Origin of the sequence: Paraburkholderia sp. GAS199, from assembly GCF_050436585.1 — a bacterium.
In the GTDB taxonomy this organism is placed as follows: domain Bacteria; phylum Pseudomonadota; class Gammaproteobacteria; order Burkholderiales; family Burkholderiaceae; genus Paraburkholderia.
In genome coordinates, this window is the sequence record NZ_JBNDMM010000007.1 from 56076 (window position 1) to 112479 (window position 56404).

Below are 56404 nucleotides of genomic sequence, written 5' to 3' on the forward strand. Positions count from 1 at the left end.
CGAACACGCCTTCCTGCGCGCTGCCGAACGGATTGAACACGCGGATCTCGATCTTGTCGTGCGAGTTCAGACCCGCCATCACGCGGTCGATGTCCTTGAAGTTCAGATCGTCGACCAGCATGCGCACGCGCACACCGTGGTCGGCCGCATAGAGCGCGGCACCGAGCAGCAGCTTGCCGGTGGTGTCTTCGTTGGCGATGTAGTACTGCATGTCCAGCGTCTTTGTCGCGGCGCGGGCGAGCGCGATGCGCATCTGCAAGGCGTCGGTGCCGCTCGACAGCACACGGAAGGCCGACTGTCCCGGATGCGCGGCTTCGAGCGGCGCGAGCGCGTTGTGCAGCGGATTGGTGTCGGTAGCGGGAAGGGCGTGGGTGACCGGACGGTCGAAGGCGGTGGCGGGTGGCTTGGTCGCGCAGGCGGTCAAACATGCCGAAGCAAGGCAGAGCAGAAAAAACTGCTTCGTTGTACTCCAGGTCGATCGGCTCAGGTGCGCGCGTCGCACGCGCTCGTATTGCGTTGTAGTCTGGTTTTGATCTTGATACCCCGGCACGCTGTTTTCTCCCTTGATGGCAGGCTTCTCATCGCGCGGATCCAGACGTCGTACGCGCTGGCGAGAAATGCATTCTAAGGGGAATTGAGGGAAGGGGCGGTCGAGCCGTGTCGGGCTGCGTCTTCATTCATGTCAGGCTTTCGGATCGCGGCCTTGAGAGCAAGGTGCGATGCCGATGCGCTGCGAGAAGTGTCCATATGCGGTGTCCGTGCGCGGGCGGCGCGCACGGAGCCCAGAGAAGGCCGCGGACTGCGAAAGCCCGGCGGCGTGCGAGCCGCTTAGCCGCGCTCGGCGTTCAGCGAGCGCTGACCGTCCGGATGGGTGGAACCCTTCGCCGGGCGGCCGGCCCAGTAGCCCGCGAGCAGCGAGCCGGACAGGTTGTGCCACACCGAAAACAGCGCGCCGGGCAAGGCCGCGATCGGCGTGAAGTACAGCTTGCCGAGCGTCGCGGCGAGTCCGGAATTCTGCATGCCGACTTCGATGGCGAGCGTACGGCACACGGCTTCGTCGAAGCCGAGCAGCTTGCCGCCCCAGTAGCCGCCGAGCAGGCCGATGCCGTTATGCAACACCACGCCGACCATCACCACCAGACCGACGGAAGCGATGCTCTTCTGCGTGCCGCCCACCACCGCGCCGATGATCAGCACGATCGAAATCATCGAGATCAGCGGCAGGATCGGCTCGACCTTGCGCACGGCCTTGTTGAAGAAATGATTCACCACGAGGCCGACCACGATCGGCAGTGCGACGATCTGCAGAATGCTCATCAGCATGCCGTGCACGTCGACCGCAATCGAGGCGTCCACGTAAAGGCGCGTGAGCAGCGGCGTCGCGAACACGCCGACGAGGGTCGAAAGCGCGCTGATCGTCACCGAAAGGGCGACGTCGCCGCGCGCCAGATAGATCATCACGTTCGATGCTGTGCCGCTCGCCACGCTGCCGACGAGCACCATGCCGGCGGTGAGATCGGGCGGCATGCGCAGTGCCTTGGCGATGACCCAGGCGGCCAGCGGCATGACGAGGTAGTGCAGCACGATGCCGGCGATCACCGGAGCGGGGCGTGTGAAGACGCGCTGGAAGTCGGCGACCGACAACGTCACGCCCATCGACAGCATGATGATCGTCAGAAGGGTGGTGACGTGCGGGGCAATTCCGGAGAACGAGGCGGGCGAACAATACGCGGCGATCGAAACGAGCACGGCCCAGAGCGGAAACAGGCGGGTGACGCGGGCAAGCATGACGGGTGGTCCTTGATTGTGTTTATAGCGAGAAGACAGGTCGGTCGAGCGGCGCGGCATGTGAGCGGCGCGCCCGGAAGCGTGTTGCGTAGTGCGGCAATGCACGCTGGCGGCGGATGGGGCAGCGGGCGGCGCGGACCTTTATGAGGTGCGCGGATGGCGTCGCGCGATACGCGCAGGCAAGCCGGACGCGCATTTTACCGTTGACGGCGGGCGGGGCGGGAAATCGGCGGCCGTGAGCGGCGGAGGATAGCGCGGAAAAGCGTCGGCACAAAAAAAGAAACCCGCGCCGTGCGCGGGTTAAACCCATTCAGAGTATGTCAAGGAGACATGACTCATCGTAACGCGGCGCGCGCGGCCGGCAAACCAATCATCTCTGCTTTGCTTAGCGCGTGGCGCGCTTTCGCGCTGCGACTTTGCGTCCTGTTTTTGCGTTCGGCTTTTGCATTCGACCGTCACGCGGAACCGGCGGTCGGCGTGGACGCGCTGCTCACGCCGCGCCGCAGACTCAGTTTGTGAAAGCGCAGGGTCATGAGCAGCGCGACACTCGCGAGACCGGCCGCCAGACCCCACCACAGCCCGCGGGCGCCGAGGCCGAAGTGAAACGCAAGCACGTAGCCGGTCGGGAAGCCGATCGCCCAGTAACCGAAGGTTGCAGCGATCATCGGCACGCGTGTGTCTTTCAGACCGCGCAGGCAGCCGGAACCGACCGTCTGCATGCCGTCGACGATCTGGAAAATTGCCGCCACGCCGAGCAGCGAACTGGCGAGCGTCACGGTGGCCGCGTTCGCGGGGTCGTCGAGATGCAAGTAGAGGCCGACGATCCAGTGCGGTGCCGCGATCAGCACGATGCCCGACAGCGTCATGAAGCCGACGCCCAGCGCCAGCGCGACGAAACCGGCATGGCGGGCGGCGAGCGGCTGCCCGGCGCCGGACCAGTAGCCGACCCGAACATTGGCCGCCTGACCGATGGCGAGCGGCACCATGAACGCCACCGAGGCGACGTTCAGCGCAATCTGATGCGCGGCCAGTTGCGATTCGCCCAGCAGGCCGACCATCAGGCCGGTAGCGAGAAAGAGCGTGGATTCGACGCCATACGTAATGGCGACCGGCCAGCCGATGCCGAACAGTTCGCCCATCAGGGGCACGTTCGGCCGCGTGGCGACGACGAAATGCCGGTAGCGCGGCCGGAAATGCAGCAGGGCCATCAGCACGAGCGCGCTCAGCCAGACCGTAATGGAGGTGGCGGCCGCCGAGCCGAGAAAGCCCAGCCGCGGCAAACCGTAGACACCGTGGATCAGCCCGTAGTTGAGCAGGCCGTTGACCACCACGCTAACCAGCGACACCCACAGCAGCCGCTTGGCCGCGCCGATTGCCGGCAGGAACGAGCGCATCAGTCCGACGCCGATCAGGCTGCCCAGCGATCCCCAGCGCAGCACCGCCGCATATTCGCCGACGTTGTGCGCGAGCAGCGCCGGCTCGCCGAACGCCAGCAGGATGGGCGTGGCGAACGAGAGCAGGAAGAACGCCGGCACCGACAGCAGCACCGACAGCACCAGACCCGTCCAGTAGATGTGCGGCACACGCCCCTCGTTCTGCGCGCCGCGCGCGTGCGAGACGCTTACGCTGACCGAGGTCAGCACGCCCTGCAGCAACGTGACCACCACGAAGAACAGGTTGGCGCCGAGACCGCCGGCCGCGAGCGCGTCGGCGCCCAGCGAGCCGAGCAGGATCGTGTCGGTGACGCCCATGGCCATCTGCGACAACTGCGCGATCGCGAGCGGCGCGGCGAGCCTGGCGGTGTCGGCGGCGTGGCGGGTGAGGGTCGGCGGCCGGGCGGCGACCCGGGTGAAGCCGGATTGAGTCATGGAAGGGTAAGGCTCGCCGGATGCGAGCGGCGGCTGTCAGCCGGTTGTCGGTTCGATCGAAGCTGACAGCTTATTGCCTTCGTCAGGCAATGTCGATGGAGGAAGCACGATTCTGGTGCGTACTGTCCTGCGATTTTCCGGAGTCGGCGGTTGGACGCGGGCGGCGTCTCTCCGCGTATGCGCCTCGCGGTCGTCAGGCTTCGTGCACGGCAATGCGCGTGTCGCCGAGCAGCACGACCTGGCCTGCGCGGATTTTGCAGGTTTTACGCGTTTCGACACGGCCGTCGACCGTGACCGCGCCGTCGGCGACCATCATTTTCGCCGAGCCGCCGCTGTCCGCGAGACCCGTTATCTTCAGGAGATTGTGCAGTTCGACGTAGTCGCCGGTCAGGGTGAAATCGAGGTTGGGCATGGCGTTTGCACCTTCAGGCAAAGGGTTCGCATCATAAGCCACAAGCTTGCCCTGGATGAAAGTCGCGTGCGCGGGAAGATCGGCACAGGCAATTGCAAGCAGGTGTTATGCAAGTGTTATGCAATTGTCGGAAAGTGAAACGTTCCGTAACACTGGTCGTTTCTCACGATTTTCCCTCTTAAAGTGGATTCCAGCAGGAAAGCTTGCTGGTTTTCCAGTGACAGGGATGCCGGGCGCCTCACGTGAACAACGTGAATGACCGTGGAACAGCGGAACACACCACGCGCCACGATCCATCGAGCGCTCGCGACACAACAAACTTAGAGAGGATTAAGCCATGACCCAGATTCGCACACTCCTGATCGGTACCGCTTTGACCGCCTTTGCCGCTACGGCCGCCATGGCGCAAACCACCCAGCCGGACGCCGCGATGTCGGCGCAGGTTCAGGCTCCGGGCGCGGCGCCGGCCGCACCGGCCGCTCAAGGCGTGACGCCGGCACCGACCCGCCTGACGGCGTCGGGTTCGACCGATCCGCTGGTGCAGAAGCGCGACGCGAATGCTCAGGCCAACGCCGACTATCGCACGTCGAAGAAGGCATCGAAGGCGGAATTGAAGGATCAGCAGAAGGCCGCCAAGTCGCAATACAAGCAGCAGGTGCGTGACGCCAAGATCAACCAGAAGGCGGACAAGCAGACTGCCAACAACGAAATGAAGATGAACATGCAAGGTCAGGCGGGCGACCAGACCGACGGCGCGGACGTGAAGCACTAACGTGACGCACTGACACGCGCCGGCAGCGGAATCGCTCCCGTCAATCAAGGAGGTACGCATGACTCGCCAAAAATCGATGAGCAGGATCTACGCCGCGCTGATTGCCGGTTGTCTGTCGACCATGGCTTTCGCGCAGGCTAGCGACCCGGCCGCCGCGCCGGTGACGCACGCCGACAAGAAGGCCGCGAAGGAGCAATCGAAGGCCGACAAGAAGGCGTCGGTGGCGCAAGCCAAGGCCGACAAGAAAAAGACGGACGCTCAGGCCGACGCCGACAAGGCGAACGCGGACGCCAACGTGAAGGACGCCAAGAAGCAGTAAGCCGGCTGACGGCCCTCGCTGCCGAATGGAACCGTGGCCCGGTGCGCACCATGCGCCCCGGGCCATTTTCATTGGTGGGCAGGACGCCGACGTCACGCAGAAAAAAGGGTCGCTTGTCGGCGAGGGTTGTATGGATATACAGTATGCGTCGCTGTCTCCCCAACCCGGTCGAAGACTTTCTCACGCTCAATCCACTGTGCTTCCAGTCGCCGAATCTCCGCCGCCGTCCGCTTCGCCTGCATCGCCCGACGCGGCCGAGGCGGCCGACTGGCTGGCCAAGCTCAACGAAGCACAGCGCGAAGCCGTCGAATACGGCGCGGACCGTCCCGGCGAGCCGCCGGGCGCACTGCTGGTGATTGCCGGCGCGGGCTCGGGCAAGACCAACACGCTCGCGCATCGTGTCGCCAATCTGGTGGTGAAGGGCGCCGACCCGCGCCGCATCCTGCTGCTCACGTTCTCGCGCCGCGCAGCGCTCGAAATGACGCGGCGCGTCAGCCGCATCGCGGGCGCCGCGCTCGGCGCGCGAGCGGCGCTGGCGCAGGGCCTGACGTGGTCGGGTACGTTTCACAGCGTCGGCGCGCGACTGTTGCGCGAATACGCCGATCTGATCGGCCTTGCCCCCGCGTTCACCATCAACGACCGGGAAGATTCCGCCGATCTGATGAATCTGGTGCGTCACGAACTCGGTTTGTCGGCGAAGGAGCGGCGTTTCCCGGCCAAGAGCACCTGTTTTGCCATTTACTCGCGCGTGGTCAACACCGGCGCATCGCTTACCCACGTGCTGGACCAGGCGTTTCCGTGGTGTCGCGAATGGGAAGCCGATTTGCGCATGCTTTTCGCGTCGTACGTGGACGCCAAGCAGAAGCAGAGCGTGCTCGATTACGACGACCTGCTGCTGTACTGGTCGCACATGGCGGCGGAACCGGCCATTGCCGCCGATCTGTCGGCGCGCTTCGATCACGTGCTGGTGGACGAGTATCAGGACACCAACCGCCTGCAGGCGTCGATCCTGCTCGCGTTGAAGCCGGACGGCTGCGGCCTGACCGTGGTCGGCGACGACGCCCAGTCGATCTACTCGTTTCGCGGCGCCACGGTTCGCAACATTCTCGACTTTCCCTCGCACTTCGATCCGCCGGCGCGCCAGATCACGCTGGAGCGCAATTACCGTTCGACCGCGCCGATTCTGGCGGCGTCGAACGCGGTCATCGAACTCGCCAGCGAGCGCTACACCAAGAATCTCTGGACCGACACGGCGTCGGCGCAGCGCCCGCGCCTCGTCACGGTCGCCGATGAAGCGGACCAGGCGCGCTATATCGTCGAGCAGGTGCTGGAAGCGCGCGAGCAGGGCATGACGCTGAAGTCGCAGGCGGTGCTGTTTCGGGCCGCGCATCACAGTGCCGCGCTGGAGATCGAATTGACCCGGCGCAACATTCCGTTCGTGAAATTCGGCGGCCTGAAGTTTCTCGACTCGGTGCACGTCAAGGACGTGCTCGCGGTGCTGCGCTGGGCGGAGAATCCGCGCGATCGCGTCGCCGGGTTCCGGGTCGTGCAATTGCTGCCGGGCGTCGGTCCGGCAACGGCGGCCAAGGTGCTGGACGAGGTCGTGGCCCGCGCGCTCGCGGGCGAAGCGGCCGAGTTCGGTGAAAACGCCGGTCATGCGCTGGCCGCGTTCGCCCCGCCCGCGCGGGCGCAGGAAGACTGGCATCCGTTCGTCAAGCTGATGTCGAGTGTGTACGGACGGCAGACGCCATGGCCGGCCGAGTTCGAGATGGTGCGTCGCTGGTACGAGCCGCATCTGGAGCGCAATCACGAAGACGCGGCCATCCGTCATGCGGACGTGTTGCAGATGGAAAGCATCGCGGCCACGTATCCGACGCGCGAGCGCTTTCTGACCGAGTTGACGCTCGACCCGCCCGACGCCACCAGCGACGAATCCGGCGTGCCTCTGCTCGACGAAGACTATCTGATCCTCTCGACGATCCACTCCGCGAAAGGTCAGGAGTGGCGCAACGTGTTCGTGCTGAATGGCGTCGACGGCTGTATTCCGTCTGATCTGGGCACGGGCACCGAGGAGGAAATCGACGAAGAGCGGCGCCTCTTATACGTGGCGATGACGCGTGCGAAAGAGGATCTGCATATCGTCGTGCCGCAGCGTTTCTACGTGCACAACCAGACGCATATGGGCGACCGTCACGTGTGGGCGTCGCGCACGCGTTTCATTCCGGCGCATCTGATGCCGCTGTTCGATGCCTACGCGTGGCCGCGCGTGCCGGTGCCGAGCGCGCCCACGGCTACGGGGCTGGCCGCCGCGGCGCGCGCGAAGCTCGAGATCGGGGCGAAGCTCAGGAAGATGTGGGACTGAGTGCTGCCTGGTTGAATGCGCACGGCGCGGGCCGCGCGCCGTGGTTCAGCGCGACTGGCGCTGCTGTTGCTGCTGGGTGACCGGACGCGGCGGCACGAAGAAATTGCGCAGCCACGCGGCGAGGCGCGAGAACACGTCGTACGGTTCTTCGACGAAGATTTCCGGCTTCAGCAGGCGCAGATATTCCATGATCTGCTGGGCTTCCTGCTTCTGGATCGAGCCGTGCGAAATGCCCAGACGCAGCAGACCGCGCAACTCGCCGAGCTTTTCGCGCGCGGTGCTGCCCACGCCCGTCTCGCAGGCCACCTTGGCTTCGTACACGCGCTGGCGCAGCGATTCCACGAGCCGCCAGGCGGGTGTCTGCATGACTTCTTCCAGCGCCTGAATGTCTTGAGACGCGCTCTTGATCTGCGCCGCCAGCGGGTCGATCAGCACGGCGTCGCCTTCCGCTTCCTTCACGATGGCAGCCGCCCAGTCGCGGCACTGCTTCGCCAGTTCTTCCGGCGTCCACTCTGCGCGCGACGCGAAACCGAAGCCGAACTCGCCCGCCTGACGCATCAGGATCGCGACGACATCCGGAAACTCCTTGTCCAGCGTGCGTTTCGCCCACGCGTACTGACCACCCTGCAACATCCGCTGAACCGCGTGTTCGGTCAGCGGCACCATATTGTCGAGCAGCTTGGCGCGCAAGAAGTCCTCGAACGAGGGCGTCGCGAACTGCGGGTCGAGCTTCAGCGAGACCCGCAGAAAGGCGTCGAAATCCTTGCGCAGCGTCGCAATGGTCTCGTCTTTGAGTGTGAGGGTGATTTGACCCATGTGTTATCCCGTTTGGTCCTCCCGCGCGGCATGATCGTGTCGTCCGATGGCGCACGGACCCGCGAGACACGACGCCGATGCCGGCGCGCTTGATTCCTGCCTGTTGCCGCATAACCAGCGGGACGTATCCCGACGAGCGGACCTCGACTGCATATCGGCGGATTGGAAGGAAACTTGAGGGATGCGGTCTGATCGCCGTCAGGTTTAGAGGCGGACCTCGGCGCCGGCGAGGAGGCCGGCGCCGGTGCGGATCATTTGAGTACGAGACCTTGCCAGGCAAAGAACACCGCGAGGCCGACCGCGATGGTCAGCAGCGGGCGCCGGGTCAGCGCGCTCACGGCGATAGCGGCCAATGCGCCGACCAGTTGCGGATTGCGCCAGGTCAGTTCGGCGCCGTTTGCGTGCGGCGAGACCGCCATCGGCACGATGATCGCCGTCAACACCGTCACGGGGACGAAACCGAGCGCCGTGCGCACCAGCGGCGGGAATACCAGCCGATCGCCCAGGACGAAAACGGCTGCGCGAATCACCCAGGTGATGGCCGCCATGCCGAGGATCAGGACGACGTAGTTCATTGCGAGGCTCCGGCGGCGCGGGTGGTGTTGTTGGCGGTGCGGCCGGCGTTGTGGCTCAGGTTGTGCTCCGCGCCGCGGCTGTTTTCCCGCAGTTCACGCGGCGATTTCCCCGCCGTTTCGCGTGCGGTGGATTGCGCGTTTTCCGGCGGGCTGGAGGGCGTGGCCGAGCGGTCGCCGCGCGCGCCGTCGCGCCGCAGCCACGGCGAGGACAGCAGCACGCCCACCGCCACGCCGGCGAACACTGCGCCGAGCAGCCCGAGCTTGTAGGGCCATGCCTGCCAGAAAAAGGCCAGTGCGCCCGCCGTGACGGCCGCCGCGATGTAGCGCAACGCGACCAGTTGCGGCACCACGATTGCGATGAAAGTGGCGACCATGGCGAAATCCAGCCCGAGCGACTGCAGGCCTGGAAAGGCTGCGCCGAACAGCAGACCGGCGATGGTCCAGATCTGCCAGTTCAGATACATGGCGACGCCCGCGCCGAAGAAATAGTGCGGACCGACCGTGCCCGGCTCGCGATGCCGGTAATGTTCCCACGCGACCGCGAAGACTTCGTCCGTGAGCAGTGCGCCGAGCGCCCAGCGCCAGCGCGCCGACAGATGCGCGACGTGCGGCGCCAGCGTCGCGCTGTAGAGCACATGACGCAGATTGACGACGAGCGTCGTCGCCCAGATCACCGCGAAACTCGCGTGACCCGCGATCAGTCCGAGCGCAATGAATTGCGCCGAGCCGGCGAATACGACCAGCGACATCAACTGACCATGCCACAGTTGCAGCGGACCGGACGCGACGAGCGTGCCGTAGATGACGCCAAAGGGCGCCGCACCGACCATCATCGGGATGATGTCGCGCGCGCCGGCGGTGAATGCTTTTAAGCGGCCGTTGCTTTCGTGCCGGCCGGAGATGGAATGGGTCAATCTTGCCTCCTTGGTACGGGAAGCATAGCGGGCGGGGGGCGGAGGGGCTTGTACGTTCTTGCGGAGGGGGAGGGTGGAAGCCGGGAAGCCGGGAAGTTGGAAAGTTGGAAAGCCGGCAAACGGCAAACGGCCAGCGGTGACGCTGGAGATAGAGAAAGCGGGAAAGCGAGCTAAACGCCAAGCCGCAAACTCCTGCAACACCCTTGGCGCTCGCCTCAATTGCTCTGCCAGCGCCCTGGCGGAACGCCGAACATGCGTCGGAAGTGGCGCGTGAAGTGGCTTTGATCCGTGAATCCACTCGCTGCCGCCACTTCGGTGACGGAGACGCCGGCGCGCAACGGCCCCAAGGCGCGCTGCAGGCGCACCTGGTTGCGCCACGCGTGCGGCGGCATGCCGGTGGCCTGAGCGAATAGCCGCGCCGCGTGAAACGCTGAAAGACCGGCCGCACGCGCGATTTCTGCAAGTGTGACGGACGCCGTGAGATCGCCCGTCAGACATTCCTGCATCGTGGCGACGCGCACGTCGTCGGTGGCAAGGCGGGCCGCTTCCGGTTGAGTCTGCGAATAGCGCGCGAGCAGCGTCGACAGTGCGTCGAGCATGGCAGCTTCGCCGGCCAGCGGATCGCCTCCGGATTCGAGCAGGCGGTGGGCGTGCATCAGACGCTGTGCCAGATCGATATCGCGGATCACGCCCGGCTCGAACCACGGCATGTCGCACGGCTTGCCGGCGATTTCGTCGGCGAGATCGCGGATGTAGTCCACCGGCGCGTAGATCACGCGATACCGCCAGCCGTCCTCGATCGCTTTCGAACCCGTGTGCAACTCGCCGGGATTGATGATCGGAATGCTGCCCGCCTCGGCGACATAGTTCGAACCGCGATACCGATAGCCCTCGGCGCCGGCCACGATCACCGGGATCGTGTAGGCGTCGTGCCAATGCGGCGAAAATTCGTGGTCGCGATATTCGGCGGTGAGCAGGTCCGCGCCGGGCAGAAGCGGCGTGCGCCAGTAGCGGGCGGAGTCCTGAAAGCGATGGGCGGTCATGTCGAAGATCGTGGCGCTGCGGCGGTTCTGCGGTCCTGAGTGACGGTGATTCGGCTCGATGGCGATACGACGCCTAGCGGTTCCCGGCGTCGGAATGGTCAGTTTAGCGCGCCCCCGCGGCACTGGGGGCTACGCCTGAACCGTCCGCCTGCGCGTTGGCCGCGAGCGGCGGATTACTTGACCGGAATCGTCGTGCCGGACGGCATCGGCACCGCGGTCACGCTATTTTTTGCGCTGCCGCTGACTACGCGATCGCTGTAGGTCATGTACACGAGCGTGTTGCGTTTGGCGTCGACGACACGCACCACATGCAGCGACTTGAAGATCAATGACATGCTGACCGAGAACACGTCCGACTGTTTCTTGACCGGTCCGGTGAAGCTGATCGCGCCGACCTGGCGGCACGCAATCGACGCTTCGGTCGGATCTTCGGCGATGCCGAGGGTGCCTTTGACGCCGCCCGTGCGCGCCCGCGACACATAGCAGGTGACGCCTTGAACCAGCGGATCGTCATAGGCCTCGACGACCACGCGGTCCGAGCCGGTGACGCGGAAGTTAGTGTTGACGCTGGCGACTTCTTCGCTGTGAGCCGAAGACATCAGCACCGCGCCGGCGGCCGCAAACGCAATGAACGACAGGGTGAATTTCATAGGATCGCCGATGATGAACGGACTGGCGGAGCGCGAGGCGTCCGGGGAAACGCCATCGTATAACGCGCGGCTCCAAATGATCCGATCCGCCGACAGCATTCGAAAGACGCCGACGCGCCCCAAGCAGACTTTCTCACGTGCCACCAGCCATGCGCCGACAAAATGCCGGCACGCGTGAGTGCGACGCAAAACCTGCGACGCAAAACAAAAAGGCCCGCACGAATGCGGGCCTTCTAAAATTTTGGCTCCTCGACCTGGGCTCGAACCAGGGACCTACGGATTAACAGTCCGGCGCTCTACCGACTGAGCTATCGAGGAACAGCAGTACAACTTGATCTACATAAAAAAGCCCGTAGTGATTAACGGGCTTTTGCAATTCTTGGCTCCTCGACCTGGGCTCGAACCAGGGACCTACGGATTAACAGTCCGGCGCTCTACCGACTGAGCTATCGAGGAACAGAACAACAAACAGCAGAGAAGCGAAATTGTAGGAGGAGCTAAACCGCCTGTCAATACCCTGTGTTCATCTCGTTAGGAACGAATGCAACAACAGGGGACAGGCCGCGCGCCGTTTAACGGGCGAGCAGCGCCAGCTTTTCCTTCACGTCCTTGAATTCGTCGGCTTCCGGCAGCGGTGCCTTGGTCTTGGTGATGCTCGGCCAGTTCTTTGCGAGGTCGGCATTCAGCTCGATGAAGTTCTGCTGGTCGCCCGGCACGTCTTCTTCAGCATAAATAGCATTCACCGGGCACTCGGCCACGCACACGGCGCAGTCGATGCATTCGTCGGGGTCGATCGCGAGGAAGTTGGGACCTTCGCGAAAGCAGTCCACCGGGCACACATCGACACAGTCGGTATAGCGGCACTTGATGCAGCTTTCGGTCACAACGTGAGTCATTCAGGCAGCTCCTGCATGCGGTATCTGGGGAGGCGCAAACGCCAAAAGCGCTATTGTATCGTAACGTCAAGAGGCGCATGTAGCTGCGCGCAGCCGCTCTTATATGTTTTCGTGATTAGTTTATGGCACCGGCCACGAGGCCCGCGGCGGCGCGCTGACATTGGACGCATTCGGGTAACATGCGTCAAGTCGACGCGCACGGGGCGCGCCGCATGCGCAAGGGTTGAGTCCGGCCTTTTCCGTTTTTCCGCAGTCCAGTTCGCACCATCATGATTATTACTTCGCTGCTCGACACCGATCTGTACAAGTTCACGATGATGCAAGTGGTGTTGCATCACTTTCCCGCCGCGAATGTCGAATACCGGTTCCGTTGCCGCACGCCGAACGTCGATCTCGTGCCGTACATTGCCGAGATTCGCGACGAAGTCCGCAAGCTGTGCGAATTGCGTTTTACCGACGACGAACTCGACTACCTGCGGCGCATGCGCTTCATCAAGGGCGACTTCATCGAGTTTCTCGCGCTGTTTCATCTGAACGAGAAATACATTTCGATCGAGCCGTCGCCGAAAGGCAATGGCGAAATCGACATCGAGATCAAAGGACCGTGGCTGCACACGATCCTGTTCGAGATCCCGATGCTCGCGATCGTCAACGAGGTCTACTTCCGCAATACCCAGCAGAAGCCGGACTACAGCGAAGGGCGCGGCCGTCTGGTCGAAAAGATTGCGCTGCTGGGCGCACGCCCCGAATTCGCCGACTGCAAGATCGCCGACTACGGCACCCGCCGCCGCTTCTCCAAGCAGTGGCATGAGGAAGTGATCCTCACGCTCAAAGATGGCCTCGGCGAACAGTTCGCGGGCACCAGCAACGTCTATTACGCGATGAAGCACAGCCTCACGCCGCTCGGCACGATGGCCCACGAATATCTGCAGGCCTGCCAGGCGCTCGGTCCGCGGCTGCGCGATTCGCAGATCTTCGGCTTCGAGATGTGGGCGAAGGAATATCGCGGCGACCTCGGCATCGCGCTCTCGGACGTGTACGGCATGGAAGCCTTCCTGCGCGACTTCGACATGTACTTCTGCAAGCTGTTCGACGGCGCGCGTCACGATTCGGGCGACCCGTTCGACTGGGGCGAGCGCCTGCTCAAACACTACGAAGCGAATCGCTGCGACCCGCGCACCAAGATTCTGGTGTTCTCCGACGCGCTCGATATTCCGAAGGTGCTGCAACTCTACGAACGCTTCCGCGGCCGTTGCAAGCTGGCGTTCGGCGTCGGCACCAACCTGACCAACGACCTCGGCTACAACCCGCTGCAGATCGTCATCAAGATGGTTCGGTGCAATGGCCAGCCGGTCGCGAAACTGTCGGACTCGCCGGGCAAGAACATGTGCGACGACAAGGCCTATCTCGCCTATCTGCGTCAGGTATTCGGCATCGCGCAACCCGAGGAAGCGCCCGGCAAATAGTTTGCCCGCAGCACGCCGTGCGCGGCAATAGCCCGTTCGGCCAGGGTGTTCGCGCACGGGGTCGCCGGTATAATCCTTGGCATATCGCACGGCTGCCGACACGAGGATTTCGCCTATGGACACATCGACTGCCCGCCGCAACATCCTGGCGCGCATCCGCGCGGCGCAAGGGCGCGAGCCCGAGCCGTCCGCTTCCGAGCGCGCGGCCGCCACCGATTATCTAACGCGCCATCCGCAAGGTCCGCGTCCGGACATGCCGGCCGACCTCACCGCGCGCTTCATCGAAGAAGCGCTGAAAATGTCCACCACGGTAGACACCGTCGAGTCGTTGAACGACGTGCCTGCCGCCACCTACCGCTATCTCGATCAACACGCTTTGCCGCTGCAGGCCATCGCATGGCAAACGCTGCAAGATCTGCCGTGGGCCGAAGCGGGCCTCGGCGTTGAATTCCGCAAGCCGCGCGACGGCGACGTAGTCGGCCTCACGGGCTGTTTCTGTGCGACGGCGGAAACCGGCACCCTGGTGCTTCTGTCAGGTCCAGAGACTTATGCGTCGGCGGGTCTGCTGCCGGAAACGCATATCGCGATCGTCCCGGCTTCGCGAATCGTCGCCGGGCACGAAGACGCGTTTGGTTTGATCCGCAGCGAACGCGGCGAACTTCCGCGGGCGGTCAATTTTGTCTCCGGACCTTCGCGTACCGGCGATATCGAACAAACCATCGTGCTTGGCGCACATGGACCGTATCGGGTTCATGTGATCGTCGTGCGTGGCGCCTGAGCGGGGCGGGCCGGCGCGTCTTAACCGGCGCGCTCCGGCTCGCTGCATCGAGGAAATCAACAGGATGAAACGACACGCCGTACCGGCGCGCATGGCGCATGCCGCCGCGCTGAATCTCGCGCTGATCTTTGCATTGACGATGTGGGCGCAGCCGGCTTCGGCGGCAACGCTCGACGGCGCGTCGCTGTCGGCGCTGTGGGGTTTGCCGTTCGCGGGCGTGTTGTTGTCGATCGCCGTGTTTCCGTTGATCGCGCCGGCGTTCTGGCATCACCATTTCGGCAAGATCGCGGCAGCGTGGGCGTTGCTGTTTCTCGTGCCGTTCGCGTTCGTGTTCGGCGCAGGCATCGCGTTCGGCACGTTCATCCATGCGCTGCTCGAAGAGTACATACCCTTCATCGTGCTGTTGACCGCGCTCTACACCGTAGCGGGCGGCATTTGCGTACGCGGCAATTTGCGCGGCACGCCCGCGCTGAACACGGCAATCCTCGCGCTCGGCACTGTGCTTGCCAGCATCATGGGCACGACGGGCGCCGCCATGCTGCTGATCCGTCCATTGCTGCGCGCCAACGACAACCGCAAGCACGTCGTCCACGTCGTCGTGTTCTTCATTTTTCTGGTGGCGAACGCGGGTGGTTCGCTTTCGCCGCTTGGCGATCCTCCGCTCTTTCTCGGCTTTCTCCAGGGCGTCGATTTTTTCTGGACGACCACGCATCTTGCATTGCCCATGCTGTTCATTTGCGGCGTGCTGCTCGCGGGTTTTTACGCGCTCGATTCATACTATTTTCGACATCGGGAAGAGCAGCGTTCGCCCTTTCTCGATCCCACGCCGGATTCGCCGCCGCTCGGCATCGACGGCAAGATCAATTTCCTGCTGCTGGCCGTGGTCATCGCGCTCGTGCTGATGAGTGGACTCTGGAAGCCGGGTGTGATGTTCGACGTGTTCGGCACACATGTGGCATTGCAGAACGCCGTGCGCGATATCGCGCTGATCGGCGTGAGCCTGCTCTCGCTTGCGATCACACCGCGCGCCGCGCGCGCCGGCAACGACTTCAACTGGGCGCCGATCGAAGAAGTCGCCAAACTTTTCGCCGGTATCTTCGTGACGATCGCGCCGGTCATCACGATCTTGCGCGCGGGAGAAGCGGGCGCTTTCGCAGGCATCGTCCATCTGGTCAACGACGCGGCTGGGCAGCCGCACGACGCGAGCTACTTCTGGGCGACCGGCCTGCTATCGTCCTTTCTCGACAACGCGCCGACCTATCTGGTGTTCTTCAATCTGGCCGGCGGTAACGCACAAACGCTCATGACCACCGGCGCCACGACGCTGGCGGCCATCTCGGCGGGTGCCGTGTTCATGGGCGCGAACAGTTATATCGGCAATGCGCCCAATTTCATGGTCAAGGCGATTGCAGAATCTCGCGGTGTTCGCATGCCGAGTTTCTTTGCGTATCTGGGTTGGTCCGGCGCGGTGTTGATGCCGCTTTTTCTCGTCACCGCCTGGCTTTTTTTCTAAGCTGATTGACGGCGCCGAGGCAACTGAACTCGACGCGCTATTCGGAGAATTGCAATGCAGAAGATCCTTGTTGCCCGCCCGATCTTTCCCGATGTGGTCGAACGGCTCAAGCAGTACTTCGACGTGGAATGGAACGAGGGCGAAGTGTTGTCCGCGGATGAACTCACACGCCGTCTCGCCGACAAAGACGGCGCCTTGACCGCGGGTGATCCGGTCGGTCCGTCGCAGCTCGCCGCAGCGCCGCGTTTGCGCGTGGTGTCGAACATGGCGGTGGGTTACAACAACTTCGACATGGCGGCATTCAATGCGTCGAACGTGCTGGGCACCAACACGCCGGACGTGCTCAACGAGTCGACGGCAGATTTCGGTTGGGCGCTGATGATGGCCGCCGCGCGACGCATCGCGGAGTCCGAACACTGGCTGCGTGCGGGCAAGTGGCAGAAGTGGTCGTACGACGGCTTTCTGGGTACGGACCTGTACGGCTCCACGCTCGGCGTGATCGGCATGGGCCGCATCGGCCAGGCGCTGGCACGCCGCGCCAGGGGTTTCAACATGCAGGTCATCTATCACAACCGTTCGCGCGTCTCGCCGCAAATCGAGGCCGAGCTGAACGCAGAGTACGTCTCGAAGCCGGATCTGCTGCGTCGCGCAGACCACGTGGTGCTGGTTTTGCCGTACACGCGCGAGAATCATCACACCATCGGCGCGGCCGAACTCGCCGCGATGAAGCCGACCGCCACGCTCACCAACATCGCGCGCGGCGGCATCGTCGACGACGCGGCGCTCGTCCAGGCTTTGCGCACGAAGCAGATTGCCGCCGCGGGTCTCGACGTCTATGAGGGCGAGCCGAATCTGAACCCCGACTTGCTCAGCGTGCCGAACGTGGTGCTGACGCCGCATATCGCGAGCGCCACCGAAGCCACGCGCCGCGCCATGGCGAATCTCGCCGCGGACAATCTGATTGCCGCCTTGGGCGAAGGTCCGAATGCGGGCAATCCGCCGAATCCGGTCAACCCTGAAGTCATCGGCCGGGCGCGTTCATGACCATGATTCTCGTGGCGGCCGTCGCGGTGCTGGCGGTCGCCCTGGTTATCGCATTGGCGTTGCTGATTCGCGCGTCGGGTCGCGAGGCGGACAGCGAGCAGTTCGAGATTCTCGCCGAGCGTATCGACGCCGCGGCCGACGCGCAGTCGCACGCCTACGAGAGGCTCGAGCGGCAGTTGCGCAACGATATCGCCGAGACGGCGCGTGTCTCGCGTACCGAGCAGAGCAGCGGCTTCGCGCACTTTCAGCAAACGCTCGCTTCGCAGTTCAGCAGTATGACGACGGTTCAGGCGGGCAAGATCGACGGCTTCGCGCAACAACTCGACGTGGTGCGTCACGGTCTGCAACAGCAGGCGCAAATGGCGCGTGACGAACAGTCCCGCACGCTCAAACAGTTCGGCGAAACGCTCACGCTGCAACTCGGGCAACTCACCGAGGCCAACGACCGGCGCTTCGCCGAAGTGCGCGCGACCATCGAGCAGCGTCTGAAAGACATCGAGGCGAACAACTCGACGAAGCTGGAAGAAATGCGCCGCACCGTCGACGAGAAGTTGCACGCCACGCTGGAACAGCGTCTGGGCGAGTCGTTCAAGCAGGTGTCCGACAGGCTGGAGCAGGTTCATCGCGGCCTGGGCGAAATGCAGACGCTTGCCGCCGGTGTCGGCGATCTGAAGAAAGTGCTCACCAACGTGAAGACGCGCGGCACGTGGGGCGAGGTTCAACTCGAAGCGCTGCTGGAACAGTTGCTCACGCCCGACCAGTACGCGAAAAACGTCGCGACGATACCGAAGAGCGGCGATCGCGTGGAGTTCGCCATCAAGCTGCCGGGTCGCGCGGAGCCGGGCGGCGCGAGCACACCGGTGTGGCTGCCGATCGACGCAAAGTTTCCGCGCGAAGACTACGAGCGGTTGATCGACGCGCAGGAACGTGCCGACCCTGTCGCGGTGGAAGAAGCTTCGCGCGCGCTCGAAGCGCGAATCCGGGCCGAGGCGCGCACGATTGCGGAGAAGTATGTGTCGCCGCCGCACACCACGGATTTTGCGCTGCTGTTTCTGCCGACCGAAGGGCTGTACGCCGAGATCCTGCGTCGTCCTGGCCTGACGGATATGTTGCAACGCGACTATCGCGTGACGATCGCCGGTCCCACTACGTTGACCGCATTGCTCAACAGTTTGCAGATGGGTTTCCGGACGCTTGCCATCGAGCAGCGTTCGAGCGAAGTGTGGCAGGTGCTCGGCGCGGTGAAAACGGAATTTGGCAAGTTCGGCGACGTGTTGGCGAAGACCAAAGCGCAACTCGAAACCGTCACGCGGTCGATCGAAGCGGCGGAGACACGCACGCGAGTCATGAACCGCAAGCTGCGCGACGTCGAGGCGTTGCCGGGCGACGAGGCGAGTGGGTTGCTCGGAGATGCTCTAGCCGGTGTGGACCCCGACGAGTCCTGAAGCGATTCAGTTCAGCGCGGACGGGCCGGCGTTCGAGCCGAATTTCAAGCGGTATTTCAAGCGCCGGGGCGGGCGGTCGCGGCCAGTTGTTCGAGCGCGCCGCCTGTCAGCCGCACGACGCGCCAGTCGGGCATGACCGTCGCGCCCAATTTTTCGTAGAAACCGATAGCCTGTTTGTTCCAGTCCAGCACGGTCCACTCGAAACGTCCGCATTGCCGCTCCACCGCGATCGACGCGAGGTGCGCCAGCAAGGCCGTGCCGAGACCGCTGCCGCGTTGTGACGGCTGCACGTAGACATCTTCCAGGTAGAGCCCGCGTTTGCCCACGAAGCTCGAATAATTATGGAAGAACAACGCGTATCCCACGATGCGCTCACCGTCTTGCGCAACCAGTGCCTCGATGGACGGGCGTGGGCCAAATAGCGCGTCGTGCAAGCCGTCCTGAGTGGCGACGAATACGTGCGTCAGGCTTTCGAACTCGGCCAGTTCGTAAGTCAGTGCGAAGATCGCGGCGACGTCGGCGGGCGTGGCCTCGCGAATCTCCGCGGTCATCACGCTTCTTCCGGCGCGTCGGTCAGCTGGATTTCAATGCCGCCGAAACGCGACGCTACCCAGTTGTACGCATGGCAAGCAATCCACAGCAGGACGAAGCCGAGAATCGCATTGAGCAGCAGCGCGCTGAACACCGTGCTCAGTTCCACGGAGCCGTAGCGAATGAACGCAACCAGCACGCCGAGCAGCACGATAGGCACCGAGAAGGTCAGATACACGAGGATAAGCGCCTTGGCCGTTTGTCCCGGTGCAATGAACGAGATCTGTTTTTTCATCTAAGTCAAACCCGTGTGTCGTAGTGGTAATGGGTAATTTTTTAATCTGAATCTGCCGCCGTGATCGCAGGTGGCGGGCAGTGTCAGATGAGCCCGTCGAACAGCATGATCTCGACGCGTTCGCCCTCGGCGATATCGGCCTGGTCATGACCGAGTATCAGGAAGCAATTCGCCTCGCTCATCGAACTCAGCACGCCGGAGCTTTGCGAGCCGGTGGGCGTGACGTGCCACTCGCCTTGCGCGTCGCGCGCGGCAACGCCACGCTGGAATTCGGTGCGCCCGGCGCGCTTGCGGATCGGTTGACGGCTTGCTGCGTGAATGACCGGCAGCGGCGACGGCGTGGCGCCGGCCATCAGCAGCAATGTTTCGCGCACGATCTGGTAGAAGGTCACCATGACGGCGACGGGATTGCCCGGCAAGCCGAAGAATAACGCAGGCAGCCCGACGCCCGGACGTTCACCGGACCAGACGCGGCCGAAGGCGAGCGGGCGCCCCGGACGCATCGCCAGACTCCAGAAGGCGACGTCGCCGAACGTGCGTAACAACTGCTTGGTGAAATCCGCCTCGCCGACCGAAACGCCGCCCGAGGTGAGTACCACGTCGGCGCTGGCCGCGGCGCTGCGCAACGCGGCCTCGAGCGCAGCGGGCTCGTCGCGCACGACGCCGAGATCGAGCGTGTCCACATTCAGACGCCGCAGCATGGCAAACAGCGTGTAGCGATTGCTGTCGTAGACGCAGCCCGATTCGAGCGGCTGGCCGATCGAGCGAAGTTCGTCGCCGGTCGAAAAGAACGCCACGCGCAGGCGTCGACGCACATGAACTTCGCCGATGCCGAGCGAGGCCAGCAAGCCGAGATCCGAAGCGCGCATGATGCGGCCGGCGCGCAACGCTACATGGCCGCGCGCGAGGTCTTCGCCAGCCAGCCGGCGATTGCCGCCGGCTTTGACGGCGGCGGCGGAAAAACGGATCGAACTGGCGTCGGCGCTTCGCTCCACGAGTTCTTGTGGCACGACCGTGTCGCAATCGGCGGGCATGCAGGCGCCCGTCATGACGCGCACGCATTCGGTGGCCCCGATGTGGCCGGGAAACGGATGACCCGCCAGCGCCTTGCCGGCGATCGTCAGCTCCACGGTGCTCGCGGCGGCGTCGAGCGCCGAGCCTTTGAACGCGTAACCGTCCATCGCGGAGTTGTCGTGCGCGGGGACGTCGATGGGCGAGACGATGTCCTCGGCCAGCACGCGGTCTAGCGCATCGCGCAGCGGCACGCGCTCGACCGCGTCGACCGGCGTTGCCCATTGGCGGACAATCGCCTGAGCAGCCGGAACGGGTAGCGCGTGAGGATCGTACTGCGCGACGCAGCTTGAAAATTCGTTAGGCGTGGTCATGAAGGGCTGGGCGTCGCGACCGGAGGCGCGAGCGGCAATGCCGTGCGGCCGGAGCAGGATTTCAACCGGGCCTCAGGAACGCTCGAGGTCGGCGAGTTCTTGTAACGAATTGATATTGTAAAACGCGCGCTCGTCGGTAAAGACGACTTCCACGGTCGTGTGGCGTTCGTACCACGCGCGTACCTTACGTTCGCCTGCTTCCAGATAGGCTGCGAGCGAGTCCGCCAGACGGGTGTGAAGGAGGGCGAAGACCGGGTGCAGCGAGCGGTTCCCGTCGGCACCGAGCGTGGTGACGGTGGCGATATCCGCGTGACTGGCTTGCAGCGCTTCTTCAAGACGCGCCGCGAGATCGGCGGGAAAGCCGGGCGTATCGCACGGCGCGCTCAGTAACAGTTCGGTGGTGGTGCAGCGCAAGCCGGCGAGCAGGCCGGCCAGCGGTCCCGGAAAGCCAGGCAAAGTGTCGGCGACGACGTTCGCGCCGAACGGCGTGCCCAACGCGGTGTACACATCGGCGTGCCGGTTGGCGCTGATCAGCAGCTTGCTGGTTTGCGGCGCAAGGCGCTTCAGGACATGCGAGGCGAGCGGTTCGCCGCGCAATAGTTGCAGGCCTTTGTCCACGCCGCCCATCCGCATGCCACGGCCGCCGGCGAGAACAAGACCGGTGATGCGTGCCTGCCCGTGCGTTGTCGGCGTGCTCGCGATTTCGCTCACTCAGCCGCCGATATACGACATTTCTACGCGGCGCCCGTCGCGCGGAACCAGTTCGGCCGTATTGCTGCCGCGCAGTTGCGAGTAACGGTCGCTGCGGTCCTGCCAGATTTCGGCGATGGCGGTAGCGATTTCGGCGTCGTCGGCGCCGGTGCGCAGCAGCGCGCGCAAGTCGTGACCCGACGAGGCGAACAGACAAAGATACAGTTTGCCTTCGGTCGACAAGCGGGCGCGCGTGCAGGTGCTGCAAAACGCCCGCGTCACGCTGGAAATCACGCCGATCTCGCCGCCATCCACGTAGCCCCAGCGTTGGGCGGTCTCGCCCGCGCTGTGCGCTTCGAGCGGCACCAGCGGGAAATGTTCGGCGATGCGCCCGACGACATCGGCGGACGGCAGAACTTCGGTCATGTTCCAGCCGTTCGACGTGCCGACGTCCATATATTCGATAAACCGCAGCACGACGCCCGAGCCTTTGAAATGCCGCGCCATCGGCACGATTTCGCTGTCGTTGGTGCCGCGTTTGACCACCATGTTGACCTTCACCGGCGCGAGTCCCACGGCGTGGGCCGCGGCAATACCGTCGAGCACGTCGGCGACGGCGAAGTCGGCGTCGTTCATCCGGCGGAAGAGGGTGTCGTCGAGCGCGTCGAGGCTGACGGTCACGCGGCTCAGGCCGGCGTCACGCAAACTGCGAGCTTTGCGCTCGAGCAGTGAGCCGTTGGTGGTGAGCGTCAGATCGAGCGGACGGCCTTCCGGCGTGGTAAGCCGCGCGAGGCGCTCGATAAGGAATTCCAGATTCTTACGCAGCAGCGGCTCGCCGCCGGTCAAACGGATTTTTTCGACGCCATGTGCGACGAACAGACGCGCCAGTCGCTCGATTTCCTCGAAGCTAAGCAGCGCGCTGTGGGGAAGAAACTCATAGTTCTTGTCGAATACCGCGCGCGGCATGCAATACACGCAACGGAAATTGCATCGGTCGGTTACCGAAATGCGCAGGTCGCGCAGCGGACGCGCCATTGCGTCGTGCAGCACGCCGCTGGGCGCCTGCACGGGGCCGGAGACAACCGGCCTCGCGCTGAAGTCGGTAACAGGAATGATGCGTCGCGACATGAGTTACTTCGTGAATGCCTGTAAGAAAACAGACTTTCATTCTAACGGAAATGGCCGAGCTTCCCCCTGCACCCCAAGGGCTATCGGGGTATACCGGAAGACGCATGAACCGGCGGGCATCCATAAAAACAAAAAGCCCGCCGGTTTGGGCGGGCTTTCTGTGTTTCGGCTTGCTTACTGCGGATGCTTGCCGGTTTCCACCATCTGCATCGGCGCGGTTTCGACCGGCGGCAACGCCTTACGCTCGCGACCCACCCGAACCGGCTTGACGGCCTGAGCGGCCGCTTCCTGCGCGGCGCGGAACTTGTCGGCGTCCGTATTCACCCAGACGAGGCCGGCTTGTTCCAGGACCGGCTTGAGCGCTTCGTCAGTCGACGCCGTGCTGCGAGCAGCTTGCGGCGCCACGGCGACCGGTGCCGGCTCGACCGCGGGTTCGACTGCCTGAACCGCTGCAGGCTCGAATGCCGGTGCGACTACCGGAGCCGGTGCCGTTTGCGCGACGACCGGTGCAGGCTCGACGATTTCCGCTTGCGGTGCGGGCTGGACGGCCGGTGCTTCAACCGGAGCGGCCGGAGCCGGGGCTTCAGCGTGGACCGGTGCAACTTCGGCTTGCGCGGCAACCGGTGCGGCAGCGCTTTCGACCGGCGTTTCGGCCGGGGTGTGAAGCGGGATGTGAACCGGCGCTTCAGCCGTTACATGAGCCGGCGCGTCGACGTGAGCGACCGGTTCGACGAGCGAAACCGTTTCGCTAGCGGCCGGCGCAGCCTGTGCCGTTTCGACCGGCGCGGCGGCTTGCGCCACCGGAGCCTGTTCGACCGGCACCGCGGTTTCCGACTTTGCTGCCTTCTCGACGGCCAGAGCCGGCGTTTCGGCGGTAGCGTGCAGTTCGGTTACCACGGCGGTTTCCGTGGCAACTGCTGCAACCACGACTTCCACCGGCGTCACTTCCGTCGCCTGATGCGTCCCGGCGCTGGCTTCTTCGAGCTTACGCTCGGCCGGCTGATGCGCGGTGCGGACCGGTGCTTCTTCGCCGACGTTGGCATTGTCGCCTTCGGCTTCCGCGACATCCGCAGCCAGATTGCCGTTCACGTCTTCTTCACGCTCACGACGACCACCGCGACGACCGCGACGACGACGGCGGCGTTCTTCACCGTCACGCGCCACGGCTTCCTGATCGACCGGCGCGCCGGTTTCGGTCAGGGCAGCCTGATTTTGCGCCAGTTCTTCGGCCGATTGCGCTTCGCCCTGTATCAGGGCGTCTGCTGCTTCCGCCTGCGGCTTGCGGCGCTCGCCGCGCTCTGCACGCTCGCCACGTTCACGGCGCTCGCCGCGTTCCTGACGTTCACCACGTTCGGCGCGCGGTGCGCCATCCACGGTTTCCGGGCGTTCAGCGCTGCGATTGTCGCGCTCGCGACCCTCACGCGGCTCGCGAGCCTCGCGCGGTTCGCGGCCCTCGCGGGCTTCACGCGGCTCACGATTGCCACGCGGTTCGCGTCCTTCGCGTCCTTCACGTCCTTCGCGGGCTTCACGGGCCTCGCGAGGTTCACGACCCTCACGCACCTCACGCACCTCACGACCTTCGCGCGGTTCACGTTCTTCGCGACGTTGCGACGGTTGCTGGCCTTGAGCTTGACGGCCGCCGGCCGCACCTTCGCTACGGCCGGCTGCGTCGCGGCCGCCTGCGCCGCTACGGCGATTGCGGTTGCGCTCGCCGCCACGTTCGCCGGTGCGTTCACCGCGTTCCGTGCGTTCGCCGCGTTGCGGACGTGCCGGCTTCTCGGTGGTAGCCGGAGCGACCGGCGCCGGAGCGGACGGTTGCATGCCGAACAGGTTCTTCAACCAGCCGATGAAACCGCCGCTCGCCGGCGTGACCGCCACGGGAGCCGGCGTTGCAGCCGGACGAACCGGGGCGCTCGGCGCCGGCTTCTCAGGCGTGATGCCCTTGACCGCCGCTTCCTGCTTCGGCTTCACTTCTTCGGTGCGCTTGCTGTAGCCGGTTTCCGACTCGAGCTCGCGAGCCGCTTCTTCGGCCATCTTCCACGAAGCGCGCGGATCGTCGAGGCGCGCGTCGTCGTGACGCAGACGCTCGAGTTTGTAGTGCGGCGTGTCCAGATGCTTGTTCGGGATCAGGACGACATTGACCTTGAAACGCGATTCGATCTTGTTGATTTCGGCGCGCTTTTCGTTCAGCAGGAAGGCGGTCACTTCGACCGGCACCTGGCAATGGATCGCCGCGGTGTTTTCCTTCATCGCTTCTTCCTGAATGATCCGCAGCACTTGCAGCGCGGACGATTCGGTATCGCGGATGTGGCCCGTGCCGTTACAACGCGGGCACGTGACGTGGCTTCCTTCCGACAGGGCCGGGCGCAGACGCTGACGCGACAGTTCCATCAGGCCGAAGCGCGAGATCTTGCCCATCTGGACGCGAGCGCGGTCGTGCTTGAGCGCGTCTTTCAGGCGTTGCTCGACTTCACGCTGGCTCTTGGCCGATTCCATGTCGATGAAGTCGATCACGATCAGGCCGCCCAGGTCGCGCAGGCGCAACTGGCGGGCGACTTCGTCGGCGGCTTCGAGGTTGGTGCGCGCGGCGGTTTCCTCGATGTCGGCGCCCTTGGTGGCGCGCGCCGAGTTCACGTCGATCGCGACCAGTGCTTCCGTGTGGTCGATCACGATTGCGCCGCCCGAAGGCAGCGGCACCGTGCGCGAGTACGCGGTTTCGATCTGGTGTTCGATCTGGAAGCGCGAGAAGAGCGGCACGTCGTCGTGGTAGCGCTTCACCTTGCTGACATTATCCGGCATCACGATATCCATGAAGGCGCGTGCCTGGTCATGGATTTCGGTGGTGTCGATCAGAATTTCGCCGATGTCGGGCTGGAAGTAATCGCGGATCGCGCGGATCACGAGGCTCGATTCGAGATAAATCAGCATCGGCTGACCGCTCGAACCGCTTTGCGACGCGGCCTCGATGGCGCGCCACAGTTGCATCAGGTAGTTCAGGTCCCACTGCAGCTCTTCGGCCGAGCGGCCGATACCGGCCGTGCGAGCGATGATGCTCATGCCTTCCGGCAATTGCAGTTGCGCCATGGTTTCGCGCAGTTCCTGACGGTCGTCGCCTTCGATCCGGCGCGACACGCCGCCGCCGCGCGGGTTGTTCGGCATCAGCACAAGGTAGCGGCCGGCAAGCGAGATGAACGTGGTCAGGGCCGCGCCCTTGTTGCCGCGCTCTTCTTTTTCAACCTGGACGATCAGTTCCTGGCCCTCGCGCAGGGCGTCCTGGATGCGCGCGGAGCGCATATCGACGCCGTCGCGGAAGTACTGGCGGGCGACTTCCTTGAACGGGAGAAAACCGTGGCGGTCTTCGCCGTAGTTGACGAAACAGGCTTCGAGCGACGGCTCGATGCGCGTAATGATGCCCTTGTAAATATTGCCTTTGCGCTGTTCGCGCCCGGCGGTTTCGATGTCGATATCGATGAGTTTTTGCCCATCGACGATGGCTACGCGCAGTTCTTCCTGCTGCGTTGCGTTGAACAACATTCGTTTCATTGAACGGCTCCAGAGCGGCTTAGCGTGGCCGCCGGCTGCGCGGTTGTCAGTCGCGAGAGCCGGCGGGCAGCGGCATGCCGCGCCTTATTGTGTTTTCACAAAGCACGCTGGAGCGGGAAAAATGGCGGGAGAATTGCCTGAGAGGGCCCGGCCCCATTAGCTGAGGGGCACGGTGCCGCAGGGCACATGCGAACACGGCTTCAAATAACGACCCGACACGCCGCGGGTTCTGCCAGCAGACCTTCATAAGCCTTTCGTCCACTCTCGCCGGTGCGCCAACTGGGCGCGTGACCGGAGGGTCGGAGGCTGCGGTCATGCCGCAACGGGAAGTTCGCGCAGGCGGCGCGTCTTTTCCTGCTGGGGGTGTCTCGCCTCATTTTGACGTCGCCATGTCTTGTACTTTCTACAAGACGCCTCGGGCGCACGCCGTATTTTCGCAACTCGCAGCTTCGTACAGCAGGGCGTCAGTCCGCCCTCTACTCAAGCTGAAAGTTAAATTCTTTTTTACCAAAATTCCGTTACCGTCGAAGCTGACCTTGACCGAACGCGCCTGTGGGCGCCGTCCCTGCCGGGCACTGACTTCGTGCGTGCAACTTGTTGCATCTCATTTTCAGGGTGAGCAACCAGACCCCGGCGCAAGTAAAATAACGGTTTATCGCTTGCACCTGCGCAATCCGCCCGAATTCCGGACACTGCGCCGGCCGCCGCAGACTGCTGGGCAAATTATATTCAGAATGAAAGAGTTAGGCAAAATATCCCAGAAATCGGTCGCAAGCGACCAGGTCTCGATGATCGAGATCGACGACAGTGCGGCCGGACAGCGCATTGACAACTTCCTTTTGCGCGTCTGTAAAGGCGTGCCCAAGAGCCATATCTATCGCATTCTGCGCAGCGGCGAAGTACGCGTGAATAAGGGCCGGATAGACGCGCAGTACCGCCTGGAACTGGGCGATCTGGTGCGCGTGCCGCCCATTCGCGTCGCCCAGCCCAACGAGCCGGCGGCCCACGCGCCGATTCCCGGCGCCGACTTCCGGATCATTTTCGAAGACGACCACATGCTCGTCATCGATAAACCGGCCGGCGTGGCGGTTCACGGTGGCAGCGGCGTCGCGTTCGGCGTGATCGAGCAGATGCGCGAGGCGCGGCCTCAGGCCAAGTTTCTCGAACTCGTGCACCGTCTGGACCGCGAAACGTCCGGCATCCTCATGCTGGCCAAGAAGCGTTCGGCGCTGGTGAACCTCCACGAGCAGATTCGCGAGAACAAGATGGATAAGCGCTACTATGCGTGCGTCCATGGCCAGTGGGCGAGCGATTGGGGCCGGCGGCGTGCCGTCAAGGAGCCCTTGCACAAATATCTGACGGCAGACGGCGAGCGGCGCGTGCGCGTTCAGGCCGACGGCCTGGCGTCGCACACAGTTTTCAATCTGATCGACCGTTGGCCGGAATACGCGCTGCTCGAGGCCGAACTGAAGACGGGCCGTACGCACCAGATTCGTGTGCACTTGCAGCATCTGGAACTGCCGATCGTCGGCGATGCCAAATACGGCGATTTCGCCCTCAACAAGGCTTTGGCGAGGGCCAACGCCAAGCCGGGCCTGAAGCGCATGTTCCTGCACGCTTATCGGCTCAAGCTGGCGCATCCGTCCACCGGCGCGCCGCTGCAGTTCGAGGCGCCACTGCCGGCAGAATGCCGCGCGTTCATCGCGCAGCTCAACGAATTACGAAATGGGTCGAACCCGGAGACGACAACGCATGGCTAGAGAGCAATTTGACCTGATCGTCTTCGACTGGGACGGAACGCTAATGGATTCGACCGCGCACATCACGCGCAGCATCCAGTCGGCGTGCCGCGATCTCGGCTTGCCGGTTCCCGCCGACGAGGCCGCCAGCTACGTGATCGGTCTGGGTCTGCGCGATGCGCTGCAGATCGCCGCGCCCACGCTCGATCCGTCCGATTACCCGCGCCTCGCTGAGCGTTACCGTTTCCACTATCTGGTGAAGGATCAGACCACCGAACTGTTCGTCGGCGTGCGCGAAATGCTGCAGGATCTGCGCGATCAGGGTTATCTGCTGGCTGTCGCAACCGGCAAGAGCCGCGTCGGACTGAACCGCGCACTCGATCAGTCACGCCTGACCAGCCTGTTCGACGGTACCCGCTGCGCCGACGAAACCTTCTCCAAGCCGCATCCGGCCATGCTTCACGAATTGACGCGCGAACTCGGGCAAGATCCGGCGCGCACGGTGATGGTCGGCGATACGACACACGATCTGCAAATGGCGATCAACGCAGGTGTGGCGGGCATCGGCGTGACCTACGGCGCGCATCCGGCCGACTCGCTGACGGCGCTGTCGCCTAAATTCGTGGCGTCGAGCGTCGGCGCGTTGTCTTCGTGGCTGCGAGAGAACGCATGAGCACGGCGGAAAATACGGGCGGGGCGGCCGAGGCCGTGCGCATCTGCGCGTCCATCGATCTGGTGGACGGCGGGGCGGGTGTGCGCCGTGCGGCCACCCTGGGCGGCGGCGAGGTGGTGGTGTTTTTTGTTCGCTATGACGGGCAGGCCTACGGCTACCTGAACCGCTGCGCGCACGTTCCCATGGAACTCGACTGGGCCGAGGGCCAGTTCTTCGAATCGTCCGGTTTATACTTGATGTGCGCTACTCACGGGGCGATTTACGCGCCGGACACCGGAAAATGCGTTGGCGGCCCGTGCCGTGGCGGGCGCTTGCGTCCCGTTCAGGTGGACGAACGCGACACGCCAGAGGGCCGCGCGGTATTCTGGTTGCCGGACGGTGAATTGCGCCCGGTAACACCCTGATTTTTCCTCCTTCGACCCATTCCACTGCACCGCATGTCCGACAATTTGACGCCCGAACCGAAGGAACCCTCCCTGACGGGCCGCGCCCGCCCGCCTGCCGACGAGCCGGGATGGGAGCGGGCCGCGCTCGAACGCATCGCGCTGGCGGCTATTAACGAGCAGCGCTCCGCGCGCCGGTGGAAAATCTTTTTCCGCTTCGTCTTTCTGATTGTCTTTTTGATTGCAATCTGGGCCGCAATCGATTTCTCCGGCGATAAAGTCGCGGCAACCGGCCGTCATACGGCGATGGTGACACTTGACGGCGAAATATCTGCCGATACCAATGCGAACGCTGAAGATATCGATGCCGCGCTGGCCAGTGCGTTCGACGATTCCGGTACCGCCGGCGTCATCCTGCGATGCAATAGCCCTGGTGGCAGCCCGGTGCAAGCGGGCATCATCTACAGCGAAATTCGTCGATTGCGTGCCAAATATCCGGCTATTCCGCTGTATGTGGTCGTCGGCGACATGTGTGCGTCCGGCGGCTACTATGCTGCGGCCGCGGCGGACAAGATCTACGTCGACAAGGCGAGCATTGTTGGCTCAATCGGCGTGCTGATGGACAGTTTTGGGTTCACCGGCCTGATGGACAAGCTGGGCGTGCAAAGGCGTTTGCATACTTCAGGCGAGAACAAGGGCTTTTTCGACCCATTCTCGCCGGAAACGCCGAAGATGGACGAACATGCGCAAGATATGCTCGATCAGATTCATGCGCAGTTCATCGACGCTGTGCGTCAAGGGCGGGGCAAGCGTCTGCATGAAACGCCGGACATGTTCTCGGGCCTGTTCTGGACGGGCCAAAAGAGTGTCGAACTCGGCCTAGCAGATGGTTTCGGCGACGCGGACTACGTCGCGCGCGAACTCTTCAAAGCGCCGGATATCGTCGATTACACGGTAAAAGAGAGTATTACGGACCGTGTAGCGCGTAAGTTCGGCGCTGCGGTCGGAAGCGGCGCTGTACACGCCATGGCGCTCGGCGGGAAATTCAATCTGCGTTGAGCCGGCGCTGAAGTGGTAGTACTGAAATTAGAAAAGCCCTGTACGACGTAACAATGTCGCGCAGGGCTTTTTATTTGCCGTCAATCTTGGTCGTCAAACAGCCAGAATTAGAAAAATTGCCGGCCGTTTGTGCAGATCGACCGCTGGCTTCTTCTTCCAGTCGGCCACCGTCCGACTAACAATGTTTTCCGTTTCCAGCGTCAGATCCACGGCGACACAGACCAGCGTCGAAGGCGCGCAGGTTGCAAGCAGCGTGTCGAGCAATGGTTTGTTCCGATAGGGCGTTTCAATAAATATTTGCGTTTGTTTAGCTTTGCGCGACTGTTGCTCCAGATCGCGCAGGCGCTTGGCGCGCTCGGTGGCGTCGACCGGCAGGTAACCGTGAAAGGCGAAACTCTGACCGTTCAGGCCGGAAGCCATCAACGCCAGCAAAATCGAGCTCGGACCGACGAACGGCACGACCTTCACGCCGCGCTCGTGCGCGCGGCGCACGAGCAGCGCGCCGGGATCGGCTACAGCGGGGCAACCCGCTTCGGACACCAGGCCGGCGTCCGTGCCCGCCAGCAAAGGCGCGAGCAGCTTGTCGATCTCGCCGGCAGGCGTGTTCACATTCAACTCGCGAATCTCGATTTCCTGAATCGGGCGCTCCGTGCCGACTTTTTTCAGAAACGCGCGCGTAGTTTTGGCGTTTTCGCCGATGTAGTACTGCAAAGCGGCAGCGCGGGCGCGAACCGGCGCGGGCAGAACGGCGTCGAGTGCCGTGGCGTCGCCTTCGCCGAGCGTGTTGGGAATCAAATATAGTGTGCCGCTCATTGCGCCTCCAGCAGTGGATATCCGGCCGCGAGCAGCATGTTCGACAGCGCGATCAGCGGCAGGCCGACGAGCGCCGTCGGGTCGTCGGAGTGAATGGCCTCCAGTAAGGCAATGCCCAGTCCCTCGGACTTCGCGCTTCCCGCAACATCGTAGGGCGTTTCCGCGAGCAGGTAGGCGTCGAGTGCAGCGTCCGACAGATTGCGAAAGCGCACGCGGGTGATGACATCCGTCGTCTGGGCGGCGCCGGAGCGGCTGTCGAACAGGCAAAGGGCGCTGTGGAACAGGACTTCGCGGCCACGCATCGCCTGTAATTGGGCGAGGGCCTTGTCGTGCGAGCCGGGTTTGCCGATCTGCAGACCGTCGTAGGTCGCGACCTGATCGGAGCCGATCACGAGCGCGCCGTCGCTGCCGTCGAGATGGTGCGCCACCGCGCGCGCCTTCGACTCGGCAAGACGCAAGGCCGTCACTTCAGGGGCTTCGCCCGCGAGCGGCGTCTCGTCGACCGCTGGCACAACGACGTCGAACGGCACGCGAAGCCGCTCGAGCAGCTCGCGACGATAGCGCGAACTCGAAGCCAGAATCAGGCGTGGCGGGCGTTTGGGGGAATCAGGCATGGTCGACCGGAAGCAAAAGAGGCGGGGCGTACCGGCTCGCGCAAAACATGCGCGGGTACGGGCTTAAGTGTTTGACTCGAAAAGACAAAACGGATATGATTTTGGGCTTTTCATCGGTATGCTATTGCGCAGGCGGGCTATTCACGTGCACAAATCGTGCATCGTGTTGGCGTCTCGCGGGTTCTTTCGCAAACCGATTTACCCCGGCGAAATCCTTGCCGACGCAGGAGCGCACATGACTCAACATCCTGGCAACCCTGCTGGTCTGTCCGACCCGCATAGTCTCGATCTGTTCGAATTTGCGCGGAGTGGGCGCCAGGCCGCGGGTGTCGTGCGCGTCTCGCAACTGCCGCGCATGTTAAACGAAGTGCCGGCAGAAGCGCCAGACCGCGATACCGCGTTCACCTGGCAGGCAGAAGGAACGACGCAGCCGGAATTGCAGGACGATGGCACCGAGGGTCCGCAACCTTATTTAAGGATGGCGATTCACGGTTCCGCATGGCTCGAATGTCAGAGGTGCATGACACCGTACTTGCAGGCATTCAACGTCGATGCAACTTACCGGATCGTCAACACTGAGGCGGAAGCCGAAGAGTTTCCGCTCGACGAGGATGAAGTCGAAGTGATCGTGGGTTCGCGCCAGTTCGATCTCATCGACTTGATCGAAGAAGAGTTGCTGCTTTCCTTGCCGCTCGTGCCCAAGCACGAGGTATGTCCCAAAGTACACGAGAGCCTTGTCTCTGGTGTCGCGGGTACGGAAGGCGAGGCCGACGAAGCCTCGTTGGACGAAGCCGATGAGGGTGACGAACCCAAGCGGCCCAATCCTTTCGCGGCGCTCGAAAGTCTTAAGCGCGGTGAGTCGGGCGACAAGAAGCACTGAACAGTTGCATGGGAGCGCGATGCGGGCGCATTGGCCATTCGGCCTATGGCGGACACCGAGTCGGGCTGTGTTAGAATTCGGAAAATTTTTAGGAGTTAGTCATGGCAGTTCAACAAAATAAGAAGTCGCCGTCGAAGCGCGGCATGCACCGTTCGCACGATTTCCTGACGGCAGCGCCGCTGGCCGTGGAACCGAGCACGGGCGAAGTGCATCTGCGTCACCACGTTAGCCCGAACGGCTACTATCGCGGTAAGAAAGTCGTCAAGACGAAGAACGACTAATCGTTTCACTGCGTTGCGCCCTTTGGCGTTTCGCGTGGCGATCGGCTCGCTTGACATTTTCCCGGCTCGACAAAAAGGCGGCATTGATTTGCCGCTTTTTTGTGTCGAACGCAGTCTGCGCTGTAGTGCTGGCTGCGGTCCCATGCAGGGCGTCTGAAATTCGTCGCACTCCATGACAGTAAAGCTCACGATAGATTGCATGGGAGGCGACCACGGCCCGTCCGTGACCGTTCCCGCTGCCGTTAACTTCGTTCGCTCGCATCCCGATGCGCACTTGCTGCTGGTCGGCATTGAAAGTGCAATTCGCGCGCAGCTGAAAAAGCTAAAGGCTCAGGACCTGCCGGCGCTGACCGTCGTACCCGCTTCCGAAATCGTCGCAATGGACGATCCGGTTGAAGTCGCGCTGCGCAAGAAAAAAGATTCGTCCATGCGCGTGGCGCTGAACCGCGTCAAGGAAGGCGAGGCGCAAGCCTGCGTTTCCGCCGGCAATACCGGCGCGCTGATGGCGGTTTCTCGCTATGTGCTGAAAACGCTGTCGGGCATCGAACGCCCGGCCATCGCGTCAGCGCTGCCCAATCCCAATGGCTACACGATGATGCTCGACCTCGGCGCCAACGTCGATTGCGAGCCGCAGCATCTGCTGCAGTTCGCTGAGATGGGGCACGCGCTCGTGTCCGCGCTCGAAGGCAAGGAGCGGCCCACCATCGGCCTGCTCAACATCGGCGAAGAAGTCATCAAGGGTAACGACACCATCAAACGTGCGGGCGAACTGCTGCGTGCGAGTACACTCAACTTTCACGGCAATGTCGAAGGTAACGATATCTTCAAGGGCACGGTCGACGTCATCGTGTGCGATGGTTTCGTCGGCAATGTGGCACTGAAGACGTCGGAAGGCCTCGCGCAAATGCTCTCCAATATCATCAAGGAAGAGTTCGGCCGGTCGTGGCTCACGAAGGTTATGGCGGTTCTTGCGCTGCCGGTATTGATGCGCTTCAAGAAGCGCGTCGATCATCGGCAATACAATGGTGCTGCCCTGTTGGGTCTGCGCGGCCTCGTGATCAAGAGTCACGGTTCGGCAGACGCCTACGGGTTTGAGTGGGCTATCAAACGCGGGTATGATGCCGTCAAAAACGGCGTGCTGGAACGCCTTGCGCGTGCGATGGAAGAGAACGCGGGTTCTCTCGAACAGGCGGCGCGCGACACGAGCGGTGCGGGTCACGCAAGCCCGATCGCCGGCCAGCCCGCCGAGCCCTACGCTGCGCAATCCTCGAAGGCATAATGGCTCAATCGACAATTTTTTCCCGCGTGCTGGGCACCGGCAGCTACCTGCCGCCTGCGCGCGTCACCAATCAGGAACTGGCTGAACGTCTCGCCAGGCAAGGCGTCGAAACGAGCGACGAGTGGATCGTCGCCCGCACCGGCATCCACGCGCGGCACTTCGCCGATCCTGATGTCACCACCAGCGATCTGGCGCTCATCGCATCGCAACGCGCGATCGAAGCCGCCGACATCGATCCGCAATCCATCGATCTGATCATCGTTGCGACCTCCACGCCCGACTTCGTGTTTCCGAGTACGGCGTGCCTGTTGCAGAACAAGCTCGGCATCAAGAACCATGGCGCGGCGTTCGACGTTCAGGCGGTGTGCTCCGGTTTCGCCTACGCAGTCGCCACTGCCGACAGCTTCATCCGCAGCGGTCAGCATCGCACGGCGCTCGTGATCGGCGCAGAGACATTCTCCCGTATTCTCGACTTCAACGATCGCACCACCTGCGTGCTGTTCGGCGACGGTGCGGGCGCGGTGATCCTGCAGGCGTCCGAAGAGCCGGGCGTGCTCGCCAGTGCATTGCATGCCGATGGCAGCCACTCGAACATCCTGTGCACGCCGGGCAATGTGAACGGCGGTGTCGTCGCCGGAAGCGCTTTCTTGCATATGGATGGCCAGGCTGTCTTCAAGCTCGCCGTCAACGTGCTCGAAAAAGTTGCGGTCGAAGCGCTGGCCAAGGCCGATCTGACGGCCGACCAGATCGACTGGTTGATCCCGCACCAGGCCAACATCCGCATCATGCAAAGCACCTGTCGCAAGCTGGGCTTGCCGCAGGAACGCATGGTCGTCACGGTGGGCGAGCACGGCAATACGTCGGCTGCGTCCATTCCGCTCGCATTTGACGTCGCAGTGCGTGACGGCCGCATCAAGCGCGGCGAGAATGTGCTGATCGAAGGCGTCGGCGGCGGCTTCACATGGGGCGCGTCGGTCATCCGTTATTGATGATTCGATAGCCGCGGCGTCCATTGGCGCCGCTCGCGGCGCGCAGGCTCGGACGTGAGCCATTGCGCGCCACCCACATCTGACTAATTCGATTTTGGGGACGTTATGAAATTCGCGTTCGTTTTTCCTGGGCAGGGCTCGCAGGCCGTCGGTATGCTCAACGCGTTTGGCGACCACAGCGTGGTGCGCGAAACGATTCAGGAAGCCTCTGATGCGCTCAACCAGGACCTCGGCAAGCTGATCGCCGAAGGCCCCGTCGAAGACCTGAATCTGACCACCAACACCCAGCCCGTCATGCTGACTGCCGCGTACGCGATCTATCGCGCGTGGCAGCAGGCCGGAGGCCCGAAGCCGGCCATCGTCGCCGGTCACAGCCTCGGCGAATATACGGCGCTGGTCGCCGCGGGCGCGCTTGCGTTTCGCGATGCCGTGCCGCTCGTGCGTTTCCGCGCGCAGGCCATGCAGACGGCGGTGCCGGTTGGCGAGGGCGCCATGGCCGCTATTCTCGGTCTCGACGACGACACGGTTCGCGCGGTTTGCGCTGAGGCCTCGGCGGCGGGCGTCGCCGAAGCAGTCAACTTCAATGCGCCTGCTCAGGTCGTGATTGCCGGCCACAAGGCCGCGGTTGAAAAGGCGTGTGAAGTCGCCAAGGCAAAGGGCGCGAAACGCGCATTGCCGCTGCCGGTGTCGGCGCCGTTCCACTCGTCCTTGCTGAAGCCTGCGTCGGACCAGTTGCGCGAGTATCTCGCGAGCGTCGACGTGCAGGTGCCGTCGATCCCCGTGATCAACAACGTCGACGTTGCCGTGGTGAACGAGCCGGCCAAGATCAAGGACGCGCTCGTGCGTCAGGCGGCCGGTCCCGTGCGTTGGGTCGAGACTGTGCAGGCGATCGCCGCGCAGGGCGTCACGCACGTGATCGAATGCGGTCCGGGCAAGGTCCTTGCGGGTTTGACCAAGCGTATCGACGGCAATCTGGCCGGCGCGTCAGTGTTCGATCCCGCGTCGCTCGAAGAAACGCTCAAGCTCGTGACGGCTGCCTGAGCGGCGCGTTGCGCGCTTCCAGGTCGACATCAAGAATTAATCAGCCCTCCGAAGGGCATCCGGACTGACAAGATGGAAAAGACTCTCGACAAACACATTGCAATCGTGACCGGCGCATCGCGCGGCATCGGCCGGGCCATTGCAATGGAACTGGCGCGCCTGGGCGCGACGGTGATCGGCACGGCAACTAGCGAAAGCGGCGCGGCGGCCATCACCGAAGCATTCGGCGCGGCCGGCGTGAACGGCCGTGGCGCGGTGTTGAACGTCAACGACGCGGCTGCGGCGGAAGCGCTGATCGACGGTACCGTCAAGGAGTTCGGCGCGCTGCACGTGCTGGTGAACAACGCCGGCATCACGCAGGATCAGCTCGCCATGCGTATGAAAGACGACGACTGGGATGCAGTGGTCGACACCAACCTCAAATCGGTGTTTCGTCTGTCGCGCGCAGTTTTGCGCCCGATGATGAAAGCGCGCGGCGGCCGCATCATCAACATCACTTCGGTGGTCGGTTCGGCCGGCAACCCTGGGCAGATCAACTACGCCGCGGCGAAAGCGGGCGTGGCGGGTATGACGCGCGCGCTCGCCCGCGAAATCGGCAGCCGTGGTATCACGGTGAATTGCATTGCGCCGGGCTTTATCGACACCGACATGACCAAGACCCTGCCGGAAGAGCAGCAAACCGCGCTGAAGGCGCAGATTCCGCTCGGACGTCTCGGCAGTCCCGACGATATCGCGCACGCCGTCGCGTTCCTGGCGTCGCCGCAAGCAGGCTATATCACCGGCACGACATTGCACGTGAACGGTGGGATGTACATGTCGTAACCAAATTCGGGTACTATCCGCGCCTTGATGCGTTTGCAAATGCGTAAGGCGCATGCCTTGACAGCAACCCGATGCGCCGCTTTTTTGCCGGGTCAAACCTGATAAAATGCGCGCACCTGTATTTTTGAACTTCTTTCCCTTGGAGGGGTAATGGACAATATCGAACAGCGCGTCAAGAAGATCGTCGCAGAACAACTGGGCGTTGCAGAAGCTGAAATCAAGAACGAAGCTTCGTTCGTGAACGACCTCGGCGCCGACTCGCTCGACACCGTTGAACTCGTGATGGCCCTCGAAGACGAATTCGGCATGGAAATTCCGGATGAAGAAGCCGAGAAGATCACCACCGTTCAACAAGCGATCGATTACGCTCGCGCGAACGTCAAGGCCTAAGGTCATTCGCGCCTGCGTTTCTGCGTTGGCGGCGTATGACGCCCTGCCGTGCCGGTTTCCGGCGCCAGCGGGGCTGGCGCTTTTTGCCGGGCAGGAGCTTGCGATGTTGACAGCGCAATTTTTCGCGCGATTGCCGACTTAACAGCCACAGGGCACACAGGGCAAGTTCCTGTGGCCGCTGTGGCTTTTGCTTTTGTCATCTATGAAAAAGGGGTTACCGTGAGCCGCCGTCGTGTTGTTGTTACAGGCCTGGGGCTGATTTCGCCTGTTGGCAATAATGTTGCCGACGGCTGGGCCAATCTGGTCGCCGGCAAGTCGGGTATTGCCAATATCACGAAGTTCGATGCGTCGAACTTTTCGACTCGTTTCGCCGGCGAGGTGAAGGGCTTCAATATCGAGGACTACATCCCCGGTAAAGAAGCGCGCCACATGGATACGTTCATCCATTACGGCGTGGCCGCAGGCATCCAGGCGATGCAGGACAGCGGCCTTGAAGTCACCGACGAGAATTCCGAGCGCATCGGCGTGGTGGTCGGTTCGGGCATCGGCGGATTGCCGATGATCGAAGTGACGCAAACCGAACTGCTGAATCGTGGCCCGCGCCGCATTTCGCCGTTCTTCGTGCCGGCGTCGATCATCAACATGATTTCGGGCCATTTGTCGATCAAGTTCGGCATCAAGGGTCCGAATCTGGCCATCGTCACGGCCTGTACCACAGGTCTGCACTGTATCGGCGAGGCTTCGCGCCTGATCGAATACGGCGATGCCGACGTGATGATCGCGGGCGGTGCGGAATCCACCGTCTCGCCGCTCGGTATCGGCGGCTTTGCGGCAGCGCGCGCGCTTTCGCAACGCAACGACGATCCCGCCACCGCGAGCCGTCCGTGGGACAAAGACCGTGACGGCTTCGTGCTGGGCGAGGGCGCCGGCGTGATGGTGCTCGAAGAGTACGAACACGCGAAGGCACGTGGCGCGAAGATTTACGCCGAGGTTAGCGGCTACGGGATGAGCGGCGACGCTTATCACATGACCGCACCGCTGGAAGACGGCGACGGCGCTCGTCGTTGCATGCTGGCCGCCATGAAAAACGCGGGCGTCAATGCCGATCAGGTGAATTATCTGAACGCGCACGGCACGTCCACGCCGCTAGGTGACCTCGCTGAAACCACCGGCATCAAGCGCGCTTTCGGCGATCACGCCAAAGACATGGTCGTGAACTCGACCAAGTCGATGACGGGTCACTTGCTGGGCGGCGCGGGCGGTCTGGAGTCCGTGTTCACGGTACTCGCCGTCCATCATCAGGTGTCACCGCCGACGATCAACATCTTCAATCAGGATCCGGCATGCGATCTCGATTACTGCGCGAACACCGCGCGGGAGATGAAGATCGACGTCGCGCTGAAGAACTCGTTCGGGTTCGGCGGCACGAACGGCACGCTCGTTTTCAAGCGCGCCTGATTGACCGACCGTTTGGTGACACGTCAGTCGATAACGCCGGCTTCGTCCTTGCCGGCGTTTTCGTTCGGATCGGCCGGACTGGACAGAGCGCCGGAAGCTATCCCGCTTCGGCGCTCTGTCTGGATGTGTGTCGTCCTGGCGGTCTTCGTCCTGGCCGCCGTATTCGCGGTCCATTTTTGTCTCGCGTCGAGACTCGGCGGCGGGCAGGCCAGTCCGTTATCGCTGCCGTCGCCTTACTGCTCGTGCTTTGTGCGGTCAATTACGACCGTGCATGTCCAGCAGCCCTGAAAATCGGGCCGGAAGGGCTATCCCTATGGAACCGGCTAGGCCGTCTGACGGAGCAGGGGCGTATTGTCGGCTGCTCCCAGTGGGGCGGACTGCTGCTCGTGCTGGTTCTCGCGCCCGAGCATGGCCGCTCCCGTACGCTATTGATTACCGCCGACGCGCTTCCAGCCTCGACTTTCCGTGAACTGGCCGTGCTGGGCCGGCGTGGCGCCGGCGCCTGACTGTAACGACTGTAACCGCTGTTACCGGAGTAACGTGCCACATTGATGGGGACGCTACAATGGTCCCCCGCCATGCGCCCTATAGTTAACGGATTTATCAGGTGAGCGAAAAAGAAATTGATCAGGTGCTGGTCGAGCGCGTCCAGAAGGGCGACAAGGCCGCGTTCGAGCTTCTGGTCTCCAAATACCACCGCAAAATTCTCCGGCTGATCTCGCGTCTCGTGCGCGACCCCGCCGAAGTGGAAGACGTTGCCCAGGACGCTTTTATCAAAGCGTACCGGGCCTTGCCGCAGTTTCGCGGCGAATCGGCCTTCTATACGTGGTTGTACCGGATTGCGGTCAACACCGCGAAGAACTACCTTGCGACCCAAGGGCGGCGCGCGCCGACTTCTACCGAAGCAGATGCTGAAGAAGCTGAAACTTTCTCGGACGCGGACCAACTAAGGGATATCAACACGCCTGAGTCGATGTTGATGAGCAAGCAGATCGCTGAGACGGTCAATGCTGCGATGGCGGTTTTACCGGAAGAGTTGCGCACCGCCATTACTCTTCGTGAAATTGAAGGTTTGAGCTACGAGGAAATCGCTGAGATGATGGGTTGCCCAATTGGCACAGTCAGATCACGAATTTTTCGCGCTCGCGAAGCCATTGCGGCAAAATTGCGTCCGCTGCTTGACACACCTGAAGGCAAGCGCTGGTAAATCCCCAGCCTGCCGGGCGGGGCACGGATGCAATATCTGGATTAGTGGTGTCACTACGGGGTTTTGTAAGATGGGGAGCATCATGGGGTCGGTCTCGATGCAATCGCAAGTCAGTTCGCGCGCTGAGCGTATGTCCGCCGTTGTCGATGGCGAGGTGTTCGGCGAAGAGCATCTGAATCTGGACAAGTTTCTTTCCGAGCTGGACGGCAATGATCGCGCCGCGTGGTCGGCTTATCACCTGATCGGCGACGCTTTGCGTTCCGACGATCTGGCGGTTAGTCCGGCGGCAAGCAGCGCATTTTTGAGCGGTTTTGCCGCTCGCTTCGAAAACGAGCCGCACGTGCTCGCGCCGGCCACGATGCCGGTTGCGCGCCGCCTGCTGGCGTTGCGTCGTCGTGTAGTGCCGGCGTTTGCCGTTGCTGCGGCGGCTGCCACGCTTACGTGGATCGTCGTGCCGCAGCTCCAGGGCGTGCCGGGCGGTGCCGGCGTGGGACAGATCGCGTCGATCGGTTCGCACGGAGATTCGGTGCAGCGCGTGGCGATGGTTCCGGCGCCGGCAGCAACCCTGCAGCCCGTCTCGCAAGACGCGAATATCATTCGCGACGCAAGCCTCGATCAGTATCTGGAAGCTCACCAGCAATTCGCACAGCAGCCGGTCATGCCGGGCTCGATGCCGCTGATTCGCGCTGCCGCTGTTTCTACGCAAGGCCAATAGTTTGATGCAGACTCCGCGGTTGAATATAACGACTATCTGGGGGCGGCTGCCGGCATTTCTGTTCTGCGCAGCCGTATTGTTGTCCGCTACACCGCGGGTTTTTGCACAAACTGACGATCCGCTTATCGCACGGCGTACGGCTGCGGATCTGCTCGATCGCATCCATCAGGCGGCGCAGCAGCAAAACTACGAGGGTGCATTCGTCTACCAGCGTGGGAATTTCGTCCAGACGTCGCGAATTTCGCACTACGCGACTCGCACGGACGGCGAATTCGAGCAGCTGGAAAGCCTCGACGGCAAACCGCGCAAGATGCTTCGTCACAACGAAGATCTGTACACGTTCGTGCCCGAACGCCATCTTTGCGTGGTCGAGAAGCGTCAAAACAAGGATTCTTTCCCGGCGCTGCTCGCTGTAAGCGGCGATCAGGTGCTTTCCGTCTACGAACCGAAGCTGCTCGGCGACGACCGAGTGGCGGGCGTCGAAAGTCAGGTCATCGAGCTCGATCCGAAAGACGCTTATCGCTTCGCCTACAAGCTTTGGGCGGACAAGAAAACCGGCTTGCTTCTGCGCGCGCAAACGCTCGACACGAACGGTCAGGTGTTGGAACAGTTGTCGTTTTCGCAGATTCGCATCGGCGTGCCGGTCGACAAAACCGCGATCGTCAACGGAATTCGTAATCTGACGGGCTGGACGGTTGTTCGTCCGCCGGTCGAGCCGGTCGACATGGCCGCGCAAGGTTGGCAAATTGCGCCGACGGTGGCGGGGTTCCACAAGATTCGCGAGTTGCGGCGACCCATGGCTGCGCGTGACGCCGGTCAACCCACCATTCCCGTCGACCAGGCTGTATTCTCGGACGGTCTCGCGGCAATCTCGGTGTTTATCGAGCCGGTCGAAAACAACACACGCAAGGAAGGCGCGGGCAATAGCGGCGCGACGCATGTTCTGGTCAAGCGGCGCGGCGACTTCTGGATTACTCTGCTCGGTGAAGTGCCCCAGGCCACATTGCAGCAGTTTGCGTCTGCCATAGAATATAAAGCTCCGAAGTAACTCTCCGATTCCTGATTCCCTCGGCTCGCTACGATATGACGACTTTTTCGGTGCGCAAATTCCTCGCAGCCGTAGTGGTGGCAGCGTGTTTGCCGCTGGTGCCGCACACGGCGTCGGCGGCTTCCGCCGCCAATCTGCCCGACTTCACCGACCTCGTCGATAAAGTCGGCCCGGCGGTCGTCAATATCCGCACAACGACGCGCGTCTCGAGTAGCGGCTCGCGTGGCGGACTGCCTCCGGGTATGGACGACGGCGACATGTCGGAGTTTTTCCGCCGCTTCTTCGGTATTCCGTTGCCGCAGTCGCCGCAGAATCCACAATCGCCGGGATCCCCGCGCGGCGGCGATAACGGCGGCAGTGGCGGCAGCCAGGACGCGCCGGACAATAGCGATCCCGAGCAGAACAGCGGCGTAGGCTCGGGCTTCATCCTTTCCGCCGACGGCTACGTGATGACCAACGCGCACGTGGTCGACGACGCGGACACCATTTACGTCACGTTGACCGACAAACGCGAGTTCAAGGCGAAGCTGATCGGCGTCGACGATCGCACCGACGTGGCCGTGGTCAAAATCAGCGCAGCCAACCTGCCCACCATCACCATCGGCGATTCGAACAAGGTTCGCGTTGGCGAGTGGGTGGTGGCGATCGGTTCGCCGTTCGGGCTGGAAAACACCGTGACGGCGGGCATCGTCAGCGCCAAGGGGCGTGATACGGGCGACTATCTGCCTTTCATCCAGACCGATGTGGCCGTCAATCCGGGCAACTCGGGTGGTCCGCTGATCAATATGCAGGGCGAAGTGATCGGCATCAATTCGCAGATCTACAGCCGTACTGGCGGCTTCATGGGCATTTCGTTCGCGATTCCGATCGATGAAGCGATGCGCGTGGCCGATCAGCTGAAGACGTCGGGCAAAGTGGTGCGCGGTCGGATTGCCGTGGCGATTGGCGAGGTCACGAAAGACGTGGCCGATTCGCTCGGTCTGCCGAAGGCGCAAGGCGCGCTGGTAAGCAGCGTCGAGCCGGGCGGTCCGGCGGACAAGGCCGGCGTGCAGCCGGGCGACATCATTCTGAAGTTCAACGGCCATTCGGTCGACACGGCCACGGATTTGCCGCGCATGGTCGGCGACACGAAGCCGGGCACGAAGTCGACGATTACGATCTGGCGCAAGGGGCAAACTCGTGATCTGCCGGTCACGATTGCCGAAATGCAGCCGGACAAGGCCGCCAAGGCCGACCAGAAGAAGCCGCCGGTGCCGAAGCAGCGCGCCACGAACGTTCTGGGCCTGGCGGTCAGCGACATTCCGTCCGATCAGATGAAAGCGCTGAAACTGCACAATGGCGTGCAGATCGACGCGGTGGACGGTCCGGCGGCACGGGTTGGCTTGCAGAAGGGCGATATCGTTCTGCGCGTCGGCGATACGGACATCACGAGCGCCAAGCAGTTCGACGATCTGACGGCGCATCTGGACTCGCAGAAAATGGTTGCGTTGCTGGTGCGCCGAGGCGAGAACACCCAGTTCGTGCCGATCCGGCCGCGCAGCGCGCAAAAGTAAAAATGGCGGCACCACTCACGCTCTACGGACGCGCGTGGTGCCACCTGTGCGAAGACATGCGCACGGCGCTCGAGCCTCTGCTTGTCGAGTTCAAGGCGCAGGTCGAAGTGATCGACGTCGACGCCGATCCGTTACTGGAAGCGCGCTTTAATGAGTGGGTGCCGGTTCTGTTCTGTGATGGCGTCGAACTGTGTCACTATCATCTCGATGAAGCGCGCGTCCGCGCCGCACTGACTGCCCGTTTGGCGTCGTCGTCCTGATTGCGGTCGCACCGGAATCGAGGTGTGTGACATGTGAGCGCACCTCGTTCACACCCTTTTTCAAGTCTCTCCAGAACCGTCTTTTCCGTCCGGACCTCGCAAGATGCCCGGGCAATGGCCTTTTCGGCTAAAATAGATAGGTTTTTCACCTACTTACAAGGCGTGCTCCGCTATTGTCCGAGCGCGCCTTTTTCGCTTGATCGGTACTGAATGGATCATATTCGTAACTTTTCGATCATTGCGCACATCGACCATGGCAAGTCGACGCTCGCCGATCGCATCATCCAGATTTGCGGCGGTCTCTCCGACCGCGAGATGGAATCCCAGGTGCTCGACTCGATGGATCTCGAGCGCGAGCGCGGCATCACCATCAAGGCACAAACAGCCGCACTGACGTACAAGGCGCGTGACGGCCAGGTCTACAACCTGAACATGATCGACACGCCGGGCCACGTCGACTTCTCGTACGAAGTCAGCCGTTCGCTGTCCGCGTGCGAAGGCGCGCTGCTAGTGGTCGACGCGAGCCAGGGCGTGGAAGCGCAAACCGTGGCCAACTGCTACACGGCAATCGAACTCGGCGTCGACGTGATTCCGGTGCTCAACAAAATCGATCTGCCCGCCGCGAATCCCGAGAACGCGATCGCGGAAATCGAAGACGTGATCGGTATCGACGCAACCGACGCCACGCACTGCAGCGCAAAGACCGGCCTTGGTGTCGAAGACGTGCTCGAGGCGTTGATCGCCAAGGTGCCGGCGCCCAAGGGCGACGCAGAGGCTCCGCTGCAAGCGCTGATCATCGACTCGTGGTTCGACAACTACGTCGGCGTGGTGATGCTGGTTCGTATCGTCAACGGCACGCTGCGTCCGAAGGACAAGATCCGCATGATGGCGACCGGCGCGCAGTATCCGGTCGAACATATCGGCGTGTTCACGCCGAAATCGAAAAATCTCGAATCGTTGTCGGCCGGGCAGGTGGGCTTCATCATCGCCGGCATCAAGGAACTCGCCGCTGCGAAGGTGGGTGACACGGTCACGCTGGTGAATCGTCCGGCCGCCGAACCTTTGCCGGGTTTCAAGGAAGTGAAGCCGCAGGTGTTCGCGGGTCTCTATCCGGTCGAAGCGAACCAGTACGATGCACTGCGCGACTCGCTTGAAAAGCTGAAGCTCAACGACGCTTCGCTCATGTACGAGCCGGAAGTGTCGCAGGCGCTCGGCTTCGGTTTCCGTTGCGGCTTCCTCGGGCTGCTGCACATGGAGATCGTGCAGGAACGTCTCGAGCGCGAGTTCGACATGGACCTCATCACTACGGCGCCGACCGTGGTGTACGAAGTGCTTCTGCGCGACGGCACGACGATCATGGTGGAAAATCCGGCCAAGATGCCGGAGCCCTCGAAGATCGAAGAAGTGCGCGAGCCGATCGTCACCGTGAATCTGTACATGCCGCAAGACTACGTGGGCTCGGTGATCACGCTGTGCACGCAAAAACGCGGCACGCAGATCAACATGCAATATCACGGTCGTCAGGTTCAGCTCACCTATGAAATCCCGATGGGCGAAGTCGTGCTCGACTTCTTCGATCGCCTGAAGTCGATCTCGCGCGGCTACGCGTCGATGGACTACGAGTTCAAGGAATATCGCGCGGCCGACGTGGTGAAGGTCGACATGCTGATTAACGGCGACAAGGTGGACGCGCTGTCGGTCATCGTGCACCGCTCGCAGAGCCAGTATCGCGGCCGCGAAGTGGCGGCGAAAATGCGTGAACTGATTCCGCGCCAGATGTACGACGTGGCGATTCAGGCCACGATCGGCGCGAACATTATTGCGCGCGAGAACATTAAAGCGTTGCGTAAGAACGTGCTGGCAAAATGCTACGGCGGCGACATCAGCCGTAAGAAGAAACTGCTGGAAAAGCAAAAGGCGGGCAAGAAGCGAATGAAGCAGGTCGGGTCCGTCGAGATTCCGCAAGAGGCTTTCCTCGCGATTCTGCGTGTCGAAGACAAATAAGACGAACAACGGAACCCTATGAATTTTGCGCTGATTCTTTTTGTTCTCGTCATTTTGACGGGAATCGCGTGGGTCGCAGATAAACTGGTTTTCATGCCGCAACGGCGCCGCGCGGCGGAAGCCGTGGTCGCCGAATTCGACCGCCAGCAGGCACGAGTCGGTGAGCGTTTCGCCGACGAAAACGCGGCGCAAACGCGCGCCCGTTTGCGCGACGACAAATTGCGTCAACCGTGGTGGCTCGAATACTCGGCCAGCTTTTTTCCGGTCATTCTCGTTGTGTTCGTCGTGCGTTCGTTCGTGGTCGAGCCGTTCAAGATCCCGTCCGGTTCGATGGTGCCGACGTTGCTGGTGGGCGACTTCATCCTCGTCAATAAATTCGACTACGGTATTCGCCTGCCGATCACGAACACGAAAATTACCGAAGGCCGTCCGCTCGAGCGCGGCGACGTCGTGGTGTTCCGTTATCCGAAAGACGAATCGGTCGACTACATCAAGCGCGTGATCGGTCTGCCGGGCGATACGGTTGCGTATCAGGACAAGCAGCTCACGATCAACGGCAAACCCGTGCCGGAAACCGCGTTGCCCGATTATCTCGACGACGAACGCATGGGCTATGCGAAGCAGTTCAAAGAAGATATCGACGGCCGCAAGAACGCGATTCTCAATAACCCGGCCGTGCCGCCGTTCATCGTCGGCGCTGAAGATTATCCGTACCGCGACAATTGCACGTACAACGCGCGCGGCGTGATCTGCAAGGTGCCGCCGGGTAATTACTTCATGATGGGCGACAACCGCGACAACAGCGCGGATAGCCGTTACTGGGGTTTCGCGCCGGACAAGAACGTCGTCGGTCGCGCCTTCTTCATCTGGATGAACTTCAGCAATCTGAAACGCATCGGCTCATTCCACTGAGCACGCATGCATCGGTAGCACGACACGCTGCGTCGGCGAGCCTCTACAGGTCTCATCCTTCGCGGCGTGTTGTCACGCTACTTTAAGAACACGCGGTAACGTCGCTTCACCACGCTTTTTCCGCAGGCCGTCCCGCGTTTTCGCCGGGACTGGCGCCCGCGTTATACTCTGCCCATGCCCCTATCTCCGTTGGAAAGCCGTCTGCGCTACGAATTTCGCAATGCGGAATTGCTGCGCCAGGCTTTAACACACCGCAGTCACAGTGCCACGCATAACGAACGGCTCGAGTTTCTTGGCGACTCTGTTCTGAATTGCGCGGTGGCTGCGCTTTTGTTCCAACGCTTCGGCAAACTGGACGAAGGCGATCTGTCGCGCGTCCGCGCCAATCTGGTTAAACAACAGTCGCTGTACGAGATCGCTCAGGCCCTGAATATTTCGGAAGGCCTGCGTCTCGGTGAAGGTGAGTTGCGCAGCGGAGGTTTCCGTCGCCCGTCGATCCTCGCGGACACGCTGGAAGCCGTGCTGGGCGCCGTTTTCCTCGACGGCGGCTTCGACGCCGCGCAGACGGTCATCAAGCGCCTCTACGTTCCCATTCTCGATCACATCGACCCGCGCACGCTCGGCAAGGACGCCAAGACGCTTCTGCAGGAATACCTGCAAGGCCACAAGATCGCGTTACCGACCTACACAGTCGTGGCAACGCATGGTGCGGCGCACAATCAGCAATTCGAAGTCGAATGCACGGTCCCGAAGCTCGACGTGAAAGTGTCGGGCTCCGGTGCCAGCCGCCGTGCGGCGGAGCAGGCGGCTGCCAAGAAGGCGCTGGACGAAGTGATGGCGGCGGCGCCCGCGGTGGTGGCCAAGACCAAACGCTCGAAAGGTGCGCGCGCGGCCAAGAATAGCGAGCCCGAAATTGTTCCCGGCGTGACCGGCGTGCAGGCAGCACTCGATTTACGCAGCCCGGACCGCAAGAGCGAACGGGGAGCGGGCCGAGGCGCGGCGCACGCCGGCAGCAACACCGAATTGCCGGCCGCCGAGCGGCCCGCGGCGGCGGGATCGGCGCCTTTGGCCGTGATCCGGGCCGCGCATGTCGAATACAGCGGTCAGGAGCGTGGCGAGAGGTCGGACAAAGCAGAGAAGGCGACCGCTCATGTCGCCGACAAGCAGACCGAAAAAGCCGCAGACAAGCCTGAAGCAAAATCGGCCGAAACCAGGCCAGACGGCGCCGCGGTACGCGGCGTCGAAAAACACCGCAGCCGTGAGACCGCATCCGGCGCCGCTGCCCCCACGCCTGGCGTGCCGGCACAACCTGAACTCGAACCCGGCGTAGCCGACGCGGTGCAAACGCGCGTCGCCGACGCGGGCCATTGATTGCCCTCGGCGCGCCCTTGCTGCGCGCCGATCTGAACCTGCCGTAGCCCGACTATGAACGCTCCCACTCCAACTGATTTTCGCTGCGGCATGGTCGCGATCGTCGGCCGCCCGAATGTCGGCAAGTCCACGCTGATGAACGCGCTGGTCGGCCAGAAAGTCAGTATCACGTCGCGCAAGGCGCAGACAACCCGCCATCGCATCACCGGCATTCATACGCTGGAAGATGCGCAGTACATCTTCGTCGATACGCCGGGTTTTCAGACCAAACACAGCGGCGCGCTGAACCGTTCGCTCAACCGCGCGGTCACGTCCACGCTGACGTCGGTCGACGCCATTCTGTTCGTGATCGAGGCCGGCCGTTTCGGTCCGGACGACCAGAAGGTGCTCGACCTGATTCCGCCTTCGGTGCCGACGCTGTTGATTGCTAACAAGCTCGATCGCGTTACCGATAAAGATTCGCTGTTCCCGTTCATGCAGCAGGTCAGCGGTTTGCACAAGTTCGCCGAGATCGTGCCGTTGTCGGCGAAACATCCTGACGACATCAAGCGTCTGATGGCGACCGTCAAGCCCTTCCTGCCGGTCGGTGCGCCGATTTACGGCGAAGACGATCTGACCGATCGCAGCGAACGTTTTCTCGCGGCCGAAATTCTGCGTGAAAAGGTCTTCCGTTGGACCGGCGACGAGCTGCCTTACACCAGCACGGTGCTGATCGACAAGTTCGAGACGGAAGGCCGCCTGCGCCGCATTTTCGCGACGATCATGGTGGACCGCGACATGCACAAGGCAATGATCATCGGCCAGAAGGGCGCCAAGCTGAAGCAGATCAGCACCGAAGCGCGTCTCGACATGGAAAAGCTGTTCGACGGCCCGGTGTATCTGGAAACCTTCATCAAGGTGAAGAGCGGCTGGGCGGACAACGAAGCCGGACTTCGCGCGTATGGGTACGAATGACGCGTGGATGACGCTGAATTCCGACGCTGACCCGGACGATCCGGAGTCGGCCGCGCCGGCACGCGAGCCTTCGAAGCCGGTACGCAACACCAGAAAAACCTCTTCCACGAAGAATGCGCAGGGCGCCGAGGGTGAGTCGCCAAAGGCCGCCCGGGCGCCAGCACCCCGCGCACCGCGCACGTCCGCGTCCGTTTACCGGATCGCGGAGCAACCCGCCTTCGTGCTCCACAGTTATCCCTATCGCGAGACCAGTCTGATCATCGACGTACTGTCGCGCGATCATGGTCGTCTCGCCCTCGTGGCCAAAGGCGCCAAGCGTCCGCATTCGGCATTGCGCGGCGTGCTGCAAACATTTCAGCCGCTCGCGCTGTCGTGGTCGGGCAAATCCGAAGTGCGCACCTTGACCGGCGCCGAGTGGGTGGGCGGCATGTTGCCTCTCGCCGGCGACGCCTTGCTGTGCGGCTTCTACGTCAACGAATTGCTGGTCAAATTTTGCGCGCGGGAAGATCCGCATCCGCAACTGTTTCACCACTACGTCGTCACGATGACGCGCCTCGCACACGACGAACCGCCCGTTCAGGTGCTGCGCTCGTTCGAACGCGTGCTGCTGCGCGAAACGGGTTACGCGATGGCGCTCGATCGCACCGTGACGCGCAAAGCCGTGCAGGCCGACGGCCGCTATGTCTTCGACCCGGAACGCGGCGTGCGCGAAGCCTCTCACGAGTCGCCCGCACAGTGGCCCGTGATTTCAGGGCAGACCTTGCTCGATATGGAAAAGGACGATTACCATCGACCCCAGACCGTCGCGCAAAGCAAAACGCTGATGCGCTTTCTGCTCAACACTTATCTTGGCGGCACGCCGCTCGCGACGCGCCAGATCCTGATCGACTTGCAGAACCTATGAGCTTCTTTCTTACGTCGCCGAATGTCATCGACCTGGGCGTGAACATCGATCACGTCGCCACGCTGCGCAACGCGCGCGGCACGTCGTACCCCGATCCGATCCGTGCCGCCTTGATGGCGGAGGAGGCCGGTGCCGACGTGATCACGCTGCATCTGCGCGAAGACCGCCGTCATATCGTCGACGCCGACGTGCGCGCATTGCGTCCGCTTCTGAAAACGCGCATGAATCTCGAATGCGCGGTCACGCAGGAGATGCTCGATATCGCCTGCGAAGTGCAACCTCACGACGTTTGCCTCGTGCCGGAAAAGCGCCAGGAATTGACCACGGAAGGCGGCCTCGACGTCGCCGGACAATTCGAGGCCGTGCGTGCCGCTTGCAAGCAACTCGCCGAAGCGAACTCCCGCGTCTCGCTCTTCATCGATCCGGACGAAACGCAGATTCGCGCCGCGCACGAAGCGGGTGCACCGGTCATCGAGTTGCACACGGGCCGCTACGCCGAGGCGCACGATCCTGCCGAACAGGAGCGCGAATTCGAGCGCGTCGTGCGTGCCGTCGAATTCGGCGCGACGCTCGGCATCAAGGTCAACGCGGGCCACGGTCTGCACTACACCAACGTCCAGCAGATCGCCGCGATCGACGGCATCGTCGAATTGAACATCGGCCACGCGATCGTCGCGCACGCGATCTTCGCCGGTTGGGAAAACGCCGTGCGCGAGATGAAGGCGATCATGGTCGCCGCCCGTCTCGGCGCGCGCGCCTGATCCGACCCAGGGCGATAACGCACATGGCGATCTACGGCATCGGCACCGACATCGTTCAGGTCAGCCGCGTGGCGGCAGTCATGACTCGTACTAACGGCCGCTTCGCCGAAAAAGTACTCGGTCCGGACGAACTGCGCGTGTATCACGCGCGCCATGCACGTTCGGCCGCGCGCGGCCTGGCATTTCTCGCTACGCGTTTTTCGGCCAAGGAAGCCTTTTCCAAGGCGATCGGCCTCGGCATGCGCTGGCCGATGACGTGGCGCGCGCTGCAAACGCTGAACCATCCGAGCGGCGAACCGATGGTGGTTGCGTCGGGCGAACTGGCGGAATGGCTCGACGCGCGCGGCATCACGGCGCGCGTCACGATCAGCGACGAACGCGACTACGCGGTCTCGTTCGTCATCGCAGAAACCGGGGTCGCACAGCCGGGCGTCAATCCTTCGCCAGGTCCGGCCGCCACCGCGTAAAGCAAGTCTCGAATGCGGTGCATGCCGGCCGCGTCTGTCTTTGTCTCAAGTACTTTCCAGGCACAACCTGATGAAACTCAAACCCGGACCGGTGATGTTCGACGTGGTCGGCAAAACGCTGAACGACGACGACCGACGCCGCCTCGCCCATCCTATGACCGGCGGCGTGATTCTGTTCGCGCGCCACTACGAAAACCGCGCGCAACTGATCGAGCTGACCGAGGCCATTCGCGCCATACGTGACGATCTGCTGATTGCCGTCGACCACGAAGGCGGCCGCGTCCAGCGTTTTCGCACCGACGGTTTCACCGTGCTGCCCTCGATGGGCAAACTCGGCGTGCTGTGGGATAGCGACGTGTTGCACGCCACCAAGGTCACGACGGCGGTCGGCTACATTCTCGCCGCTGAACTGCGTGCTTGCGGCATCGACATGAGCTTTACGCCGGTGCTCGACCTGAATTACGGGCAGTCGCAAGTGATCGGCGACCGCGCGTTTCATCGCGATCCGCGCGTCGTGACGCTGCTTGCCAAGAGCCTCAATCACGGTCTGATGCTGGCCGGCATGAGCAACTGCGGCAAGCATTTCCCCGGACATGGTTTCGCGCAGGCGGACTCGCATGTGGCCATGCCGGTCGACGATCGCCCGCTCGACGAGATTCTGCGTGACGACGTCGCGCCGTACGACTGGCTCGGCTTGTCGCTGAGCGCCGTGTTGCCGGCTCACGTGGTCTATCCGCAAGTCGACGCGAAGCCGGCGGGTTTTTCGCGCGTCTGGTTGCAGGACATTCTGCGTAAGAAGCTTCGATTCGACGGCGCTATCTTTAGCGACGATCTGTCGATGGAAGCCGCGCGCCAGGGCGGCACGCTCACCGAAGGTGCGAGCGCCGCATTGCAGGCGGGTTGCGACATGGTGCTGATCTGCAATCAGCCGGCGGAGGCGGAAAAGGTGCTCGACGCGCTGCGCTTCACGCCGTCGAAGGAATCGCAGCAACGCCTCAAACGGATGCGGCCGCGCGGCAAGGCGCTGACGTGGAGCAAACTCGTCGCCGATCCGCAGTATCTGCAAGCGCAAACCTTGTTGCGCAGCGCGTTCGCCTAGACGCAATAACGAACGCGCGCTGCGTGTTCGGCCTGTCAGACAAACAGAACGAGTAATAAAAAACGGCGCCTCATTGAGGCGCCGTTTTTCATTCAGCGGGGTTCGACCTAGTTCAGCCGCATCCGCTGCAGTTTGTTGTACAGCGTCTTCGGACTGATTCCGAGCAGCGATGCCGCGCGATGTCGTGTGCCGCCGACCGCGTCGAGCGTCGCGCGAATCAGCATCTCTTCGACGTCCGCGAGCGGCGTACCGACCGTCACCTGAACGCGGCTGCCGTTCAGGTCGCGGCCATTGGCGGAGCCGGCTTCGTCGGCGCGCAGGGATTCCAGCACGTCGCCGGACGCGTGATAGGCGCGCCGTACGCGTTCCTGCAATTCGCGCACGTTGCCCGGCCACTCGTACGAAAGACACTCGCGCAGGAAATTCGGCCCGATCTGCTTGACGGCATCGGCGGTGCCGCGCGCAGCGGCCTCGTGATTCAACTCGTCGACGGTGGCCTGCGCGATCAGCGCGGCATCTTCGCCGCGTTCGCGCAGCGGCGGCAATGCGACGGCCGCAGCTTCCAGACGCAGGGCGAGATCTTCATGCAGGCTGCCATCGGCGACGGCCGCGCGCGGCGGCTTGCGCGTTGACGCGATCAGGCGGAAATCGGTCACCACCTGATGCGTACCACCGACGCGCATGAACGTTTGCGAATCGAGCGCGCGCAGCAGCGCTTCCTGCTGGGCGCGTGGCAGTTCCGCGATTTCGTCGATGAACAGCGTGCCGCCGGTTGCCTGTTCGAACAGACCGGGTTCGCGTTGCTCGGCGCCGCTGAACGCGCCGCGTTCATGGCCGAACAGCAGGCTGTCGAGCGAACGCTGCGCCGCCATGCTATTGGCGGTGCGGCAGTCGAAGGTCACGAACGGACCTTTGCGGCGGCGGCTCATGTCGTGCAGCGTGCGCGCCGCAACCTGCTTGCCGGTGCCGGCTTCTCCCGAAATCAGCACGGCGGCTTCCGTCGGCGCAATGTGTTCGATCGTGTCGTAGACATGCTGAATCGCGCCGCTGCGGCCGAGTAGGGCGCCGAAACGGCCGAGTTGACGCAAGGACGCGCGCAGCGTCTGTACTTCTTCCGTCAGTTCGTACGGACGCGGAATACGCGCCAGCAGACTGCGCAGTCTCGGAATATTGACCGGCTTCAGCAGGTAGTCCCAGATGCCATGCCGCAAGCCTTCGATGGCACTTTCGACGGTGGCATTACCGGTCATCACGATGACCGGAAGCGCACCGCCCGGCGGATGGGCAGGAAGGTGTTGCAGCACGTCGAGGCCGCTGCCGTCTGGCAGGTTCAGGTCGACCAGCACGACGTCGGGAATGAAGCGCGTCAGAGCCGACCGGGCCTCGGCGATGGTCGTCGCGGTGTCGACGGAAAAGCCGTCGGCGGCAAGGATGGCGGACAGGCCTGACAGGCTATTAGGATCGTCTTCAACAATCAGGGCGTGTGGCATAGCGAGGCGCAGTTTTTAGATTGAGGGATTTCCGCACGCGACGCCGGCAGGGCGGCGCCGCGCGGGCGTGTTGCTGGCCGGTCAGAAATGACGATTGCTGTCGAAAAAGCGCCGGACTTCCAGCTCCGCCTGTTCGCGTGTCTTGCCGTACCGTTCCTGGATCAGGCCGGTCAGCTTTTCCGCGCGGCCTTCAGCCTTGGTCAGTTCGTCGTCCGTCAACTCGCCCCATGCTGTCTTGGCTTTGCCGATCATTTGCTTCCACTTGCCTTCAGCGATGTCGTTATTCATGTCGCTTCTCCGGAGGTGAAAAAATAAAAGCCAAAAAGGCTATGACAGCAATGAAGCATGGAGCGTGCCACAGTCATTTACTTAAGCTTATCAATGGATTGGCGACGACTACACCGGAACATATCTACAGCGGACTGGCAATTTCGATAAACCTACCGGTAAAGATTTCCTTAACCATACAGGTTGGCAACAAAAAGAAAAAGCGCCCACGAAGGGGCGCTTTTTTTTCCGATTTTTGTCGCTGATTCCGCCGCGAAGCCGGAGAGCCTCCGGCGCGGCGAAAGAGCGGCCGACGCTTACGCGCGGCTACGGTACTCGTGCGTACGCGTGTCGATTTCGATCTTGTCGCCGATGTTGCAGAAGAGCGGCACTTGCAGTTCGAAGCCGGTGTTCAGCTTGGCGTTCTTCAGCACCTTGCCCGACGACGTGTCGCCCTTGACTGCCGGTTCCGTGTAGATGATTTCGCGGACCAGCGTGGTCGGCAGTTCGACCGAAATGGCTTTCTCGTTGTAGAACACGACTTCGCAAGCCATGCCGTCTTCGAGGTAATGAAGGGCGTCGCCCATCATTTCGCCTTCGACTTCGAACTGGTTGTAGTCGGCGTCCATGAACACGTACATCGGGTCAGCGAAGTACGAGTACGTGACTTCCTTGCGTTCCAGCACAACGACGTCGAACTTGTCGTCGGCCTTGTACACGTTTTCCATGCCTGCGCCGGTCAGCAGGTTCTTGAACTTCATCTTCACGACGGCGGAGTTGCGGCCCGACTTGTTGTATTCGGCCTTTTGCACGACCATCGCGTCGCTGCCGATCATCACGACGTTACCGGTGCGGAGTTCCTGTGCGGTCTTCATAAAACTGTCCTGTACGAATTAAGTAGCTTCAACTGTGCTCAACGGCATACGGCGCAAGCGGCTTCGGCGCTTTTCGCACCGCGGTGCCGCGCAAGGCGGCCGTTCCGTGGATAGTGCGAAAAGCGTGGCCGGCATTCGTGGAGACTCGCGGCATGTTTGCCAAGCCGCATTGGGCTCTGCAAGCATCACAAACTCCACTGCAATCCGTTACCTGCTTTTTTACCCTGTGCGGGCGTGTACACGAGTGGCGCCGATTGACAGCATGCGCCCCATTTCCGACATTTCTGCCAGTTTGCCGCCGCACGTATTGCTTGCATGCACGAGCGGCTACGGGGAATTGCTGCGATCGGGCCGCGCTTGCGTCGTCGGCCGTTGGATAACCGCTTATTTTAACTGAGTTTTTGCGAACAAGGCCAGATTTCCGGCGAGGTCGCCGACTTGCGCAAGTTCCGCCGCCCATTCGGCCGCGCGCGACGTGAAAGATGCGCGGTGGCGCTGGAAATCCGCCCAGTCGGGCTGGCCGACGCCGTTCCAGGCGTGCCAGAAGCGTCCGAGTGCGGCGCGGGCGTCGTCGGGCAGGGGGCGGGTGTAGTGCGCCAGCGCGGCGTCGAGCTTGGGCAGATGAGCGTCGTCCACCTGCGGATAGATGTGCCAGACGAACGGTTTGGCCGCCCATTGGGCGCGCACGAAGGAATCTTCGCCGCGTACGAAATTGATGTCGCTGGCCCAGAGCAGGGCGTCGTAGCCGGTCTGTTCTGTGAAGCCCAGCGCGTGAGCGCTCAGGCTGCCGCGCTCGGCATGCGTGCCGGCGGCGAACGTAGCCGTGCCGAAAAAACGCGCCACCGCGCCGGAAATCCGGCCTTCCGGCACCAGTAGCACGACGGGTGCGTCGCTATCGCGCCATTGTTCGAGCAGACTGTCCACGGCGGGATTTTCGTAGGCGAACAGCGAGATGACGGTGGTCGCGGCGGACGGCGTCGCGCGACCTGTGGTGTCGCGCCACCAGGCGTCGCGTGCTGCCGGCGAACGCTCGAAATCCGCGCGTGCCGCGTCGAGATGCCGTTCTTTCAGTACGCCGCCGGTGCCGGGGCCGAGTCCGGGAAAGAAAAACGTTTTGGTGAGCGGATAGCGCGGATGCGGCGACGGCCGCAGATGGAAGTCGGCGACCCAGTCTTCGGCGCTCAGATATTCGAGGTTGAACCACACCGGCGCGCGCTCGCGCTGCGCCATCGCCGCGACGTAGACCGACGGCAACTCGCAGGCGAATGCCTCGATCACGATGTCGGCGACTTCGAGCGTATCGCCCGCATGCTCGGGTTCATGCCAATGTTCGACGACGATACTGCCCACCTTCTGACGCGCGCGATCCAGCGCGAGCGCCGGGCAGAGCTTCTGGAATGCGTGCAGATCGTCGACGAAGACGCGCACCTGCCAGCCATGCTCGCCTGCCAGCTGACGGGCGAGGCGCCAGCACACGCCGATGTCGCCGAAATTGTCGATCACCGCGCAGAAGATATCGCAGGCAATCGCGCCGGGCGCGGTCGTGGTGGGCTCGGAAGACGACGGAATAGAGGACATGGTGGTCTGGGTCGCGGACTGCGTCAGGTTGAAACAGGCGGAGCGGCGGCGCGGGCGCGTGACGAATGCGTTGCCGGTTGTCGGTTGTCGGCCGCGCCGACGCGGCACGTCGGGCCGAGCTTACGCAAAGGTGCGCGCGATCGGTGAAGCGATTCAATCCGGCACGAATCGAACGCGCGCGGAATGCTCTAAACTGGCGATTCTAAAGCACACTTCGGCGCGCGTCGCGCACGGTCAGGTGAAGGCCGGCGGTTCGTCCGCAAATGGTTCGCAGGCGCGATCAGC

54 protein-coding genes, 2 tRNA genes and 1 pseudogene (1 of these 57 running past the window's edge) are annotated in these 56404 nt (G+C 62.8%); 33 read left to right on the forward strand and 24 right to left on the reverse strand.

Translation table 11 applies throughout. From position 1 onward, the window contains the following. The 4 genes from P3T18_RS24690 to P3T18_RS24705 all read right to left on the reverse strand — a co-directional run. Positions 1 to 550, reverse strand: partial view of a phospholipase D family protein gene (locus P3T18_RS24690; protein ID WP_429302603.1) — the start only. Its footprint begins 1127 nt before the window's first position; 550 of the gene's 1677 nt are visible here — the first part of the coding sequence; the start codon lies at positions 548 to 550; its stop codon lies off the left edge, out of view. Positions 551 to 828: 278 nt separating this feature from the next. Next, the gene (gene panS / locus P3T18_RS24695) at positions 829 to 1788 is read right to left on the reverse strand and encodes a ketopantoate/pantoate/pantothenate transporter PanS (protein ID WP_429302604.1); all 960 of its coding nucleotides are present in this window, start codon (positions 1786 to 1788) and stop codon (positions 829 to 831) included. Between the two features lie 455 nt (positions 1789 to 2243). Further along, entirely contained in the window at positions 2244 to 3656 is a 1413-nt protein-coding gene (locus tag P3T18_RS24700; protein ID WP_429302605.1) for an MATE family efflux transporter, read from the reverse strand. Positions 3657 to 3849: 193 nt separating this feature from the next. Further along, positions 3850 to 4068, reverse strand: a complete 219-nt coding sequence (locus tag P3T18_RS24705; RefSeq protein ID WP_011489423.1) for an RNA-binding S4 domain-containing protein — start codon at positions 4066 to 4068, stop codon at positions 3850 to 3852. A gap of 337 nt (positions 4069 to 4405) precedes the next feature. On the opposite strand from P3T18_RS24705, the gene P3T18_RS24710 reads away from it, so the two are divergent. The 3 genes from P3T18_RS24710 (at position 4406) to P3T18_RS24720 (ending at position 7521) form a co-directional block, all read left to right on the forward strand. Further along, positions 4406 to 4840 (forward strand): hypothetical protein, encoded by a 435-nt coding sequence (locus tag P3T18_RS24710; protein WP_429302606.1) that lies wholly within the window; start codon positions 4406 to 4408, stop codon positions 4838 to 4840. A gap of 58 nt (positions 4841 to 4898) precedes the next feature. Continuing rightward, on the forward strand, positions 4899 to 5159 hold the full coding sequence (locus tag P3T18_RS24715) for a hypothetical protein (protein WP_429302607.1): 261 nt from the start codon (positions 4899 to 4901) through the stop codon (positions 5157 to 5159). A 196-nt stretch (positions 5160 to 5355) separates the two neighbouring features. Continuing rightward, positions 5356 to 7521: an ATP-dependent helicase gene (locus tag P3T18_RS24720; RefSeq protein WP_429302608.1), complete on the forward strand. Its 2166-nt coding sequence runs from the start codon at positions 5356 to 5358 to the stop codon at positions 7519 to 7521. Between the two features lie 45 nt (positions 7522 to 7566). Here the strand turns inward: P3T18_RS24720 and P3T18_RS24725 are convergent, their stop codons facing one another. The 8 genes and pseudogenes from P3T18_RS24725 to fdxA form a co-directional block, all read right to left on the reverse strand. Further along, complete coding sequence (locus tag P3T18_RS24725; protein WP_429302609.1) at positions 7567 to 8337, reverse strand: DUF4088 family protein; 771 nt, start codon at positions 8335 to 8337, stop codon at positions 7567 to 7569. Between the two features lie 251 nt (positions 8338 to 8588). Next, positions 8589 to 8912, reverse strand: coding sequence for an AzlD domain-containing protein (locus P3T18_RS24730; protein ID WP_429302610.1), 324 nt, complete (start codon positions 8910 to 8912; stop codon positions 8589 to 8591). Positions 8913 to 9070: 158 nt separating this feature from the next. Then, positions 9071 to 9745, reverse strand: a pseudogene (locus P3T18_RS24735) (AzlC family ABC transporter permease); the annotation flags it as partial. A gap of 296 nt (positions 9746 to 10041) precedes the next feature. Continuing rightward, entirely contained in the window at positions 10042 to 10869 is an 828-nt protein-coding gene (locus P3T18_RS24740) for an AraC family transcriptional regulator (RefSeq protein ID WP_429302611.1), read from the reverse strand. A 173-nt stretch (positions 10870 to 11042) separates the two neighbouring features. Then, positions 11043 to 11519, reverse strand: a complete 477-nt coding sequence (locus P3T18_RS24745; RefSeq protein WP_429302612.1) for a CreA family protein — start codon at positions 11517 to 11519, stop codon at positions 11043 to 11045. A 242-nt stretch (positions 11520 to 11761) separates the two neighbouring features. After that, positions 11762 to 11837 (reverse strand) — tRNA-Asn (locus tag P3T18_RS24750). Positions 11838 to 11899: 62 nt separating this feature from the next. Continuing rightward, positions 11900 to 11975 (reverse strand) — tRNA-Asn (locus tag P3T18_RS24755). 116 nt (positions 11976 to 12091) lie between these two features. Continuing rightward, positions 12092 to 12415: a ferredoxin FdxA gene (gene fdxA, locus P3T18_RS24760; protein ID WP_020069367.1), complete on the reverse strand. Its 324-nt coding sequence runs from the start codon at positions 12413 to 12415 to the stop codon at positions 12092 to 12094. 269 nt (positions 12416 to 12684) lie between these two features. On the opposite strand from fdxA, the gene pncB reads away from it, so the two are divergent. The 5 genes from pncB (at position 12685) to P3T18_RS24785 (ending at position 18661) form a co-directional block, all read left to right on the forward strand. Beyond that, positions 12685 to 13881 (forward strand): nicotinate phosphoribosyltransferase, encoded by a 1197-nt coding sequence (gene pncB, locus P3T18_RS24765; RefSeq protein ID WP_429302613.1) that lies wholly within the window; start codon positions 12685 to 12687, stop codon positions 13879 to 13881. A 115-nt stretch (positions 13882 to 13996) separates the two neighbouring features. Continuing rightward, positions 13997 to 14659 (forward strand): LutC/YkgG family protein, encoded by a 663-nt coding sequence (locus tag P3T18_RS24770; protein WP_429302614.1) that lies wholly within the window; start codon positions 13997 to 13999, stop codon positions 14657 to 14659. Positions 14660 to 14723: 64 nt separating this feature from the next. Beyond that, positions 14724 to 16172: a sodium:proton antiporter gene (locus tag P3T18_RS24775; protein WP_429302615.1), complete on the forward strand. Its 1449-nt coding sequence runs from the start codon at positions 14724 to 14726 to the stop codon at positions 16170 to 16172. 54 nt (positions 16173 to 16226) lie between these two features. After that, entirely contained in the window at positions 16227 to 17216 is a 990-nt protein-coding gene (locus P3T18_RS24780) for a 2-hydroxyacid dehydrogenase (protein ID WP_429302616.1), read from the forward strand. Further along, positions 17213 to 18661, forward strand: a complete 1449-nt coding sequence (locus P3T18_RS24785) for a DNA recombination protein RmuC (RefSeq protein ID WP_429302617.1) — start codon at positions 17213 to 17215, stop codon at positions 18659 to 18661. Before P3T18_RS24780 ends, P3T18_RS24785 begins: the two co-directional genes overlap by 4 nt. 56 nt (positions 18662 to 18717) lie before the next feature. Here the strand turns inward: P3T18_RS24785 and P3T18_RS24790 are convergent, their stop codons facing one another. The 6 genes from P3T18_RS24790 to P3T18_RS24815 form a co-directional block, all read right to left on the reverse strand. Next, entirely contained in the window at positions 18718 to 19212 is a 495-nt protein-coding gene (locus P3T18_RS24790; RefSeq protein WP_429302618.1) for an N-acetyltransferase family protein, read from the reverse strand. Beyond that, the gene (locus P3T18_RS24795) at positions 19212 to 19487 is read right to left on the reverse strand and encodes a hypothetical protein (protein ID WP_028199219.1); all 276 of its coding nucleotides are present in this window, start codon (positions 19485 to 19487) and stop codon (positions 19212 to 19214) included. The genes P3T18_RS24790 and P3T18_RS24795 overlap by 1 nt, the downstream gene beginning before the upstream one ends. A gap of 83 nt (positions 19488 to 19570) precedes the next feature. Further along, the gene (moeA, locus tag P3T18_RS24800; RefSeq protein WP_429302619.1) at positions 19571 to 20872 is read right to left on the reverse strand and encodes a molybdopterin molybdotransferase MoeA; all 1302 of its coding nucleotides are present in this window, start codon (positions 20870 to 20872) and stop codon (positions 19571 to 19573) included. A 72-nt stretch (positions 20873 to 20944) separates the two neighbouring features. Beyond that, positions 20945 to 21505 carry a molybdenum cofactor guanylyltransferase MobA gene (gene mobA, locus P3T18_RS24805; RefSeq protein WP_429302977.1) on the reverse strand — a complete coding sequence of 187 codons (561 nt, stop codon included), beginning with the start codon at positions 21503 to 21505 and terminating at the stop codon, positions 20945 to 20947. A 78-nt stretch (positions 21506 to 21583) separates the two neighbouring features. After that, complete coding sequence (gene moaA, locus P3T18_RS24810) at positions 21584 to 22690, reverse strand: GTP 3',8-cyclase MoaA (protein ID WP_429302620.1); 1107 nt, start codon at positions 22688 to 22690, stop codon at positions 21584 to 21586. Between the two features lie 174 nt (positions 22691 to 22864). Further along, positions 22865 to 26233 (reverse strand): Rne/Rng family ribonuclease, encoded by a 3369-nt coding sequence (locus tag P3T18_RS24815; RefSeq protein ID WP_429302621.1) that lies wholly within the window; start codon positions 26231 to 26233, stop codon positions 22865 to 22867. A 734-nt stretch (positions 26234 to 26967) separates the two neighbouring features. Here P3T18_RS24815 and P3T18_RS24820 point away from each other — a divergent pair. Genes P3T18_RS24820 through P3T18_RS24835 form a run of 4 tightly spaced genes read left to right on the forward strand, consistent with a single transcriptional unit; the run spans position 26968 to position 30087 of the window. Beyond that, the gene (locus tag P3T18_RS24820; RefSeq protein ID WP_429302978.1) at positions 26968 to 27993 is read left to right on the forward strand and encodes an RluA family pseudouridine synthase; all 1026 of its coding nucleotides are present in this window, start codon (positions 26968 to 26970) and stop codon (positions 27991 to 27993) included. Continuing rightward, positions 27986 to 28645 carry an HAD-IA family hydrolase gene (locus P3T18_RS24825; RefSeq protein ID WP_429302622.1) on the forward strand — a complete coding sequence of 220 codons (660 nt, stop codon included), beginning with the start codon at positions 27986 to 27988 and terminating at the stop codon, positions 28643 to 28645. Before P3T18_RS24820 ends, P3T18_RS24825 begins: the two co-directional genes overlap by 8 nt. Further along, on the forward strand, positions 28642 to 29049 hold the full coding sequence (locus P3T18_RS24830; RefSeq protein WP_429302623.1) for a Rieske (2Fe-2S) protein: 408 nt from the start codon (positions 28642 to 28644) through the stop codon (positions 29047 to 29049). The genes P3T18_RS24825 and P3T18_RS24830 overlap by 4 nt, the downstream gene beginning before the upstream one ends. A gap of 33 nt (positions 29050 to 29082) precedes the next feature. Continuing rightward, positions 29083 to 30087: a S49 family peptidase gene (locus tag P3T18_RS24835; protein WP_429302624.1), complete on the forward strand. Its 1005-nt coding sequence runs from the start codon at positions 29083 to 29085 to the stop codon at positions 30085 to 30087. 93 nt (positions 30088 to 30180) lie between these two features. Here P3T18_RS24835 and P3T18_RS24840 read toward each other — a convergent pair whose 3' ends face one another. Both P3T18_RS24840 and P3T18_RS24845 read right to left on the reverse strand, forming a co-directional pair. Next, positions 30181 to 30900, reverse strand: a complete 720-nt coding sequence (locus tag P3T18_RS24840) for an SAM-dependent methyltransferase (RefSeq protein WP_429302625.1) — start codon at positions 30898 to 30900, stop codon at positions 30181 to 30183. Next, on the reverse strand, positions 30897 to 31514 hold the full coding sequence (locus P3T18_RS24845) for a Maf-like protein (protein WP_429302626.1): 618 nt from the start codon (positions 31512 to 31514) through the stop codon (positions 30897 to 30899). The genes P3T18_RS24840 and P3T18_RS24845 overlap by 4 nt, the downstream gene beginning before the upstream one ends. 235 nt (positions 31515 to 31749) lie before the next feature. Between P3T18_RS24845 and P3T18_RS24850 the strand changes: the two genes are divergently transcribed. From P3T18_RS24850 to nagZ, 21 genes are all read left to right on the forward strand, one after another. Further along, positions 31750 to 32394 carry a DUF177 domain-containing protein gene (locus tag P3T18_RS24850; RefSeq protein WP_429302979.1) on the forward strand — a complete coding sequence of 215 codons (645 nt, stop codon included), beginning with the start codon at positions 31750 to 31752 and terminating at the stop codon, positions 32392 to 32394. A gap of 101 nt (positions 32395 to 32495) precedes the next feature. Next, positions 32496 to 32675 (forward strand): 50S ribosomal protein L32, encoded by a 180-nt coding sequence (gene rpmF / locus P3T18_RS24855; protein ID WP_006051932.1) that lies wholly within the window; start codon positions 32496 to 32498, stop codon positions 32673 to 32675. Between the two features lie 172 nt (positions 32676 to 32847). Then, entirely contained in the window at positions 32848 to 33954 is a 1107-nt protein-coding gene (gene plsX / locus P3T18_RS24860) for a phosphate acyltransferase PlsX (protein WP_429302627.1), read from the forward strand. Then, positions 33954 to 34943 carry a beta-ketoacyl-ACP synthase III gene (locus P3T18_RS24865; protein WP_429302628.1) on the forward strand — a complete coding sequence of 330 codons (990 nt, stop codon included), beginning with the start codon at positions 33954 to 33956 and terminating at the stop codon, positions 34941 to 34943. Before plsX ends, P3T18_RS24865 begins: the two co-directional genes overlap by 1 nt. A 105-nt stretch (positions 34944 to 35048) precedes the next feature. After that, positions 35049 to 35984 carry an ACP S-malonyltransferase gene (fabD, locus tag P3T18_RS24870; protein ID WP_429302629.1) on the forward strand — a complete coding sequence of 312 codons (936 nt, stop codon included), beginning with the start codon at positions 35049 to 35051 and terminating at the stop codon, positions 35982 to 35984. Positions 35985 to 36056: 72 nt separating this feature from the next. Beyond that, on the forward strand, positions 36057 to 36806 hold the full coding sequence (gene fabG / locus P3T18_RS24875) for a 3-oxoacyl-ACP reductase FabG (protein WP_429302630.1): 750 nt from the start codon (positions 36057 to 36059) through the stop codon (positions 36804 to 36806). A 150-nt stretch (positions 36807 to 36956) separates the two neighbouring features. Further along, entirely contained in the window at positions 36957 to 37196 is a 240-nt protein-coding gene (acpP, locus tag P3T18_RS24880) for an acyl carrier protein (protein ID WP_004197638.1), read from the forward strand. 219 nt (positions 37197 to 37415) lie between these two features. Then, positions 37416 to 38654, forward strand: a complete 1239-nt coding sequence (gene fabF / locus P3T18_RS24885) for a beta-ketoacyl-ACP synthase II (RefSeq protein ID WP_429302631.1) — start codon at positions 37416 to 37418, stop codon at positions 38652 to 38654. Between the two features lie 607 nt (positions 38655 to 39261). Continuing rightward, complete coding sequence (rpoE, locus tag P3T18_RS24890; protein WP_006051939.1) at positions 39262 to 39861, forward strand: RNA polymerase sigma factor RpoE; 600 nt, start codon at positions 39262 to 39264, stop codon at positions 39859 to 39861. A gap of 82 nt (positions 39862 to 39943) precedes the next feature. Further along, positions 39944 to 40576, forward strand: coding sequence for a sigma-E factor negative regulatory protein (locus P3T18_RS24895; protein WP_429302980.1), 633 nt, complete (start codon positions 39944 to 39946; stop codon positions 40574 to 40576). A gap of 4 nt (positions 40577 to 40580) precedes the next feature. Continuing rightward, a complete protein-coding gene (locus P3T18_RS24900) occupies positions 40581 to 41624 on the forward strand; it encodes a MucB/RseB C-terminal domain-containing protein (protein WP_429302632.1) in 1044 nt (347 codons plus the stop codon). Between the two features lie 35 nt (positions 41625 to 41659). After that, entirely contained in the window at positions 41660 to 43177 is a 1518-nt protein-coding gene (locus tag P3T18_RS24905; RefSeq protein WP_429302633.1) for a DegQ family serine endoprotease, read from the forward strand. A 2-nt stretch (positions 43178 to 43179) separates the two neighbouring features. Next, a complete protein-coding gene (locus P3T18_RS24910) occupies positions 43180 to 43437 on the forward strand; it encodes a glutaredoxin family protein (RefSeq protein WP_429302634.1) in 258 nt (85 codons plus the stop codon). Positions 43438 to 43647: 210 nt separating this feature from the next. Beyond that, complete coding sequence (lepA, locus tag P3T18_RS24915) at positions 43648 to 45441, forward strand: translation elongation factor 4 (RefSeq protein ID WP_429302635.1); 1794 nt, start codon at positions 43648 to 43650, stop codon at positions 45439 to 45441. Positions 45442 to 45459: 18 nt separating this feature from the next. Continuing rightward, complete coding sequence (gene lepB / locus P3T18_RS24920; protein ID WP_429302636.1) at positions 45460 to 46353, forward strand: signal peptidase I; 894 nt, start codon at positions 45460 to 45462, stop codon at positions 46351 to 46353. A 174-nt stretch (positions 46354 to 46527) separates the two neighbouring features. Further along, positions 46528 to 47724, forward strand: a complete 1197-nt coding sequence (gene rnc / locus P3T18_RS24925; protein ID WP_429302637.1) for a ribonuclease III — start codon at positions 46528 to 46530, stop codon at positions 47722 to 47724. A 54-nt stretch (positions 47725 to 47778) separates the two neighbouring features. Next, entirely contained in the window at positions 47779 to 48678 is a 900-nt protein-coding gene (era, locus tag P3T18_RS24930; protein WP_429302638.1) for a GTPase Era, read from the forward strand. Then, positions 48665 to 49582, forward strand: a complete 918-nt coding sequence (gene recO, locus P3T18_RS24935; protein ID WP_429302639.1) for a DNA repair protein RecO — start codon at positions 48665 to 48667, stop codon at positions 49580 to 49582. The genes era and recO overlap by 14 nt, the downstream gene beginning before the upstream one ends. Further along, the gene (gene pdxJ, locus P3T18_RS24940) at positions 49579 to 50343 is read left to right on the forward strand and encodes a pyridoxine 5'-phosphate synthase (RefSeq protein WP_429302640.1); all 765 of its coding nucleotides are present in this window, start codon (positions 49579 to 49581) and stop codon (positions 50341 to 50343) included. Before recO ends, pdxJ begins: the two co-directional genes overlap by 4 nt. Positions 50344 to 50366: 23 nt before the next feature. Next, a complete protein-coding gene (acpS, locus tag P3T18_RS24945) occupies positions 50367 to 50810 on the forward strand; it encodes a holo-ACP synthase (RefSeq protein ID WP_429302641.1) in 444 nt (147 codons plus the stop codon). Between the two features lie 70 nt (positions 50811 to 50880). Then, positions 50881 to 51909 carry a beta-N-acetylhexosaminidase gene (gene nagZ / locus P3T18_RS24950; protein WP_429302642.1) on the forward strand — a complete coding sequence of 343 codons (1029 nt, stop codon included), beginning with the start codon at positions 50881 to 50883 and terminating at the stop codon, positions 51907 to 51909. 107 nt (positions 51910 to 52016) lie between these two features. Here nagZ and P3T18_RS24955 read toward each other — a convergent pair whose 3' ends face one another. The 4 genes from P3T18_RS24955 to earP form a co-directional block, all read right to left on the reverse strand. Then, entirely contained in the window at positions 52017 to 53399 is a 1383-nt protein-coding gene (locus P3T18_RS24955) for a sigma-54-dependent transcriptional regulator (protein ID WP_429302643.1), read from the reverse strand. A gap of 81 nt (positions 53400 to 53480) precedes the next feature. Beyond that, positions 53481 to 53687: a CsbD family protein gene (locus P3T18_RS24960; protein ID WP_429302644.1), complete on the reverse strand. Its 207-nt coding sequence runs from the start codon at positions 53685 to 53687 to the stop codon at positions 53481 to 53483. 296 nt (positions 53688 to 53983) lie between these two features. Then, complete coding sequence (gene efp / locus P3T18_RS24965) at positions 53984 to 54541, reverse strand: elongation factor P (protein WP_429302645.1); 558 nt, start codon at positions 54539 to 54541, stop codon at positions 53984 to 53986. 384 nt (positions 54542 to 54925) lie between these two features. Continuing rightward, positions 54926 to 56119, reverse strand: a complete 1194-nt coding sequence (gene earP, locus P3T18_RS24970) for an elongation factor P maturation arginine rhamnosyltransferase EarP (protein ID WP_429302646.1) — start codon at positions 56117 to 56119, stop codon at positions 54926 to 54928. Positions 56120 to 56404: the final 285 nt, after the last annotated feature.

Coding starts and splice junctions, on each gene's coding strand:
- plsX (WP_429302627.1), top strand. CDS start 32,848: ATGACAGTAAAGCTCACGATAGATTGCATGGGAGGCGACCACGGCCCG.
- P3T18_RS24700 (WP_429302605.1), bottom strand. CDS start 3,656: ATGACTCAATCCGGCTTCACCCGGGTCGCCGCCCGGCCGCCGACCCTC.
- acpP (WP_004197638.1), top strand. CDS start 36,957: ATGGACAATATCGAACAGCGCGTCAAGAAGATCGTCGCAGAACAACTG.
- P3T18_RS24705 (WP_011489423.1), bottom strand. CDS start 4,068: ATGCCCAACCTCGATTTCACCCTGACCGGCGACTACGTCGAACTGCAC.
- P3T18_RS24730 (WP_429302610.1), bottom strand. CDS start 8,912: ATGAACTACGTCGTCCTGATCCTCGGCATGGCGGCCATCACCTGGGTG.
- P3T18_RS24900 (WP_429302632.1), top strand. CDS start 40,581: ATGCAGACTCCGCGGTTGAATATAACGACTATCTGGGGGCGGCTGCCG.
- P3T18_RS24905 (WP_429302633.1), top strand. CDS start 41,660: ATGACGACTTTTTCGGTGCGCAAATTCCTCGCAGCCGTAGTGGTGGCA.
- P3T18_RS24845 (WP_429302626.1), bottom strand. CDS start 31,514: ATGCCTGATTCCCCCAAACGCCCGCCACGCCTGATTCTGGCTTCGAGT.
- P3T18_RS24830 (WP_429302623.1), top strand. CDS start 28,642: ATGAGCACGGCGGAAAATACGGGCGGGGCGGCCGAGGCCGTGCGCATC.
- P3T18_RS24725 (WP_429302609.1), bottom strand. CDS start 8,337: ATGGGTCAAATCACCCTCACACTCAAAGACGAGACCATTGCGACGCTG.
- moeA (WP_429302619.1), bottom strand. CDS start 20,872: ATGACCACGCCTAACGAATTTTCAAGCTGCGTCGCGCAGTACGATCCT.
- rnc (WP_429302637.1), top strand. CDS start 46,528: ATGCCCCTATCTCCGTTGGAAAGCCGTCTGCGCTACGAATTTCGCAAT.
- lepA (WP_429302635.1), top strand. CDS start 43,648: ATGGATCATATTCGTAACTTTTCGATCATTGCGCACATCGACCATGGC.
- P3T18_RS24740 (WP_429302611.1), bottom strand. CDS start 10,869: ATGACCGCCCATCGCTTTCAGGACTCCGCCCGCTACTGGCGCACGCCG.
- panS (WP_429302604.1), bottom strand. CDS start 1,788: ATGCTTGCCCGCGTCACCCGCCTGTTTCCGCTCTGGGCCGTGCTCGTT.
- recO (WP_429302639.1), top strand. CDS start 48,665: ATGGGTACGAATGACGCGTGGATGACGCTGAATTCCGACGCTGACCCG.
- P3T18_RS24790 (WP_429302618.1), bottom strand. CDS start 19,212: ATGACCGCGGAGATTCGCGAGGCCACGCCCGCCGACGTCGCCGCGATC.
- P3T18_RS24710 (WP_429302606.1), top strand. CDS start 4,406: ATGACCCAGATTCGCACACTCCTGATCGGTACCGCTTTGACCGCCTTT.
- lepB (WP_429302636.1), top strand. CDS start 45,460: ATGAATTTTGCGCTGATTCTTTTTGTTCTCGTCATTTTGACGGGAATC.
- P3T18_RS24795 (WP_028199219.1), bottom strand. CDS start 19,487: ATGAAAAAACAGATCTCGTTCATTGCACCGGGACAAACGGCCAAGGCG.
- P3T18_RS24840 (WP_429302625.1), bottom strand. CDS start 30,900: ATGAGCGGCACACTATATTTGATTCCCAACACGCTCGGCGAAGGCGAC.
- earP (WP_429302646.1), bottom strand. CDS start 56,119: ATGTCCTCTATTCCGTCGTCTTCCGAGCCCACCACGACCGCGCCCGGC.
- P3T18_RS24715 (WP_429302607.1), top strand. CDS start 4,899: ATGACTCGCCAAAAATCGATGAGCAGGATCTACGCCGCGCTGATTGCC.
- P3T18_RS24825 (WP_429302622.1), top strand. CDS start 27,986: ATGGCTAGAGAGCAATTTGACCTGATCGTCTTCGACTGGGACGGAACG.
- moaA (WP_429302620.1), bottom strand. CDS start 22,690: ATGTCGCGACGCATCATTCCTGTTACCGACTTCAGCGCGAGGCCGGTT.
- fdxA (WP_020069367.1), bottom strand. CDS start 12,415: ATGACTCACGTTGTGACCGAAAGCTGCATCAAGTGCCGCTATACCGAC.
- pdxJ (WP_429302640.1), top strand. CDS start 49,579: ATGAGCTTCTTTCTTACGTCGCCGAATGTCATCGACCTGGGCGTGAAC.
- P3T18_RS24960 (WP_429302644.1), bottom strand. CDS start 53,687: ATGAATAACGACATCGCTGAAGGCAAGTGGAAGCAAATGATCGGCAAA.
- P3T18_RS24865 (WP_429302628.1), top strand. CDS start 33,954: ATGGCTCAATCGACAATTTTTTCCCGCGTGCTGGGCACCGGCAGCTAC.
- P3T18_RS24850 (WP_429302979.1), top strand. CDS start 31,750: ATGACTCAACATCCTGGCAACCCTGCTGGTCTGTCCGACCCGCATAGT.
- fabD (WP_429302629.1), top strand. CDS start 35,049: ATGAAATTCGCGTTCGTTTTTCCTGGGCAGGGCTCGCAGGCCGTCGGT.
- nagZ (WP_429302642.1), top strand. CDS start 50,881: ATGAAACTCAAACCCGGACCGGTGATGTTCGACGTGGTCGGCAAAACG.
- acpS (WP_429302641.1), top strand. CDS start 50,367: ATGGCGATCTACGGCATCGGCACCGACATCGTTCAGGTCAGCCGCGTG.
- P3T18_RS24815 (WP_429302621.1), bottom strand. CDS start 26,233: ATGAAACGAATGTTGTTCAACGCAACGCAGCAGGAAGAACTGCGCGTA.
- P3T18_RS24785 (WP_429302617.1), top strand. CDS start 17,213: ATGACCATGATTCTCGTGGCGGCCGTCGCGGTGCTGGCGGTCGCCCTG.
- P3T18_RS24835 (WP_429302624.1), top strand. CDS start 29,083: ATGTCCGACAATTTGACGCCCGAACCGAAGGAACCCTCCCTGACGGGC.
- P3T18_RS24745 (WP_429302612.1), bottom strand. CDS start 11,519: ATGAAATTCACCCTGTCGTTCATTGCGTTTGCGGCCGCCGGCGCGGTG.
- P3T18_RS24955 (WP_429302643.1), bottom strand. CDS start 53,399: ATGCCACACGCCCTGATTGTTGAAGACGATCCTAATAGCCTGTCAGGC.
- efp (WP_429302645.1), bottom strand. CDS start 54,541: ATGAAGACCGCACAGGAACTCCGCACCGGTAACGTCGTGATGATCGGC.
- rpmF (WP_006051932.1), top strand. CDS start 32,496: ATGGCAGTTCAACAAAATAAGAAGTCGCCGTCGAAGCGCGGCATGCAC.
- P3T18_RS24910 (WP_429302634.1), top strand. CDS start 43,180: ATGGCGGCACCACTCACGCTCTACGGACGCGCGTGGTGCCACCTGTGC.
- P3T18_RS24775 (WP_429302615.1), top strand. CDS start 14,724: ATGAAACGACACGCCGTACCGGCGCGCATGGCGCATGCCGCCGCGCTG.
- era (WP_429302638.1), top strand. CDS start 47,779: ATGAACGCTCCCACTCCAACTGATTTTCGCTGCGGCATGGTCGCGATC.
- mobA (WP_429302977.1), bottom strand. CDS start 21,505: ATGCGGATGGGCGGCGTGGACAAAGGCCTGCAACTATTGCGCGGCGAA.
- P3T18_RS24820 (WP_429302978.1), top strand. CDS start 26,968: ATGAAAGAGTTAGGCAAAATATCCCAGAAATCGGTCGCAAGCGACCAG.
- P3T18_RS24780 (WP_429302616.1), top strand. CDS start 16,227: ATGCAGAAGATCCTTGTTGCCCGCCCGATCTTTCCCGATGTGGTCGAA.
- P3T18_RS24770 (WP_429302614.1), top strand. CDS start 13,997: ATGGACACATCGACTGCCCGCCGCAACATCCTGGCGCGCATCCGCGCG.
- pncB (WP_429302613.1), top strand. CDS start 12,685: ATGATTATTACTTCGCTGCTCGACACCGATCTGTACAAGTTCACGATG.
- P3T18_RS24895 (WP_429302980.1), top strand. CDS start 39,944: ATGGGGTCGGTCTCGATGCAATCGCAAGTCAGTTCGCGCGCTGAGCGT.
- fabG (WP_429302630.1), top strand. CDS start 36,057: ATGGAAAAGACTCTCGACAAACACATTGCAATCGTGACCGGCGCATCG.